At 63.9% G+C, this 54210-nt stretch carries 59 protein-coding genes; 28 read left to right on the plus strand and 31 right to left on the minus strand.

The genetic code is table 11. The features are described from left to right. The first annotated feature begins 102 nt into the window (after window positions 1-102). A complete protein-coding gene (locus ACYJ11_RS19790; RefSeq protein WP_188980043.1) occupies window positions 103-450 on the plus strand; it encodes an FUN14 domain-containing protein in 348 nt (115 codons plus the stop codon). Between the two features lie 15 nt (window positions 451-465). Here the strand turns inward: ACYJ11_RS19790 and ACYJ11_RS19795 are convergent, their stop codons facing one another. The 7 genes from ACYJ11_RS19795 to ACYJ11_RS19825 form a co-directional block, all read right to left on the minus strand. Continuing rightward, window positions 466-1194 (minus strand): ribosome assembly factor SBDS, encoded by a 729-nt coding sequence (locus ACYJ11_RS19795; protein ID WP_005534040.1) that lies wholly within the window; start codon window positions 1192-1194, stop codon window positions 466-468. 88 nt (window positions 1195-1282) lie between these two features. Then, the gene (gene psmA / locus ACYJ11_RS19800) at window positions 1283-2059 is read right to left on the minus strand and encodes an archaeal proteasome endopeptidase complex subunit alpha (RefSeq protein ID WP_461649140.1); all 777 of its coding nucleotides are present in this window, start codon (window positions 2057-2059) and stop codon (window positions 1283-1285) included. A 2-nt stretch (window positions 2060-2061) separates the two neighbouring features. After that, window positions 2062-2547, minus strand: a complete 486-nt coding sequence (locus tag ACYJ11_RS19805) for an Rpp14/Pop5 family protein (RefSeq protein ID WP_461649141.1) — start codon at window positions 2545-2547, stop codon at window positions 2062-2064. Between the two features lie 100 nt (window positions 2548-2647). Beyond that, window positions 2648-3070: a DUF2391 domain-containing protein gene (locus ACYJ11_RS19810; RefSeq protein WP_170096326.1), complete on the minus strand. Its 423-nt coding sequence runs from the start codon at window positions 3068-3070 to the stop codon at window positions 2648-2650. 145 nt (window positions 3071-3215) lie between these two features. Continuing rightward, window positions 3216-3923: an RNase P subunit p30 family protein gene (locus ACYJ11_RS19815; protein ID WP_461649142.1), complete on the minus strand. Its 708-nt coding sequence runs from the start codon at window positions 3921-3923 to the stop codon at window positions 3216-3218. Then, window positions 3923-4348: an RNA-binding protein gene (locus ACYJ11_RS19820; protein ID WP_005534034.1), complete on the minus strand. Its 426-nt coding sequence runs from the start codon at window positions 4346-4348 to the stop codon at window positions 3923-3925. Before ACYJ11_RS19820 ends, ACYJ11_RS19815 begins: the two co-directional genes overlap by 1 nt. Before the next feature lie 7 nt (window positions 4349-4355). Beyond that, on the minus strand, window positions 4356-4541 hold the full coding sequence (locus ACYJ11_RS19825) for a hypothetical protein (protein WP_004515500.1): 186 nt from the start codon (window positions 4539-4541) through the stop codon (window positions 4356-4358). A 640-nt stretch (window positions 4542-5181) separates the two neighbouring features. Here ACYJ11_RS19825 and ACYJ11_RS19830 point away from each other — a divergent pair. Then, window positions 5182-5748: an NUDIX hydrolase gene (locus ACYJ11_RS19830; RefSeq protein ID WP_461649143.1), complete on the plus strand. Its 567-nt coding sequence runs from the start codon at window positions 5182-5184 to the stop codon at window positions 5746-5748. Window positions 5749-5767: 19 nt separating this feature from the next. Here ACYJ11_RS19830 and ACYJ11_RS19835 read toward each other — a convergent pair whose 3' ends face one another. Then, complete coding sequence (locus ACYJ11_RS19835; protein ID WP_461649144.1) at window positions 5768-6592, minus strand: hypothetical protein; 825 nt, start codon at window positions 6590-6592, stop codon at window positions 5768-5770. A 297-nt stretch (window positions 6593-6889) separates the two neighbouring features. Beyond that, window positions 6890-8332, minus strand: coding sequence for a phosphomethylpyrimidine synthase ThiC (thiC, locus tag ACYJ11_RS19840; RefSeq protein ID WP_461649145.1), 1443 nt, complete (start codon window positions 8330-8332; stop codon window positions 6890-6892). A 118-nt stretch (window positions 8333-8450) separates the two neighbouring features. Between thiC and ACYJ11_RS19845 the strand changes: the two genes are divergently transcribed. Together ACYJ11_RS19845 and ACYJ11_RS19850 are read left to right on the plus strand one after the other, a co-directional pair. Then, window positions 8451-9332 (plus strand): extracellular solute-binding protein, encoded by an 882-nt coding sequence (locus ACYJ11_RS19845; RefSeq protein ID WP_461649146.1) that lies wholly within the window; start codon window positions 8451-8453, stop codon window positions 9330-9332. Further along, window positions 9307-10107, plus strand: coding sequence for an ABC transporter permease (locus ACYJ11_RS19850; RefSeq protein ID WP_188850907.1), 801 nt, complete (start codon window positions 9307-9309; stop codon window positions 10105-10107). The genes ACYJ11_RS19845 and ACYJ11_RS19850 overlap by 26 nt, the downstream gene beginning before the upstream one ends. 27 nt (window positions 10108-10134) lie before the next feature. Here the strand turns inward: ACYJ11_RS19850 and ACYJ11_RS19855 are convergent, their stop codons facing one another. The 7 genes from ACYJ11_RS19855 to ACYJ11_RS19885 all read right to left on the minus strand — a co-directional run bounded on the left by ACYJ11_RS19855 (window position 10135) and on the right by ACYJ11_RS19885 (window position 14739). Beyond that, on the minus strand, window positions 10135-10962 hold the full coding sequence (locus ACYJ11_RS19855) for a molybdopterin synthase (RefSeq protein WP_461649147.1): 828 nt from the start codon (window positions 10960-10962) through the stop codon (window positions 10135-10137). A 73-nt stretch (window positions 10963-11035) separates the two neighbouring features. Next, entirely contained in the window at window positions 11036-11509 is a 474-nt protein-coding gene (gene moaC, locus ACYJ11_RS19860) for a cyclic pyranopterin monophosphate synthase MoaC (RefSeq protein WP_188980027.1), read from the minus strand. A gap of 44 nt (window positions 11510-11553) precedes the next feature. Then, entirely contained in the window at window positions 11554-12189 is a 636-nt protein-coding gene (locus ACYJ11_RS19865) for a MogA/MoaB family molybdenum cofactor biosynthesis protein (protein WP_461649148.1), read from the minus strand. Window positions 12190-12296: 107 nt separating this feature from the next. Then, window positions 12297-12809 (minus strand): TRAM domain-containing protein, encoded by a 513-nt coding sequence (locus tag ACYJ11_RS19870; protein ID WP_461649149.1) that lies wholly within the window; start codon window positions 12807-12809, stop codon window positions 12297-12299. Between the two features lie 138 nt (window positions 12810-12947). Beyond that, window positions 12948-13265 carry a DUF5783 family protein gene (locus ACYJ11_RS19875; RefSeq protein ID WP_461649150.1) on the minus strand — a complete coding sequence of 106 codons (318 nt, stop codon included), beginning with the start codon at window positions 13263-13265 and terminating at the stop codon, window positions 12948-12950. A gap of 55 nt (window positions 13266-13320) precedes the next feature. After that, on the minus strand, window positions 13321-13986 hold the full coding sequence (locus tag ACYJ11_RS19880; RefSeq protein WP_461649183.1) for an HD domain-containing protein: 666 nt from the start codon (window positions 13984-13986) through the stop codon (window positions 13321-13323). Between the two features lie 93 nt (window positions 13987-14079). Beyond that, window positions 14080-14739: a helix-turn-helix domain-containing protein gene (locus ACYJ11_RS19885; RefSeq protein WP_461649151.1), complete on the minus strand. Its 660-nt coding sequence runs from the start codon at window positions 14737-14739 to the stop codon at window positions 14080-14082. Window positions 14740-14918: 179 nt separating this feature from the next. Between ACYJ11_RS19885 and ACYJ11_RS19890 the strand changes: the two genes are divergently transcribed. The 12 genes from ACYJ11_RS19890 to ACYJ11_RS19945 all read left to right on the plus strand — a co-directional run bounded on the left by ACYJ11_RS19890 (window position 14919) and on the right by ACYJ11_RS19945 (window position 26995). Beyond that, entirely contained in the window at window positions 14919-15494 is a 576-nt protein-coding gene (locus ACYJ11_RS19890) for a hypothetical protein (protein WP_461649152.1), read from the plus strand. Next, the gene (locus ACYJ11_RS19895) at window positions 15491-16147 is read left to right on the plus strand and encodes a QcrA and Rieske domain-containing protein (protein ID WP_461649153.1); all 657 of its coding nucleotides are present in this window, start codon (window positions 15491-15493) and stop codon (window positions 16145-16147) included. Before ACYJ11_RS19890 ends, ACYJ11_RS19895 begins: the two co-directional genes overlap by 4 nt. After that, on the plus strand, window positions 16147-17541 hold the full coding sequence (locus ACYJ11_RS19900) for a cytochrome b (protein ID WP_461649154.1): 1395 nt from the start codon (window positions 16147-16149) through the stop codon (window positions 17539-17541). The genes ACYJ11_RS19895 and ACYJ11_RS19900 overlap by 1 nt, the downstream gene beginning before the upstream one ends. Next, the gene (locus tag ACYJ11_RS19905) at window positions 17538-17720 is read left to right on the plus strand and encodes a hypothetical protein (protein ID WP_461649155.1); all 183 of its coding nucleotides are present in this window, start codon (window positions 17538-17540) and stop codon (window positions 17718-17720) included. The genes ACYJ11_RS19900 and ACYJ11_RS19905 overlap by 4 nt, the downstream gene beginning before the upstream one ends. Next, on the plus strand, window positions 17713-20571 hold the full coding sequence (narG, locus tag ACYJ11_RS19910; RefSeq protein WP_461649156.1) for a nitrate reductase subunit alpha: 2859 nt from the start codon (window positions 17713-17715) through the stop codon (window positions 20569-20571). Before ACYJ11_RS19905 ends, narG begins: the two co-directional genes overlap by 8 nt. Further along, on the plus strand, window positions 20568-21644 hold the full coding sequence (narH, locus tag ACYJ11_RS19915) for a nitrate reductase subunit beta (protein ID WP_461649157.1): 1077 nt from the start codon (window positions 20568-20570) through the stop codon (window positions 21642-21644). Before narG ends, narH begins: the two co-directional genes overlap by 4 nt. A 92-nt stretch (window positions 21645-21736) precedes the next feature. After that, window positions 21737-22570 carry an ethylbenzene dehydrogenase-related protein gene (locus tag ACYJ11_RS19920; RefSeq protein ID WP_461649158.1) on the plus strand — a complete coding sequence of 278 codons (834 nt, stop codon included), beginning with the start codon at window positions 21737-21739 and terminating at the stop codon, window positions 22568-22570. Continuing rightward, window positions 22570-23250 carry a molecular chaperone TorD family protein gene (locus ACYJ11_RS19925; RefSeq protein WP_461649159.1) on the plus strand — a complete coding sequence of 227 codons (681 nt, stop codon included), beginning with the start codon at window positions 22570-22572 and terminating at the stop codon, window positions 23248-23250. Before ACYJ11_RS19920 ends, ACYJ11_RS19925 begins: the two co-directional genes overlap by 1 nt. After that, window positions 23247-24101, plus strand: a complete 855-nt coding sequence (locus tag ACYJ11_RS19930; RefSeq protein ID WP_461649160.1) for a phosphate ABC transporter permease — start codon at window positions 23247-23249, stop codon at window positions 24099-24101. The genes ACYJ11_RS19925 and ACYJ11_RS19930 overlap by 4 nt, the downstream gene beginning before the upstream one ends. Continuing rightward, on the plus strand, window positions 24098-24949 hold the full coding sequence (locus ACYJ11_RS19935; protein WP_461649161.1) for a HEAT repeat domain-containing protein: 852 nt from the start codon (window positions 24098-24100) through the stop codon (window positions 24947-24949). Before ACYJ11_RS19930 ends, ACYJ11_RS19935 begins: the two co-directional genes overlap by 4 nt. 2 nt (window positions 24950-24951) lie before the next feature. Beyond that, the gene (locus ACYJ11_RS19940; protein WP_461649162.1) at window positions 24952-26190 is read left to right on the plus strand and encodes a P-loop NTPase; all 1239 of its coding nucleotides are present in this window, start codon (window positions 24952-24954) and stop codon (window positions 26188-26190) included. 172 nt (window positions 26191-26362) lie between these two features. Continuing rightward, window positions 26363-26995 carry a trimeric intracellular cation channel family protein gene (locus tag ACYJ11_RS19945; protein ID WP_326838527.1) on the plus strand — a complete coding sequence of 211 codons (633 nt, stop codon included), beginning with the start codon at window positions 26363-26365 and terminating at the stop codon, window positions 26993-26995. 209 nt (window positions 26996-27204) lie between these two features. On the opposite strand, the gene ACYJ11_RS19950 is transcribed toward ACYJ11_RS19945, so the two are convergent. From ACYJ11_RS19950 to ACYJ11_RS19975, 6 genes are all read right to left on the minus strand, one after another. Further along, window positions 27205-27792: a TorD/DmsD family molecular chaperone gene (locus ACYJ11_RS19950; protein WP_461649163.1), complete on the minus strand. Its 588-nt coding sequence runs from the start codon at window positions 27790-27792 to the stop codon at window positions 27205-27207. Continuing rightward, window positions 27789-29084 (minus strand): NrfD/PsrC family molybdoenzyme membrane anchor subunit, encoded by a 1296-nt coding sequence (gene nrfD, locus ACYJ11_RS19955; RefSeq protein ID WP_461649164.1) that lies wholly within the window; start codon window positions 29082-29084, stop codon window positions 27789-27791. Before nrfD ends, ACYJ11_RS19950 begins: the two co-directional genes overlap by 4 nt. Further along, complete coding sequence (dsrO, locus tag ACYJ11_RS19960; RefSeq protein WP_461649165.1) at window positions 29084-29914, minus strand: sulfate reduction electron transfer complex DsrMKJOP subunit DsrO; 831 nt, start codon at window positions 29912-29914, stop codon at window positions 29084-29086. Before dsrO ends, nrfD begins: the two co-directional genes overlap by 1 nt. Before the next feature lie 2 nt (window positions 29915-29916). Beyond that, on the minus strand, window positions 29917-32412 hold the full coding sequence (locus tag ACYJ11_RS19965; RefSeq protein WP_461649166.1) for a molybdopterin-dependent oxidoreductase: 2496 nt from the start codon (window positions 32410-32412) through the stop codon (window positions 29917-29919). Next, entirely contained in the window at window positions 32405-32647 is a 243-nt protein-coding gene (locus tag ACYJ11_RS19970) for a 4Fe-4S ferredoxin N-terminal domain-containing protein (protein WP_005533977.1), read from the minus strand. The genes ACYJ11_RS19965 and ACYJ11_RS19970 overlap by 8 nt, the downstream gene beginning before the upstream one ends. A gap of 161 nt (window positions 32648-32808) precedes the next feature. Beyond that, window positions 32809-33447, minus strand: a complete 639-nt coding sequence (locus ACYJ11_RS19975) for a helix-turn-helix domain-containing protein (protein ID WP_461649167.1) — start codon at window positions 33445-33447, stop codon at window positions 32809-32811. Between the two features lie 237 nt (window positions 33448-33684). On the opposite strand from ACYJ11_RS19975, the gene ACYJ11_RS19980 reads away from it, so the two are divergent. Genes ACYJ11_RS19980 through ACYJ11_RS20005 form a run of 6 tightly spaced genes read left to right on the plus strand, consistent with a single transcriptional unit; the run spans window position 33685 to window position 41316 of the window. Then, entirely contained in the window at window positions 33685-35478 is a 1794-nt protein-coding gene (locus tag ACYJ11_RS19980) for a DUF7408 domain-containing protein (protein WP_461649168.1), read from the plus strand. Further along, window positions 35478-37844 carry a VWA domain-containing protein gene (locus ACYJ11_RS19985; protein ID WP_461649169.1) on the plus strand — a complete coding sequence of 789 codons (2367 nt, stop codon included), beginning with the start codon at window positions 35478-35480 and terminating at the stop codon, window positions 37842-37844. Before ACYJ11_RS19980 ends, ACYJ11_RS19985 begins: the two co-directional genes overlap by 1 nt. Beyond that, window positions 37841-38500 carry a chromosome partitioning protein gene (locus ACYJ11_RS19990; RefSeq protein ID WP_461649170.1) on the plus strand — a complete coding sequence of 220 codons (660 nt, stop codon included), beginning with the start codon at window positions 37841-37843 and terminating at the stop codon, window positions 38498-38500. Before ACYJ11_RS19985 ends, ACYJ11_RS19990 begins: the two co-directional genes overlap by 4 nt. Next, window positions 38500-39456: a DUF7502 family protein gene (locus ACYJ11_RS19995; RefSeq protein WP_461649171.1), complete on the plus strand. Its 957-nt coding sequence runs from the start codon at window positions 38500-38502 to the stop codon at window positions 39454-39456. The genes ACYJ11_RS19990 and ACYJ11_RS19995 overlap by 1 nt, the downstream gene beginning before the upstream one ends. Then, window positions 39453-40394 (plus strand): AAA family ATPase, encoded by a 942-nt coding sequence (locus ACYJ11_RS20000; protein WP_461649172.1) that lies wholly within the window; start codon window positions 39453-39455, stop codon window positions 40392-40394. Before ACYJ11_RS19995 ends, ACYJ11_RS20000 begins: the two co-directional genes overlap by 4 nt. A 55-nt stretch (window positions 40395-40449) precedes the next feature. Then, window positions 40450-41316 (plus strand): DUF58 domain-containing protein, encoded by an 867-nt coding sequence (locus ACYJ11_RS20005; protein WP_461649173.1) that lies wholly within the window; start codon window positions 40450-40452, stop codon window positions 41314-41316. A 21-nt stretch (window positions 41317-41337) separates the two neighbouring features. On the opposite strand, the gene pyrI is transcribed toward ACYJ11_RS20005, so the two are convergent. The 4 genes from pyrI to ACYJ11_RS20025 all read right to left on the minus strand — a co-directional run bounded on the left by pyrI (window position 41338) and on the right by ACYJ11_RS20025 (window position 44955). Next, on the minus strand, window positions 41338-41805 hold the full coding sequence (pyrI, locus tag ACYJ11_RS20010; protein ID WP_170096363.1) for an aspartate carbamoyltransferase regulatory subunit: 468 nt from the start codon (window positions 41803-41805) through the stop codon (window positions 41338-41340). Then, window positions 41802-42716 (minus strand): aspartate carbamoyltransferase, encoded by a 915-nt coding sequence (pyrB, locus tag ACYJ11_RS20015; RefSeq protein ID WP_188850878.1) that lies wholly within the window; start codon window positions 42714-42716, stop codon window positions 41802-41804. Before pyrB ends, pyrI begins: the two co-directional genes overlap by 4 nt. A gap of 109 nt (window positions 42717-42825) precedes the next feature. Next, a complete protein-coding gene (locus ACYJ11_RS20020) occupies window positions 42826-43983 on the minus strand; it encodes an FG-GAP repeat domain-containing protein (protein WP_461649174.1) in 1158 nt (385 codons plus the stop codon). Between the two features lie 39 nt (window positions 43984-44022). Continuing rightward, window positions 44023-44955 carry a sugar phosphate isomerase/epimerase family protein gene (locus ACYJ11_RS20025; RefSeq protein ID WP_461649175.1) on the minus strand — a complete coding sequence of 311 codons (933 nt, stop codon included), beginning with the start codon at window positions 44953-44955 and terminating at the stop codon, window positions 44023-44025. 260 nt (window positions 44956-45215) lie between these two features. Here ACYJ11_RS20025 and ACYJ11_RS20030 point away from each other — a divergent pair, with 260 nt between their 5' ends. Both ACYJ11_RS20030 and ACYJ11_RS20035 read left to right on the plus strand, forming a co-directional pair. Next, a complete protein-coding gene (locus ACYJ11_RS20030) occupies window positions 45216-45842 on the plus strand; it encodes a MinD/ParA family ATP-binding protein (RefSeq protein ID WP_461649176.1) in 627 nt (208 codons plus the stop codon). A 28-nt stretch (window positions 45843-45870) separates the two neighbouring features. Next, the gene (locus ACYJ11_RS20035; RefSeq protein WP_005533947.1) at window positions 45871-46500 is read left to right on the plus strand and encodes an RAD55 family ATPase; all 630 of its coding nucleotides are present in this window, start codon (window positions 45871-45873) and stop codon (window positions 46498-46500) included. Window position 46501: 1 nt separating this feature from the next. Here ACYJ11_RS20035 and ACYJ11_RS20040 read toward each other — a convergent pair whose 3' ends face one another. From ACYJ11_RS20040 to ACYJ11_RS20050, 3 genes are all read right to left on the minus strand, one after another. Continuing rightward, window positions 46502-46702 carry a hypothetical protein gene (locus ACYJ11_RS20040; RefSeq protein ID WP_188979954.1) on the minus strand — a complete coding sequence of 67 codons (201 nt, stop codon included), beginning with the start codon at window positions 46700-46702 and terminating at the stop codon, window positions 46502-46504. Between the two features lie 145 nt (window positions 46703-46847). Continuing rightward, window positions 46848-47792, minus strand: a complete 945-nt coding sequence (locus ACYJ11_RS20045; RefSeq protein ID WP_461649177.1) for an FKBP-type peptidyl-prolyl cis-trans isomerase — start codon at window positions 47790-47792, stop codon at window positions 46848-46850. Between the two features lie 79 nt (window positions 47793-47871). Next, window positions 47872-48900 carry a threonine ammonia-lyase gene (locus ACYJ11_RS20050; protein ID WP_461649178.1) on the minus strand — a complete coding sequence of 343 codons (1029 nt, stop codon included), beginning with the start codon at window positions 48898-48900 and terminating at the stop codon, window positions 47872-47874. 80 nt (window positions 48901-48980) lie between these two features. Between ACYJ11_RS20050 and cyaB the strand changes: the two genes are divergently transcribed. Genes cyaB through ACYJ11_RS20070 form a run of 4 tightly spaced genes read left to right on the plus strand, consistent with a single transcriptional unit; the run spans window position 48981 to window position 52593 of the window. Further along, window positions 48981-49523 (plus strand): class IV adenylate cyclase, encoded by a 543-nt coding sequence (gene cyaB / locus ACYJ11_RS20055; protein WP_461649179.1) that lies wholly within the window; start codon window positions 48981-48983, stop codon window positions 49521-49523. Between the two features lie 59 nt (window positions 49524-49582). Next, a complete protein-coding gene (locus tag ACYJ11_RS20060; RefSeq protein ID WP_461649180.1) occupies window positions 49583-50785 on the plus strand; it encodes a methionine adenosyltransferase in 1203 nt (400 codons plus the stop codon). Window positions 50786-50832: 47 nt separating this feature from the next. Beyond that, window positions 50833-52020, plus strand: coding sequence for a tRNA sulfurtransferase (locus tag ACYJ11_RS20065; RefSeq protein ID WP_461649181.1), 1188 nt, complete (start codon window positions 50833-50835; stop codon window positions 52018-52020). A 27-nt stretch (window positions 52021-52047) separates the two neighbouring features. Then, the gene (locus ACYJ11_RS20070) at window positions 52048-52593 is read left to right on the plus strand and encodes a DUF5804 family protein (protein ID WP_005533935.1); all 546 of its coding nucleotides are present in this window, start codon (window positions 52048-52050) and stop codon (window positions 52591-52593) included. A gap of 35 nt (window positions 52594-52628) precedes the next feature. Here ACYJ11_RS20070 and ACYJ11_RS20075 read toward each other — a convergent pair whose 3' ends face one another. Further along, a complete protein-coding gene (locus ACYJ11_RS20075; RefSeq protein ID WP_461649182.1) occupies window positions 52629-53540 on the minus strand; it encodes a PLP-dependent cysteine synthase family protein in 912 nt (303 codons plus the stop codon). Window positions 53541-53640: 100 nt separating this feature from the next. Next, entirely contained in the window at window positions 53641-54060 is a 420-nt protein-coding gene (locus ACYJ11_RS20080; RefSeq protein WP_004592383.1) for a CopG family ribbon-helix-helix protein, read from the minus strand. Window positions 54061-54210: the final 150 nt, after the last annotated feature.

A 54210-nucleotide genomic window follows, 5' to 3' on the forward strand; every position in this document is an offset into this window, starting at 1 on the left:
CCGGGCAGTAGCTAAACTATAATCTCGTACATAATCGAGTGGAACAGGGAAAGCGTCAGAAGGAGCACAAAGGATTTAAAAACGGGAAGTCAGGTACGCGGTATGGGTGAGTTCGTACTCCAACTAGATGGATTGGGTCTCCAGCAGATGGGCCTCGAATTCGGTGGCGGTGGCCTTATTGGCGGAATCATCGGGTTCGCCGCAAAGAAGATCGCAAAGCTCATCGCCGTCATCATCGGCATCGAGCTGGCACTGTTCAAGTTCCTCGAGACGCGCGGTATTCTCGAAGTAAACTGGGACGCAATTGGCGGAGCCGCACAGAACGCGACCGGCACCGCCGGAGATACGGCGGCGACGCAACCGCCGTCCTGGATCACGTCACTACTTTCGGCCCTGCCGGTCAGTGCCGGTTTCACCGCCGGCTTTCTCGTCGGATTCAAGAAGGGGTAACGCGACGCCGCGGCGTCAGCCGCGCGTACTGATGTCGTCTTCGTCTTTGATTATCTGGGTTTCCGCCTCGCCGCTCGTGTGTTCGTTCACCACGTCGTAGAAGTCGTTCTGCAGGCCGGCCGGGAACGTCATGACGCCAACCCACGAGCCATCGGACTGCCACTCTTCGCGTTCGAGGTCGCCGAACTGTCTGATCTGCGCCTGTGCGCTTCCGGCGTAGTCCGCAGGGACCTGCACAGCGACGGTGACCTCGTCGAACCGGATCGGGATGACCGGCCGGAGCGCATCGAGGGCGTCGTCGACCTGTGCTTCGACGGGCTCCATCGGGTCGACCCGGAAATCCGTTTCTTCGAGGGCGGATTCGATGCGCTCTGGCGGGTGTGGCGCGTCGTCCATCTGCGGGTTGACCGCGTTGCGCGTGATCCGCTGGATGAGCTGTTTGTGTTTTTGTTCCTGCATCTCGCGGCGCTGGTCGGCCGTGATCTGAATCTCCCCCCGCTTGATGACCTCGGGAATGATGGCCATCGGATCGGTGGTGTCAAACACCTCTTCGAGCATGTTCTCGGGCGGTCGATCCCCTCGCGAGGCGTCCTCGAACACGTCCTCCGCGGCGATAACGTCCTCGAGCTCGCCGTCGAAGTCATCACGTTTTATCGCTAGTGCAGCGTCTGGATCCACCAGTACCTCGAACCGCTGGCCGTGGGATTCGAGGCGCGCCGTCACCGCCTCGTCAAGCGATATCATACCCGTCGGTAGCAGTGGGCCAGTTAAAGGCCTTACTGCGTGGTCGGACGGTAAAAAGTCCAGTCGCCCGCGAGGGCTGTCGGAAGGGTTACTCTTCGGTGGCGTCTTCGGCTTCGTCGTCCTCGTCGTCGCCGGTGTCGAGGAGGTCGGCCTCCGCAAGGTGGGTCTCCTTCTCCTCGTCGGTCAGCTGGCCGAACGTCTCCGTTTCGACGTCGACTGTGGCGACGCCGATGCCTTCTGGGGAGAGTTCGTCGTCGTTGACCGACGCGAGGGCGGCCAGCGCGAGGTCGACGCCCTCGTCGATGTCCATCCCCTCGTCGTAGTGTTCTTCGAGGTAATCCCGGATGTCGCCGCGGTCGGCCCCGACAGCGAGGGCCTTCCACTCGTAGGGCGTCCCGGAGGGGTCGGTCTCGAACAGGCGCGGCTCGCCGTTGACGATACCGCCGATGATGAGCGCGACACCGAACGGGCGCGCGCCGCCGACCTGCGTGTACTGCTGGATGTAGTCGGTGATTTCCTTGGTGAGGGTCTCGACGCCGACCGGCTCGCCGTAGCGGAGCTGGTTCACCTGCGCCTGTCGGCGGGCGAAGTCGATGAGCTGTCGGGCGTCGGCGACGTGGCCGGCCGAGGCAATGCCGATGTGATCGTCGGCCTTGTGGATCTTCTCAACCGAGGAGCGCTCCATCAGCGGCGACCGGATGCGCTTGTCCACGGCGAGAACGACGCCGTCGCTCGTTCTGACGCCGATGCTTGCTGTGCCGCGTTTGACCGCTTCGCGGGCGTACTCGACCTGGTAGAGGCGTCCGTCCGGCGAGAAAATAGTGATCCCGCGGTCGTAGGCCTGCTGTTGGTTTTGTCCCTGCATAGTTATCGGAAATCGAGTGCTGTCGCGCCGACGAACGCACCGCCGGAGGCCGTTTCGACATCGTAGCGCGGAGGCCGAACAGTAGCGCTCCGATCTGCGTTCTCGAACACGACGTGTCTCTGTTCAGTGGATTCCGGCGGCCCGCGTATATACTTTTCTTCACAGGCACGCACGGTGCCGCTAATCCCCCGGACACGGACCCGAACCTCGTCGTCATCGACGCTGTCCAGACAGGTCAATGCGGCCCGCGCCGGGTCCATCTGGCCGCGTCTGGTCCGGACGATAGCCTCGGCCGTACCGTCGTAGTCGTGGAACTGGAGGACAGTCATGTCTGTCTCGGCGCTACCGGTGTCGCCAAGCAGGTTCTGGGCGGCGTACCACACCTCGCGCTGGAACGCCCGGCGGTCAAGCGACGCTGTCGGCCACGTCTCGATGCCGACGGCGAGGTATCGCCACCGCGGCCGGAGGTGTTTCGGGAGGTGTTTCATACGCCAGCGTTGGCGCGGAGGACAATGAGCAGTGCGGTGTGAGAGTCGGCCTCGATCACACAGCACAGTACCCCAAGAAGCGAGTCGGTCCGGCGTCGCGTCAGAACAGGCTGTCGGTCGTCACCGCGCCGACGACGCTGAACACAGCCCCGACGCTGATGGCGCGGAACGTAACGACCATCTGGTCGGCCAGAGGAAGCTCACCAAGGAACTGGTCGGGAGCGGTGACCGCGATTGCAAGCGTTCCGACGGAGCCGAACGCGACAAGCAGGACAGAGATGAACCGGACCGGGACGCCGGCGACCGCGGCTTCGCGTCTGGGGTCACGGTCGTTGTCAGCGCCGTACAGCCCGCCGTATCCGATGGCGGCGACAATACAGACGAGGAATACGTTGTGGAAGACGGTCATGTTCAGCGCGAGCGCCCACACCTCTTGGGTCACGACGAACGGGCCGGACAACAGGAATCCGCCGACGATCTGTTGGGCCGTGTCCGCGAGTTTGTGCTTTTGCCGTTCTTTCATACGTCTCGTGTACTCCGGTCGGATGCAAACGCATTCGGGTCAAGTCAGTCGGCTGACGTACCGTGGCAAAAAGCGGAAGCGAGCGGTACTCGCTACATCCCTGCACAGAACCGATACCATCCAGTGAGAGTGGTATCAGCGCCGGTTACTCGATGTCATCCGCATCGCGTTCGAGTCGGACGCCGGGTTCGATGACGGCATCGCTCTGGCGCTCGCGGTTGCGCTCCACGACGCGGCCCCACTCTGTCAGGCCCTCGCGGACGGTGTCGGCGTCGAAACCGATGGTCTCACCGACTGCGATGATATCTCGCGGTGCCCGAATCTGGAGATGGGTGCTCGGCGACGCCGAGACGACGAACGGTGCGCCGGCGTCTTCGACGAGTTCCCGGAGCTTCCGGAGTTCCTTGATGGCCCGGACGCGACTGCCGCCGGAGGATCGGAGCACCGGGCCGAAGTCGAACTCGACGCGGACGCCGTTGTCGGCCGCCGCGTTCGCTAGCACGTGGTTGAAATCGCCGTCCTCGCGCATCGGGTGGGCGAGTACGTCGACGGTCGGTTGCTCGACCGCGAACCGATTGATGCGGCGGTCGCCGCCGTGGACGACGACGACTGTCCGCTCACTTCGGTAGTTCCCGACAAAGCCGCTCGCCCGCGACGGGTCGTCGGCCCGGACCTCGACGCCGGCGGCAACGTCGATGTCGTACGCGTCGCTGATAGCGTCAGCGTCGTATTCGGCCGGCTCGTCGCCGTGGTTCCTGACGACGATGCCGTTGTAGTCCGAGTCGGCGGCCGTCAGCGCGTGCCGGGCGACGGTGCTGCCGCCGTCAGGGTGAGCGTAGACGGCCTCGTACATCACAACTCCTCTAGGAGTTCGCGGGCGTTCTCGACGGCCTTCTCCCGCTTCGCGGGGTAGGCCTCGACTTTCGCCCGGAGCGTGATGCCGTCGCCGCGTTCGACATCGCCGCCGAACGCGGCCTGTTTGTCGAAGGTGAGGAAAAACGAGCAGTTGTCGTCGACCCGGTCGTCCAGTTCCGCACGCACCGCGTCGATATCCGGCGCTGATGCGACCTGTGTGAGAACGTGCCGGATGTCGTCGGCGTTCTCGACGCGAGCCGAGAGGACAACGATGCGGTCGCCGTAGTGCCCTTCGCTCTGTGCGCGCTCGATAGGGTAGTCCTCCGGGAGAAACGTCCGGAGCGCTCCCTCGACGCGCTTGTCGTCCTCTGTCGCGTAGCAGAAGGTCCGGAGGTCGACGTAGTGGAACGGAACCGACGACATCGAGGCCCTACTCGTCCTCGGCGGCTTCGAGGTTGTCCTCGGGGACGCCCTGCTCCTGTCCGTCCTCGAAGGAAACCGTGTAGTTGGCGTCGCCGAACATCGTTTCGACGACCTGCGTGATGGTGCCTTCCTCGCCGTCGTAGTCGCTGTGCTCGTCGTGGAGAATAACGCTGTCGTCCTCTTCAAATGCCATACCGTGCGGTACTCGGTGGCTCGTCAAAAAGGGACTGATTCAGGTTTGCTCAGCCCAACCGCGGGAGCGGTCAGAACGTGCACCTGTGACACATCCTGTCTGGACCATTCGGGACGGATATAAACCTCGATCAGAGTAGACCGGGCAGTGTGCTGACCAGAGACGACCGCTCCGATTGTTCTCTATCGCTTCCGTTACGGAAGGTACGACGTGTATTAGATTAGTCTAAATATTTAGTTAGACAAATAGAATTAAGTATCGGGGGCTTCCACATCCACGTGCGTTCCGTCACCCACGGAACGCGAAGTCGTACAGATCGAGTGAATAGGACGAACCGTCAGGTCGTCACAACAGCCAAAGAGTTCCTGCTACACGGGAGCGTGGCTGTCCTTGTTCGGGCCCTTCCCGTGTTTCGCTACAAATGGGCCAGGACAGACGTGTATCCGCGTCTGCAACTGCCCCGCCAGCGTCAGCAGCACAACGGATTCGGTGGCGAAACCCATGAGATCCGTCACGACAGCCGATCTGTCACAGCAACTGTTATGGGACTCTCTAAACTAACAATCGACATGATCAGCCCACCGCTTTCCCCCATCGAGACGGTTGTTTCGTCGAGGTGTCAGACACAGCTAGGACACAGATGACGAGCGTCGACGACCTGTGGTTCCTCTCCGACGGAGCCTGTCAAACCGCCGAGCAGACGTATCACGACCTCCGGAATCGCTACACGGGTTTTGTCGAATTCACGCGCCACCGCAACGTCCCGCGGAATCGATTCCGGGACGTAGCCACCGTGGCCCAGAATCACGGGGCACCGTACGGAGCGCACACGCTCGCCTACCGATCTACCGGTGAACTCCTGCTCGTCCGTCATGAGGGGGTCGATATGTGGGTTCTACCCGGCGGTGAGATCGACGAAGGTGAATCCCTTCAGGAAGCCGCGCTACGGGAATTAGGAGAGGAGAGCGGCATCGAGGCGACTATCGAAGGACTGGGAATGCTCGGACGGATCGAGTTCTACTGCGACGGCAATATGGCCTGGGGCGTGCTGCCGGTGTACGAGGCCCGGGCGGAGACGGTCGATATCGCCGTCGACGACCCGGATGATGAAATCAGTGAGGCCCGGTGGTTCGACGAACTGCCGGCCGACACGCGCGACCGCGAGGAGATTTTAGAGTGGCGCGGACAGCGGTTCGGCGGCGCGTAATCCACCGATATTGAGTGCGTTATTCCGGCCCGAACGACTGGCCCTCGCGAGCGTCGGCGTTCATCCGCCGGATGGTCGCGCGGGCGTTACTGGCGTCGTAGCCGAACAGCACGGTCTCGGCGTACTCATCGGCCACTTCGACAGCCTTCGAAAGATCGTCGACGTCCACGTCGACGGCATACAGTTCGATGCTGAAGGGTGTCGAGAGTCGGTCCTGCCAGCCTTTCGCGAGAATCTCAAGCCAGTAGGTCGTTGAGTACGCCATGTCGTAGATGGGGACGACGAACTCGTCGACGTACTCGGCGATGGCGTCGATGGCGACGCCGGACCGGGCTTCGAGGTGGCCGGGGTAAGGGTCCGGATACAGCGTGAGGTACATGTCACCGGGTACGCGCTCGCGGGCCTCGGCGACGAACTCCGTGATGACGTTACTGCGCCAGGCTGACCAGTCCTCGAACTCGCTGTCGGCGAAGCGCTGCTCGCAGCGGTCACAGTGGCAGTACTCGTCCCGGGGGAAACCCACGTCGTCGAGGCGGACGTCCTCGTTGACAGCTGCCGCCTCTTCGATGATGTCGAGCAGGCCCTCGCGGTAGCGGTCGTGGGTCGGGCAGACGTACGTCCAGTCGAAGTACGGCTGGTTCCGGGTCGCCGGCGTTCCCTCGTCGTCGAACGCGAGCAGGTCCTCCTCGCTCTCGACTGCGTTGTCGCCGAAACAGGACACCATGTTCACCGCGCCGGCAATCGGTTCGACAGCGCGGCCGGTCACGTCCTTGACCTCGTAGAACGCCCGATCGAACTCGGACCACTCCGTCTCCTCCTCGTTACGGGTGACGACGCCGTACATGCACGCTGGTACGGCGGTTCGCCGGGTAAGGGTTCGGAAAGCGACGGCGCTCTCGCTGACAGTGCAGAAGCCAAGAGAATACTGCCGGCCATCGGGGTACCCCACCCCATACGACGCCGAAGAGGACCAGTGGGCAGGGCGGCCGACAGTAGATTCAGAGGGCGATACAGCCGATTCGCGCAGCCTTACCGCTTGACGACGTACACGAGGGCAAGCGCCATGACCGCGACGAGGGCGATGACTTTCTTTGACATCGTTTCAATAAACGAACACCGATTATAAAGAACTACCGCCGTGCTAATCGTCAGCACGCCCGCCTGTATCAGAGGCGGTATCGGCGTCAGGGCCGGGAATATCGGCCTCGTCGTGGGTTCCGACGGGTGGCCGGTTTACCTCCGCCGCTGACGAGTCTTCGAGGGCAGTCCGGTCGTCAGCGTCAGCCTCGATTGTCTCCATCTCGCCGGCTTCCCGCGCGTCCTGGTCGATACGCATCGAACAGAACTCCACGCCACACATCGAGCAAAAGCGCGCCTCTTTGTAGTTGTCACCGGGGAGCGTCTGGTCGTGGTACTCGCGGGCCCGGTCGGGGTCCAGCGCCAGGTCGAACTGCTCGCGCCAGTCGAAGGCGTACCGGGCTTCCGAGAGGGCGTCGTCCCAGTCCCGTGCCCCCTCCCGGCCGTTTGCCACGTCAGCGGCGTGGGCAGCGATGCGATAGGCCGCAAGTCCGTCCCGCACGTCGGATTTCTCCGGGAGACCGAGGTGCTCTTTGGGAGTCACGTAGCAGAGCATCGCCGCACCAGCACGGCCTGCCTCTGTCGCACCGATAGCGCTCGTAATGTGGTCGTAGCCCGGTGCAACGTCGGTCACGAGCGGCCCAAGCACGTAGAACGGCGCGCCGCCACAGACCTCCTGCTGGCGCTCGACCTGCTCGGCGACTTGGTCCATTGGAACGTGACCCGGCCCCTCGACCATCACCTGTACGTCGTGGTCCCAGGCGGTCCGCGTGAGTTCGCCGAGCGTATCCAGTTCTGCGAACTGCGCGTCGTCGCCGGCGTCGGCGAGACAGCCTGGTCGAAGGCCGTCGCCGAGGCTGAAGGTCACGTCGTACTCACGGAATATCTCGCAGATGTCCTCGAATTTCGTGTACAGCGGGTTCTCCATCCCGTTCTCCTCGATCCACTGGGCAAGGATCGATCCGCCACGGGAGACGATACCCGTTTTTCGGCCGTCGGTCAGCGGCAGGTGTTCCATCCGGACGCCGGCGTGAATGGTCATGTAGTCGACGCCCTGCTTCGCCTGTTTCTCGATGACGTCGAGCAGCAGCTCGTGGGTAATCTCGCTCGCGTCACCAGCGCGCTTGACCGCCTCGTAGATGGGGACCGTCCCGATTGGGACCGGCGAATGCTCGACGTTGGCCGACCGTATCTCGTCGAGGTTACTCCCAGTCGAGAGATCCATCACCGTGTCCGCACCGTAGTGGACAGCAGTGTGGAGCTTCTCCAGTTCGCCCTCGATATCGCTCGTCTCCTCGCTGTTGCCGATGTTTGCGTTGACCTTCGTCGCAAACTCCCGGCCGATGATCATCGGGTCCAGTGAGTCGTGACCGACGTTTGCGGGAATCACCGCCTGTCCGTCGGCGACTTGCTGCCGGACGAACACCGGTTCGACACCTTCGCGCTCTGCGATTCGCTCCATCTCCTCGGTGACGGTCCCGTTCCGGGCCGCTGCTAGCTGCGTCATAATCACTAGGTAATACTACTCGGTTATAAATTTGGGGTGATCGGTCGCGGTAAAGAGACCCTGTCAATACTGGGATTGACCCCAACACCGATGTACGCGAACGTGAAATAGACGAACAATGGCCCGCCGGACCCGCCGTGCAGTACTCACAGCGCTGGGGAGTGGTATCGCCGCAACTGCAGGCTGTGGGGCATTCGGTCAGGAGCGGGTGGACGTACTGGTCGCGGGGAGTTTGCAGAAAGCGGCCAGTGAGACGCTGCAAGCGCAAACAGACGCTGAGATCGCTGTCGAAGCCCGCGGCTCTGTTCAGGCCGCGCGATTGGTCGCCGACGGGAAGCGCGACCCGGCTATCGTCGCGCTGGCGGACCCGACCCTGTTCGACCGGGTCATGAACACTCCCTGGCACGCTGTGGTTGCCAGTAACGAGATGGTGCTGGCGTACAACCCAGAGACAGACGGCGGGGCACGCGTCGCGGACGCGGACCCGTGGTACGCCCCGCTCCGGGGGGACAGCGTCTCACTGGGTCGCACCGATCCGACGCTCGACCCGCTTGGCTACCGGACGCTGTTCGTGCTGGCCCTCGCAGCCGACTACTACGACGAACCCGGCCTGGCTGCTGCGGTTCTCTCGCCGGAGCAGACCTATCCGGAGACGCAACTGCTCGCGCAGTTCGAGACGGGAGCCGTCAACGCTGCGTTCGTCTACCGGAGTATGGCGGTCGAGCGAGACTACCCGTTCCGGGAATTCCCACCGGAGATACACCTCGGTGACCCCACATACGCGGAGCAGTATCAGACCACCAGCTACGAACTGCCAAACGGCACGGCAATCGCCGGCAACCCAATCGAGTACGGGGCCGTCCGCCGTGACGAACAAGAAGCGACGCGTACAGCCTTCGAGGCAGTCCTGTCCGGCGACTGGCTCGCACCACACGGATTTACCGTCCGCCAGGCGTATCCTCGACTAGTGGGAGATGTCCCGAGTACTGTCACGCAGTGAGACTCAGACCGGCCACACGGTCGGCGTGCGCGAACTCGTTCCCGTCCTGGGAGCGGTGCTGCTCCTGTATTTCGTCGTCCCGGTGATGGTACTCGTACTCACGTACTCCCCGACAGCGCTACTGACGAGTCTGACCGAGACGTACGTCATCAACGCCGCGATCACGTCCCTCGTCGCCGCACTCGGCAGTACCACCATCGCTATCGTGTTCGGCCTGCCGCTGGCCTACTGGCTGTCCAAGAACAACGGCGCGCTGGCGACCGCTGCGATGGGGGCCGTCGTCCTGCCGCTCGTCCTCCCACCGGTCGTCAGCGGGATGTTGCTGTTGACCGTCGTCGGCCCGAACGGGCTGGGCGGTCTCACCGATCTGGCGCTGACGCGGTCGCTGCTGGGGGTCGTCGCCGCCCAGACCTTCGTCGCGTCGCCGTTCTTCGTCGTCACCGCCAAGGCCGCCTTTGACGGCATCGACGACCACCTCGAAGAGGCTTCGCGGTCGCTCGGGCGCGACTGGGTCGGGACGATGCGCTCGGTGACGGTTCCGCTCGCAAAGCCCGGCCTGCTCGCCGGCCTCGTGCTGACCTTCGCCCGCGCGATGGGCGAGTTCGGCGCGACGATGATGCTGGCGTACTACCCGCGGACGCTGCCGGTCCAGATTTGGGCCTCGTTCATCTCGGACGGGCTGGACGCAGCGCTGCCCGTGGCGGTGGTCCTGCTCGGCGTCGCGCTCGGGACGCTGCTGATAGTCCACGCCCTGCGGGCGACGCCGTGGCGATAGCCGGTGCGTGAAAACAGCGCCGCCAACTCACCGCTCGTGTGCCCAGAACTCCTCGTCGACGGTGACTTCCTTCTTGAACAGCGGCACCTCCTCCTTTAGACGGTTGATGCCGTCTTCGACAGCACGGAACGCCTCGCCCCGGTGGCCGGCCAGGATGACGACGAAGACGATATCCTCGCCAGCGTCGACCACGCCAGTCTTGTGGTGCAGTCGGACCGCGTGGACGCCATCCCGTGCTTCGAGGTCCCGCCGGAGCGTGGCCATCTTCTCGGCGGCGACTTCGTCGTAGCGCTCGAACTCCAGCAGTTCCGTCGGTGGGTCCTCGGGACCCTCCTGTGCGCGGACTCGCCCGGTGAACGTCGCTATTGCGCCGGAGTAGACCTCGTCCGGGTCCCGCTTTACGTCGGCGACGAGTGTTTCCAGCGTGATGTACGGGTCTCGCTCCTCCATCGCAGTGACGATGTCATCAAGGTCAGCGTCTGCGCCGTGGGGCGCGCGATGCACGACCGGGTCAGCGACCTCGCGGTCGCCGAGGACGACTTTCGGGATGGTCGCGTCCGAATACCCCTCGACAAGTGCGTAGTCGTAATCGGGCGCAAGCGCGTCCAGCGTCTCATCGAGCGTTCGGGATTCACCCGTCGCGTACCACTCGCCGTCGTCAGTGAGCGCGACGGTCTCGGCCGCCCCGGCGTCGCGATGGCGAGCCGTATCTTTCCCGTCGGTGTCGACGTCCGGCGGATGTGTGCAGTGTTTCACCGTCGCGACACGCCCGGTCCCGGAGAGCCGCTGTGTCAACCGCTCGACCAGCGTAGTCTTCCCCGACTCGGAGTGGCCGACGATACCGAGGACTTGCATGCACGCCAGTAGCAGGGCGACGTAGATAGACCTTTTTCATAGCAGCGGCCCGGCTATAGTCAGTCGCGCCGTCTCAGCGGTCGACAGTTTTCTCCACGACGCGGACGTTCTGGATTGCCGTCGTGGGGTACTCGCCGTTGTCGTCTTTCTCGTTGGCCTTCACCATGTCCCAGACGACGTTGAGGCCGGTCGTCACACCCTCCAGCGCTTCCATCTCGCAACCGGTCTTGCCGACCGTCTCGACGGCGACCGTGATTTCAACGGTATCGTCGTCGACATTGAACTCGACGTCGACGTTCGTGATGGGAATCTGGTGGCACATCGGCACCGTCTCCCAGGTGTGTTTCACCGCCTGAATCGCGCCGATGCGGGCCGTCGCCAGCACGTCGCCTTTCTCAACCTCGTCGGCGTCGATGGCGGCCAGCGTGGACTCGGTGAGCCGAATCTGTCCGCGCGCGACCGCGCGGCGCTGGCTCTCGGCCTTGTCGCCCACATCGACCATCTGTGCGTCGCCGTCCTCGTCGACGTGCGTGAAATCTTCGGACATGCCTCCCTGTAGCCGATGCCGGCCCAAAACCGTGCGGGTCCGTGCTACCGGCGGACGAGCCCCAGCAGGTGGCCCACGGCTGGCGCGACGAGTTTCTCCGCGCCCGTTCGGGCGGCGTTCTCGCTGCCGGGGAGACAGAATACCAGACGGTCGTCGACGACGCCTGCCGTCGCGCGCGAGGCCATCGCCATCGGCCCGACTTCTTCGTAGGAGAGCCAGCGGAACAGTTCGCCGAAGCCGGGAACCGGTCGGTCGAACAGCGGTTCGATAGCGTCGACAGTCACGTCGTCGGGCGTGAGGCCGGTCCCGCCAGTCGTCAGAACCACGTCGACACCGTCATCCAGCAGGGCAGCGACGGCGTCCTCGATAGCATCCATCTCGTCCGCGACGAGGCGTCGTTCGGCGATTTCGTGGCCCGCGTCCTCGCAGGCCTCGGCGATGATGTCGCCTGCCGGGTCGTCGTCCAGCGTTCGCGAGGACGAAACGGTGAGAACTCCTATTTCGACCCCTTCGGCGTCGTGGGCGTGATGGTCGTCGTGGGTGTGTTCCCCGTGACTGTGGTCGTGGTCACTGTCGTGTTCATGCTCCGCGTGGCCGTGGCCGTGCTCTCCGTGCTCATGCTCCGCGTGGCCGTGATCCGACTCGTCGTGACCGGTCGTTTCGTCGTGATCGTGTCCCATACTGGGGATGACAGTCGGCGGAAAAATATACCCTCGGCTGGGTGGCCGACGGTCGGGCCGACTCGGACAGAGTGCAAAAGTAGGAACCAGCCGAGAGAGCCGGTGGCTTACTCGTAGTAGGGGAGACGCTCGACGATCTCCGCGAAGGCCACGTTCTCGCGGACCTGATCCATCTCGACGCGGAGACGCTCCCCGACATCTGCGTCGGAGACGATGACGACGTACCCGCCGTCGATACGCGCGACGCCGTCGCCCTTGTCGCCGATGTTTTCGATTTCGACCACGCGCGTCTCACCCTCAGCAACGGGCGGGGACGACGGTCCGAACTCCGGTTCCCGGCTCGGCTCGCCGGACCGCGAATCGGACTGTGGCCCGGATTGGGAACTGGACTGGGACTCTGCCTTTGAGTGGGAACTGGACTGCGGATCGGATTGGGAACCGGACTGTGACTGGGGCGTAGGAGCCTCAGCCGCTGACTGGAACAGTGCGATCCGGTACAGCGTCTCGGGGGCCAGCGTTCCCAGTTCGACCTCCTGTTTCGGAATCTCGATCACGTACGAGTCCTGGTGCTCCTCGACGGGTGCAGTAAAGAGACAGTGAAGATCTGAATCGGTCGCCATTAGTATAATTGGTTGGGCTAGTACCGGAACTGCATTGATTCTGGTGTTTTCGATCCGCCGGGCCGAACGCTGCTAGAAGAGTGGCAAACAGGCTGTGCACGCCTGCTATCGGGCGAGCCGTCGGGCAGCGTGCGGCGATTACTCGAATTCGAACAGCCGACTGAGTTCGCGTTCGATAGCGTCGGTAAACGCCGACAGCACTGTGTCGAACGTCTCTTCGTCGCCCGGCAAAGACTGCGCTCGCGCCGCAGTGTCGTCAGGCAGCCGGACGCTGAACGTCCCGTCGCCCTCGTACACCGGCTCGCTCTCGCTGAGAATCTGCCGATCGATACCGCGAAGGACCTCGGAGTCGTACTGCCCGTGTAACTCTTGATACGCGTTCGAGTATGCCGTTTCGAGCTCCTCGAAGTAGTGGACGTATTTTTCGTCGAACTTCTCGGCGTCGAACTCGGTCATGGATGCAGCGTCGTCGGGGCGAGGGTAAAGGGTTCTGAGACACCGTGGACGCCGCTTACCACTCCCCCGTAACCCCGACTTCACCGGCGAATTGCGTGAAAAACTCATCCATGAATTCTTGACGCGTCCGGCCGAGACGCCGGCCCGGCTGGGTGTACAGCGTATCTAAGCGTTCCTGAGCCCAGCCCTGAAGAAGTCCGATATCCGGAGAATCCGACGTTTCGAGGTCGGCCGCTGACGTGTCATCGATGACGGCATACTTCTCGCCGGTCCGTCCGGACCGTTCGCCGACAATACAGGCCAGTCGGACGAGGCCGCGCGCCCCGGCAGCGTCTAGTTTGTCCGCATCGAAGAGGAGTTTCGCTTCTAGCGTTTTCGGCTCCGGAGAAGTGGCGCGGATGCTGTGTGCCCGGATACAGTGTTTGATACGGCTAATTCGGTCGGGTTCCACACCCTCAGCCGCGAGTAGCTGCGCGGCTTCCACCGTGGCCCATTCGTCGTGGTCCTCGACCTCACCGGCCCGCTCCCGAGGCCGGCCAATGTCGTGGAGCCACGCCGACGCGGCGAGGATATCTCGGTCGACCGAGCCGTCGCAGTCGTTCGCGAGCCGAAGCGCGATGTCCCGGACCCGCTTGGCGTGATACTTGTCGTGTGCTGGAAGGGCGTCTTCGTAGTACGGCAGCGACAACGTTCGAGCAAGGGGACCCAGTTCCTGTGTCATTGGCGGCAGGGGCATCTCACGTGCCGGCTGGAATAACTGCTGTGAAATGTACTAGCTTCGCTGACACATGAATGCGTCGCGCAATAGTCCGCATCAGCGGGAGTCAAGCAGGTCGTCGAGGAGTTTCCGCTGGGCCGCAGCGAGGTGCTCAGTAAACGTCGAAGTGGAGATATCCAGCGCGTCGGCCACGTCACCGGCGGTCGCATCGCGCGGATGTTCGAAATAGCCCATCTCGTGAGCCCGGGTCAGCACCTCGCGCTGGCGGCCGGTCAGTTTCGCGCGGTCGAGCACGACCGGTCGGTCCGTCTCCGTGGACGCGTCTTCCAGTAGCCGCCGGAGTTTGACGGTCTCGCCTTCCGACTGGAGGTCGTCGACAATCTCGCGCAGGGTTGGAACGTCGTCGACGAGAAATGTGACAACGATGGATTCGGTGTCTGCCGAGAACTCCTGAACGACGCAGCCGGCTGCTTCGATACGTTCACACACGCAGCCCTGCCTGGCCGCTCGGGACAGCTGGAAAACGTGTCGTTGGTCGTAGGCGAATACATGGTCTGCGTTCGAACTCACGCTCTGTACCGCTGCCGGCGGCTCGTCGCCGCCTTTGAGTGTGAATTCTTCGACAACGCGGTCGGCACCACCACTCGTTGCGCTCCGCGAGACTGACGACACTGACCACTCCTCATCAGCGTGCGGTTGCACCTGACACGACCGAGGACCGAACACTTCGACCTCGGCAAGCATTCGGCCCGACATATTTGGGAAATGCTCTGGCTGGCATAAGAAAGTCCATGCGAACATGTTCGTATAAAAAACCGCCATATAATGGGCCTAAGATGTCGGGCTGGCAGTTCATCGGGGTGCTGGAACAAACCCCGAACACAGCGACGCAGATAGCCGTTCGAATCGCTGGCGAACCGAGATGACACAAGATTATGAGACGCAACACGATACTCATCGGTCTGTTGATAACAGCGGTGTTGCTGCCGATGTGGTACGTCGCACTGCACGGCGAGCCACCGTCGGAGGAAATCGCTATCGACGAGAGCGTCAGCGACATCCGGCCGCTCGAAAGCCCAGTAGAGACGCCGAACAAACTGTCACCGAGCCAGGTCGGTGTCGTCGTCTGGGTCGCCCTATTCGGTCTGGTTGGCGTGCTGACGGCCGCCCACCAGTTCATGAACAGGGCGGTCCGACCGCCTGACGAGGCCGAACCGGTCACTGACGGCGGGACCGTCTCGCTGCCGTGGCTCAACACGGAGCACCGCTGGGTCGTCGAGTACCACGACGCCTCGGACGCCATAGAGGGACTCGTCGCCATGAGCGGACTGACGGTCCTCTCTATCGTCTTCGCGGCGCTGTTCACCGGCGAGTACCTCACGCTCGCCCGCACCCAGTACTTCGGGCTGTACGCGACCGGGATGTTCCTCTCGCTCGCGCTCTTGACGGTCGCGTACTACGCCTGGTTCATGCCACACGTCGAAGTCGCCGAACTCAGGGGGCACGAATGATAGAGTATCCGAAACCCGACGACGACGACGAGGAACAGGGCGACGACTGCTCGTGTGACGGGGCCACCGGGACATCTCCAACGCTGTACGGGGACGCCCGTGCGGAACTCCGCCGGCGTGACTTCGCGAAGTTCCTCGCGACCGTCGGCGGCCTGACTGCCGTCGCCAGCCTCACCGCGCCCCTCGCCAGCACCACGCAGGTGTTCGAGCGAGGCTACAAGGGACCTGTGTACTCCGACGGCATCCACCTCGTCGACGGCGAAGGCGAGCGTATCACCGAGGGCCGGCTCTCCGAAGGCGAACACATGACTGTGTTCCCGGAGCCTCGTCCCGGCATTGAGGACGCACCGACGTTACTGGTGCGCTACGCCGAGTCTGACTACGGCGGCGACGTCTCGGAGGGGTTCACAGTCAACGGCTACGCCGCCTTCTCGAAGGTGTGTACCCACGCCGGCTGTATGGTCTCGGATCGGGAGGAGGATCTGGTCGTCTGTCCCTGCCACTTCGGGAAATTCAACGTGCTGGAGGGGGCGGCGGTCAGCGGCGGCCCGCCGGGGCGACCGCTCCCACAGCTTCCGATTACGATGACCAGCGACGGATTCCTCGTCGCCACCGGCGACTTCGAGGGGCCAATCGGCCCGGGGGGTGAGTGATGTCCCGCGCCAAAGCCGTCTACGACTGGTTCGACACGCGCCTCGATCTTGAGAACGGCCAGAAGTTCCTCGGCAAGGCGTTCCCGGCCGAGGACTCGTTCCTGCTGGGCGAGGTGGCGCTGTTCTGTTTCCTCCTCCTGATCCTGTCGGGGATCTTCCTCGGGTTCTTCTTCGAACCCTCGACCTCCGACGTAGAGTACGACGGCAGCGTCCAGAAGTTCCAGGGCGAGGAGATGCCCGAAGCGTTCGTCTCGGTGTTGCACATCACCTACGACGTGCCCTTCGGGATGTTCATTCGCCGGCTCCACCACTGGGCGGCCCACCTCTTTGTCGCCTCGATAGGGTTGCACATGTTACGGGTGTTTTTCACCGGTGCATACCGCAATCCGCGGGAGCCCAACTGGATCGTCGGCACCGGCCTGGCGGCCCTCTCGATGGGCGCGGCGTACACCGGGTACGCCTTACCGTTCGACGAGTTTGCTGCCACAGCGACAGGCATCGGCTACAACCTCACGATATCCATCCCCCTGTTAGGTGATTTCCTCGGCCAAGTGGTGTTCGGGGGTGAGTTCCCCTCAAGCGCCACCATCCCGCGGCTGTACTTCCTGCACATCCTCGTGATACCGGCGGCCATCGCCGTGGGCCTGGCCGTCCACATGGCCATCCTCATCAGACAGAAACACACCGAGGCCCCGCGGGACGGCGACGTGACGGCCGGCCGCCAGTCCGTCGACGAGGACGACGACGACATCATCATCGGCCTGCCCGCGTTCCCGAACCAGGCCGCCGTCTCCGCGGTGGTGTTCTTCGTCACGGCGGCGACGCTATCGGCGCTTGCTGGCCTGCTGCCGGTCCACAACGTCGCCGAGTACGGGCCGAACGACCCCGCGGCCACGCCGGAACTCATCATGCCGGACTGGTTCCTGATGTGGGTGTACGGCTTCCTGAAGCTCCTGCCACAGATCAGCTTCAGCATCGGCCCGGCCCACATCAACGGGGAGTTCGTCGGCGGCATCGTCCTCCCGGGGCTGGTGTTTGCCGCCGTCGCCGCCTGGCCGTTTATCGACCGGACGGAGCCGACACATTTCACCGCGGACCCGCTGGACCGGGCCTGGCAGACCGGTGTGGGCGTGGCCGCCGTTGCGTTCATTATGATCGCCTCAATTGCGGGGATGAACAACATCCTCGCGGACCAAGTGCTTGGAACGACGACGAACGTGGTCAACCCCATCCTAACAGCCGCGTTGCTCATCGTCCCACCCATCTTCGGCGGCATCACGTACCTGCTGTTGCGCGACGGCGAGCCCACGCCGTCACAGGAGGGCGACGTGGCCGCGGACGGCGGCTCCGTCGGGGACGAACCGGACAGCACCGAACCGGAGGGAGACGGATGACTGCAAGCGTCCAACTGACTGAGAAACAGTATCGCCTGCTGGATACGACGAGCAAGCTGGTCGGCCTCGTGCTGGTCGCCGCCGGCCTCGAAGTCGGCGGCGGCACGCTCGCCGGCATCGCGCTGGCCGTGGCCGGCACTGCCTGCGCGACTGCGACAGTGTTCATCACCAATGAGTAGAAACGACCTGACCGACGACGAAACGAACAGTGCGGGAATCAGTCGCCGCGACTTCGTGCGCGGTCTCGGTGCCGCGTCGCTACTGGGTGCGACGGGGCTGTCCTTCGCCGACGACGGCATGGACGGCCTCGAAGCGGTCGACGACCCCATCGGGTCGTATCCGTATCGGGACTGGGAGGACCTGTACCGCGACGAGTGGGACTGGGACTCCGTCGCCCGCTCGACCCACAGCGTCAACTGCACCGGCTCCTGTTCGTGGAACGTCTACGTCAAGGACGGGCAGGTCTGGCGTGAGGAACAGGCCGGCGACTACCCGACGTTCGACGAGAGCCTCCCGGACCCGAACCCGCGGGGCTGCCAGAAGGGGGCCTGTTACACGGACTACGTCAACGCAGACCAGCGCGTGCTCCATCCGCTCCGTCGCACGGGCGAACGCGGCGAGGGCCAGTGGGAGCGGATTAGCTGGGACGAGGCGCTCACCGAGATCGCCGACCACGTCATCGACGAGGTGCAGGCGGGTCGGTACGACGCGATCTCGGGATTCACGCCGATTCCGGCGATGAGTCCGGTTTCGTTCGCCTCCGGCTCCCGGCTCGTCAATCTGCTCGGCGGCGTCTCACACAGCTTCTACGACTGGTACTCGGACCTGCCGCCGGGCCAACCGATTACGTGGGGCACCCAGACGGACAACGCCGAGTCCGCCGACTGGCACAACGCCGATTACATCATCGCCTGGGGGTCGAACATCAACGTCACGCGCATCCCCGACGCGAAGTACTTCCTCGACGCCGGCTACGAGGGCGCAAAGCGGGTCGGTATCTTCACCGACTACTCCCAGACGGCCATCCACACCGACGAGTGGCTCTCGCCACACGGCGGAAGCGACACCGCGCTCGCACTTGGCATGGCCCGGACCATCGTCGACGAGGGGCTGCACGACGAGGAACATCTCAAAGAGCAGACCGACATGCCGCTGCTCGTCCGGGAGGACACCGGGAAATTCCTCCGGGCTAGCGAGGTTGGTCTCGCTGAGGACGCCGACGACCCCGAGAAGGTGTTCGTCATGGTCGACGCCGACGGGAACCTCCGCCGTGCGCCCGGTTCGCTGGGCGAACGGGACGGCCAGCACGACCACTCGAAGAGCATCGAACTCGACTTCGACCCGCAGTTATCGGTCGAGCGGAGCGTCGACACCGACGAGGGTAGTATCGCGGTCCGCTCGGTCTGGGAGAACCTCACCGACGAACTCAGCCAGTACACGCCCGAAGTCGTCCACGAGGAAACCGGCGTCGGCGAGAACACCTACCAGCGAGTCGCACGTGAGTTCGCCGAGGCCGACGCCGCCAAAATCATTCACGGTAAGGGCGTCAACGACTGGTACCACAACGATCTGGGCAACCGTGCAATCCAGTTGCTCGTGACGCTAACGGGGAATCTGGGCGACCCCGGTACCGGGCTGGACCACTACGTTGGACAGGAGAAAATCTGGTCGTTCCACGGTTGGAAGGTGCTCTCGTTCCCGACTGGAAACGTCCGCGGCGTCCCGACGACGCTGTGGACGTACTTCCACGCGGGTATCCTCGACAACACGGACCCGGACACGGCAGAGAAGATACGAGAGTCCATCGACAAGGGGTGGATGCCGGTCTACCCCGAGGAACGGGACGACGGGAACCGGCCGGACCCCTCGACGATGTTCGTCTGGCGGGGGAACTACTTCAACCAGGCGAAGGGCAACGTCGCCGTCGAAGAGCAGCTCTGGCCCAAGCTCGACCTCGTCGTCGACATCAACTTCCGGATGGACTCGACGGCGATGTACTCCGACATCGTCCTGCCGGCCGCCAGTCATTACGAGAAGTACGACCTCTCAGAGACGGACATGCACACCTACGTGCATCCGTTCACGCCCGCGGTCGAACCCCTCGGAGAGGCCAAGACCGACTGGGAGATATTCCGCCTGATCGCCGAGAAGATACAGGAGCGCGCCCGGGAACGCGGTGTCGAGCCCATCGAGGACCGGAAGTTCGACCGGACCATCGACCTGACGACGATACACGACGACTACGTCCGTGACTGGGAGACCGGTGAAGAAGAAGGGCTCGTCGAAGACAAAGCCGCGGCGGAGTTCATCCTCGAACACTCCGAGGAGACCAACCCCGAGGACAGCGACGAGCAGATAACCTTCGACGACATCGACGAGCAACCACAGCGGTTCCTCGAAGCTGGCGACCACTGGAGTTCCGACATCAAAGACGGCGAGGCGTACGTCCCGTGGCAGGACTACGTCCACGACAAGAACCCCTGGCCGACCTTCACCGGCCGCCAGCAGTACTACATCGACCACGACTGGTACCTTGAACTCGGCGAGGAACTCCCGACCCACAAGGAGGGACCCGAGAACACCGGCGGGGACTACCCGCTGTCGTACAACACGCCCCACGGCCGCTGGTCCATCCACTCGACGTGGCGCGACGACACCAAGATGCTCAGGCTCCAGCGCGGTGAACCCGTGGTGTACATCAACCCCGAGGACGCCGAGGAGCGGGGGATCGAGGACGGCGACACCGTGGAGGTGTACAACGACCTCGGGAGCGTCGAGGTGCAGGCGAAGATCTACCCCTCCAGCGAACCGGGGACCGTCCGGCACTTCTTCTCCTGGGAGAAGTTCCAGTACCCCGACCGGGACAACTTCAACACGCTCGTCCCGATGTACATGAAGCCGACCCAGCTGGTCCAGTACCCGGAAGACACCGGGGAACACCTGCACTTCTTCCCGAACTACTGGGGGCCCACCGGGGTCAACAGCGACGTGCGTGTCGATGTCCGACCGAGCGGAGGTGACACCGAATGAGTACCGACCAACAGGACGAACAGGGAGAGGAAGACACGCTGGTCAACGTCGCCGACGGCGTCGACCACCAGGTCGCGATGGTAATGGACCTGAACAAGTGCATCGGCTGCCAGACGTGTACGATCGCCTGCAAGAACCTCTGGACGGAGGACGGCGGCAGCGAGTACATGTACTGGAACAACGTCGAGACCAAGCCCGGCGAGGGCTACCCCCGTGGCTGGGAGGACTCCGGCGGCGGCTGGGAATCGAGCGAGCATTCGGACCGCTCGCCCGGCGAGATTCCAGACGAGGAGGACTACGGCCGCGCCTGGGAGTTCAACCACGAGGAGATCATGTACGAGGGCAGCGACGAGCCGCTGCGGCCCCGCGACGGCGCGGAGTGGGGGCCGAACTGGGACGAGGACCAGGGGGCCGGCGAGTACCCCAACAGCTACTACTTCTACCTGCCGCGCATCTGCAACCACTGCACCCACCCCTCCTGTGTCGAGGCCTGCCCGCGCTCGGCGTTGTACAAGCGTCAGGAGGACGGCATCGTCCTCGTCGATCAGGACCGCTGCCGGGGCTACCGCTACTGCGTCGAGGGGTGTCCCTACAAGAAGGTGTACTACAACACCGTCTCAAAGAAATCAGAGAAGTGCATCTTCTGTTACCCCCGCATCGAAGGGGAGGGTCCTGAGGGCGAGACGTTCGCCCCGGCCTGTGCCGAGGAGTGCCCGCCACAGCTCCGATTGGTCGGCTTCCTCGACGACGAGGAGGGCCCGATCCACAAACTCGTCAACGAGTACGAGGTAGCCCTCCCGCTCCATCCGGAGTTCCGCACCCAACCCAACGTCTACTACATCCCACCCTTCGCCCCCGGCCAGCACACGGAGGACGGAGAGACTGTCGACATCGACCGTATCCCGCGGCAGTACCTCCGGGAACTGTTCGGCGACGGCGTCGACGAAGCGCTGGACACTATCGACGCCCACCGGCAGCGCGTTCGACAGGGTGGTGACAGCGAACTAATGGAACTGCTTCAGGACAAGAACCCGGCCAAACAGTACCGGCTGGAGGTGTTCGACGATGAGTAGCGAGCCGCTACGCGGCTCGGAAACGCGAGCGGGCGATGCCCGCGAGCGGCCCCAGTTGGCCGCGCCGGAGCGTGCTCAGGGGGTGGGCAACGATGGCTGACCACCGACGCACACTCACACTCACAGCGGTGCTTTCGGCGCTCATTGTCGTTTCGACGGTGGCTGCACCGATGGTGAGCGCCCGGCCAGCACACGAGATTCCGGTTTCGGAGGTATCGACGGCTGACCTCGCCGAGCCAGACGCCGACGGCTGGGAGGAGGTCCCGGCCTCAGACGTGCCGCTTTCGAGCGCTCCGAGTAGCGTTCCGAACGCTGACGACACGTCCGTCGAGACGGTCGACGTGCAGGCGGCGCGCACTGACCAGCGGCTGTACGTCCGCCTGGAGTGGCAGGACGCGACCCGGGACACGAACGCCAGCACCCCCCGGCAGTTCGCCGATGCGGTCGCGGTCCAGTTCCCGGTCAACACGAGTTCTCGGCCGCCGATAGCGATGGGCGGCCCCGACAACCGCGTCAACGTCTGGTACTGGAGCGGGTCGACCGGGACGCAGGAACTGCTGGCCGGCGGCGCTGGCTCGACCACGCCGTTCCAGAACCCGACCGTGCAGGCGAACGCGAGTCACAGCGGTACGGGTGGGAACGCCACCTGGACGGTAGTCTACTCGCGACAGCTTGACGCGCCGAGCGAGAACCGGACCGATCTGCGGACCGACGGCGACCTCGACGTGGCCTTCGCCGTCTGGAACGGCTCCAACGGCGAGCGGTCCGGGCAGAAGGCAGTCAGCGAGTGGCATTACTACCCGTTCAGCGGCGGCCCGCAAGGTCCGCCCTACGAGACGCTACTGTGGACCCTCGCCGGCATCGCCATCGTCGCTGTCGTCGGCGTCACCAGCTTCGGCATCTACCGCACGCGGGGGGCCGAGTAATGGCGACCACGCCAACTGACCCGATGGACGACATCGACGAGGACGCCGCTGCTCGCGGTGCAGTGTACGCGACGCTCGCCAAAGCGTTCGAGTACCCCAAGGAATCGTTCCACAGCGCGGCGGCCGACGGGACGCTGGAAGCCGATTTGAGAGCGTGTCTCGACCGGTCAGGCCTCGACGTGACTGTTCCATCGCTTACCACCGAGGACGACTACGAGACGCTCGCGGCCCGCTACAACGACATCTTCGAACTCGGCTACAGCGAATACACGGACCGGACCGACGGCTCGCTCGAAGCGGAGGGGCCGCCGGTCCCGCTGTACGAGTCCAAGTACCGGCCGGACCATTCCTGGAACGACGTGAACCTCGACCTGTCGCGTGCCTACAGTCACTACGGCCTGGAAATCGACCAGAACGAGCGGGACAACCACGACGCGCTGACCTACGAGCTGGAGTTCGCGGGCTATCTGGCCCGCCGTGAAGCCGCCGTCGGCGAGGACGCCGCGATCGCTCGGCTGGACTTCCACGACCGGCACCTCGGCCACGCAGCGGCCGGCGTCGCGGACCGACTGGCCGACGAGCCAGGGACCGACATCTACGGCGGCTTCGGCGAGCTACTGGAGGCGTTCGTCCGGGCCGACCGCAACGACCTCGCGGAACAGTTGGAGGGCGAGCGATGACGGCGGCGCTACAGCGACGGGTCAGACCGCTGCTACACGGCGGAAACCATTCGGTCGCGGACCTCGCGGTCGGCGCTGCGGCCGTCGCGGTCGCCGCCCGGTACTTCGCCGTCCTGTTCGTCAACGCACCGGGGTACGGCGGCGTCCCGATTTCGCCCGGCCTGGCGACAGGAGTGTCAACGGTCGTCGTCGCCGCCGCGGCGATCGCCGTGGCCGTCACCGACGCCGACCCGCACACCGGCATCGGCCTACTGTTCGTCGGCGTGTTCGGTCTACTGTCGATGGTCAGTAGCGCCGCGGCGCTGCCGGCGGCTGTCGCAATCGTCCTCGGGACGGCGACCGTCGCCGCCGTCGCGGGCCGACGGCTAGACCTCACCTCTACCGCCACGGCCGCCCTGCTCGTCGCGGCGCTGAGCATCGGACTAGCGAGCGGCGTCGGCGGCTGGACGGGCCTCCGATCGGTGGCCTCCACCGTGGCGCTACTCGGCATCGCGTCAACGCCGGCGTTCGCCGCGACGAACTGGGCCTCGCTGTCAGCGGCAGACTGGGGCGCAGTAATCGGCGGCCTCGCCGCCTTCGCCGTCGTTCTGAGCGTCGGTCGCGCCGTCCCGTTCGTTACGGGCGCGGTCACGCTCACGGGAACCGGCGTCGTCGGAACGAGTCTGCCGGTCATCGCACTGGCCGCTGCCGGTGCGGTGACGACGGCCAGCGCGGCCAGCCGAACGCGGCGGTGGCCGCTGCTCGCCGGCATCGCGCTGGTCGCATTTGCGGGCGTCCCGGGCTCGCTCCCTCGTGCGCTCCCGTTCGCGCTCGGCATCGCCGTCCTCACCGCACAGGAGGGAGCACAATGACGGGGTGTCACGACGGTGACGAGTTCGAGAAACACCTCGAAGAGGACCCGGACCCGCAACTGGACCCCGAGCGCAGCCCGGGCCTACACACCGACATCGAAGCGCTGGAAGACATCGAGGTATCCCGCGAGGACGTGACAATCGGCGAGGCCACGCCGGAGGAACTGGCCGCCAGCGACACGGAACCCGTCGAGGACGACGCGGTGGCGTCGCTGCTCTCGGACATCGAACACGGCGAGAAGACCGACCGCCGACGCGCCGCTCTCGAACTCAAGGACCGCGGGACGACGGACAAAATCGTGGCGGCGCTGGCCCGCGCCGCGACGACCGACGACGACAGCGACGTGCGCCAGTTCGCCGTCGAGGCACTTACGGCCCACGGCGGAGAGCGGGCCGCGGCGGTGGCGGTGGAATTGCTCGACGACCCCGACCCGTGGGTCCGGGCCGAAGCCGTCGTCACGCTCGACAACGTCGACCGCGAGGCCCACGAGGACGATATCGCGGCCGCCATCGACGACGACCACCACGCGGTCCGGCGCAATGCGGCCATCTCGCTGTTCAAGCTTCGCGGTGAGGAAATGGCCGACCTGCTGTTAGAACAGAGCCGCGACGACAGCGAGCGGGTACGCGAGTGGGCCGCCCACATGCTCGGCGGCGTCGACGAGGACCGCGCCCGCGAGCGACTGCACGAACTCACCGACGACCCGGCCACCGTGGTCCGACAGACCGCCGAACGGTCGCTCGACGTGGACCCCGGACGGTTCCGACGGCAGTTCGGCGGCGCGCTGGAGAACGACGCCCGACTGCTGCCCGGCGAAGACAGACTCAATCGGATGCCCGACCTCTGACGATGACTGACGGAACGCCCACCACACTGACCGACCGTATCGAAGCCGCACTGCGAGACGTGCGCGACCCGAACGCCGACCTCTCCGTGTTCGACGCAGGGTTCGTCGAGAACATCGACGCGGCCGACGGCGAGGTAACAATCGAAGCCGACCTGACCGCACTGGACGGCGGGACAAGTACGCAGGTCGTTCAGGCGATGCTCCACGCAGTCGACGACGTGGACGGCGTCGAGAGCGTCCACGTCGAGCGGACGACACCGACGAGCGAGGGGCAAAGCGGCGTCGAGTCCTTCGACCACGTCGTGGCCGTCGCCAGCGCGAAAGGCGGCGTCGGCAAGTCGACGGTCGCCACGCATCTGGCCTGTGCGCTGGCCGCGGACAACGCCGTGGCGCTGTTCGACGCCGACATCCACGGACCCAACGTGCCCGAACTGCTGGATGTGAGCGGGCCGGTCCACTCCAGCGAAGAGGGCGACCCGCTCCCGGTCCGGGCTGGCGACATGGATGTGATGAGCGTTGGCCTGATGGAAAGCGGCGCGCCGCTGGCCTGGCGCGGCGCGATGGCCCACGACGCGCTCGATGACCTATTCGAGAACACCGCCTGGCGAAACGACGAGATACTGGTGCTCGACCTGCCACCAGGGACGGGCGACGTGGTGCTGACGACGCTGCAGGAGGTCCCCGTCGACGGTGTGGTCGTCGTGACGACGCCATTTCACGCGAGCGTCAGCGACACCAGCCGAACCGTCGAGCTGTTCCGCGACAACGACGTGCCGGTGCTGGGGACCGTCGTCAACATGGCCGAGTACGTCTGTGACTGCTGTGGCGAACCGAACGACCTGTTCACCGGCGACGCGCTAGGAGACCTCGATGCGGAGGTCCTGGCCGAACTCCCGTTCTCACACGACCTGCAGGGGACGCCAGCACCCGGCGACGTGCCAGATACTGTCAGCGACCTCGGGGACGCCGTCGAGTCCGCCCTCGACACCGCAGACGAGGTGTCGATCGCCCCGACCGCCGATATCCGGGGCCTGCCGCCACAGGAACGCAAGGATCTGGTTCGAGACCAGTTCATCGCGCTGGACAGCGGCGAGCCGTTCGTCCTCGTCAGCGACCGCGATCCGACGCCGGTCGGACAATTTCTGGGCCAGCTCGCGGAAGCCCCACGCGAGGCCTTCGACCCGTTCGATGTCCGCCGGGAAACACCCGAGGCCTGGGTGCTGGAGACAGTCAAGCCGTAGGTATAGTCGCTGGCAGTAAGCAGTGACAAATAGTAGCACGCCGCCAGCGCAGGTCTAAAGGCATAATTGTCCGCACCCGTAGTAACACGGTAATGACCGCTATACTCGTCGCAGCGGGTCGACTGGCGCGCGGTCGGTCACGTGGCAGATCCCGACAGGGTGGAGGGGCAGCGTGACCGACGCGTTTGCGGTGATGAACGCTATCGGGCTGGTCGGGTTCGCATTCGTCGGCGCGGCGAAAGCCATCGAAGAGCGCTACGATGTGTTCGGTGTCACGGTCGTCGGCGTGATGACGGCGCTGGGTGGCGGGACGACGCGGGACCTGCTGTTGAACAGAGTGCCGAACTCCCTGCAGTCGCCCGGCGAAGTCGCCCTGTCGCTGCTTGGTGTCACCGCCGCTGTGCTGTTCGTGCATTTCCTCGACGACGGTCACCAGCACCCCGTCGTCCTGACGGCCGATGCCATCGGGCTGGCGGCCTTCTCGACTACTGGAGCGCTGTTAGGTCAGCAGGCCGGCCTCCCGGTGTTTGCCGTCGTCGCGCTGGCGACGGTCAACGCGGCCGGCGGCGGCGCGATATCGGACCTGCTGTTGGGCCGGACGCCCTTTATTCTCCGCGAGGACTTCTACGCGTCCTGTGCTGTTATCGGCGGCCTCGCCTTCTGGGCGCTGGCACAGATTGGCGTCAGCGTCAGCGTGGCATCGGCCGGGTGCGCACTCGCGGTGCTGTTGGCCCGGGGGCTGGGAATCGGCCGCGGGTGGTCGCTCCCGACGGTACAGGCGTGGGAGCGACGCGACGCACAGTAGGACGGCCCGCAGTTCCGGCTTCTCGTCTGTCATGCCCCATTCTTGCATCCGCTGGACTTCATCGCTGTGACCACTGTGCGACCGCCTGCGGGAGCGGTATCCCGTGCTCGTCGCGATGGTGGTCGGTGTATAGACGCTTTTGAGCGCGTATTGGGGGTGAAGAGACAGTCGACCGCCGCGACAAACCCGGGGAACGCCCCGGTGAGCCGCTACTGAAAGAGTATCTCTCGGGTCGTCGTTGCCAGCGACGCGTAGAACGGTTCCCGTGTCTCTGTCTCGACTTGCCTGAGGAACTCGTCAGCCCAGACAGCGAGGTGTTCCTCGAAGAACTGGTCGAGGTGTTCGTCGAAGCCCGTTTCCGCGAGGTAGGCGGCGAACTCCAGTTCCGTGGCGATGTGGTCCGGGAGGTCCGAATGGGCCGCCGCGGGCTGGACGCCGAACTCCCTGTACCAGCGCACGACGGCCGTCGTGGCTGGACCCTTGACCGGGCCGAGTGCATCCGGGTCCTCACCGTCACGATAGACGCTCTCGTAGGGCGGACACGGCGGTCCCGCTGGACCGACGAACAGTCGGGTGTACTCGGTCCTGAGACGATGGCGGTCGGCCGAGCCGATGTCACCGACCACCGGAGCCAACTCACCGGCCTCAATGGCTTCGGTCAGTTGCTCGGTCGGTTCTCGCCAGCATTCGGCGAGGACGGCGTAGGTCGCCGCTGCGTCCGACCGAAACCCATCGCTTCCAGTGTCGCGCTCGGGTGACTGCTCGCGTGTGGTGGGGGTATCAGTCTGTCCAGTCATTGTCGTTCCTTTGTGCCGCCATCAGTCGCGTACTGTCCGTCGACTCGCTGGATCGGTACGTACTTCAGGCCGAGCGTGACGATGAGCGCACCGAAGGCGACGATACCGAGGGTGACAACCACCTCGACCAGCGTCGGGGTGTAGGCCCCCGCAGTCGCCCAGATGTCTGTCGTGATGCCGGCGTACTCGCCACCGAGCGAGATGCCCGGTGGGAGATCGATGTTAGCGACCTCGTATCCTGTAAACACCAGTCGGACCCCTTCGAACATCGTGCCGAAGACCGCGAGAAGGCTCGCGGTGAAGATGACCGACACGCGCTTCCGGAGCGATGGGATCATCAGCATGACAAGCGGGACTGCGCCGCCGACAACGGTCCAGAGCCAGAAGTAGACGGACTCGCCGATGAGGAAGCCACTGGTGATGGCCCAGAACTCGAAGTGGTTCGCCCAGGCGTGGGGCAGTCGTTCCGCCGCGAGCAGATACACCACGTGCAGCGCGAGGAAGACACCGAGTATCTTGCCGACACTCGTGAGTTCCTCGCGGTCGACCTCGTAGTTCGTAAGCCGGTCTGCGAGGACCGACACGACCAGCAACAATCCGAGACCGGAGACGAGCGCCTTGGCGATGAACACCGGTGCGACGAGGGGGCTGAACCAGTCGCCACGCCCGATCTGCGTCGCGAAGATCCACCCGGTCACGGAGTGAAGGGCGACCGCAGTCGGGAGTGCGAGTGCTGCGGTCCAGAACATGAGCGTGCGGTCGCGCTCACGTCCGTCGGCGGTGTCATCGACACCCAGTGCGAGCGGCGACCCCCGCGCAGCCAGGTCACGGCGCGTCAGGAGCCACAGATACCAGAGGTTTAGCACGCCGTAGAGAATGACAATCCCGAAGTCCCACACCATCGGCGATCGGAAATCCGGCGAGGTGAAGAACTGGTAGAGCCGCTCGGGCCGCCCGATGTCCGGGAGGATGAGCAGGCCTGCGACGGTGATGCACGCGAGACTGACCAGCACCCCGAGTCGTGCGAACCCCTCGTAGCGGTGTGAGTGGAAGAACTTCGGTGCGCTGGAGATGATGAGCCCCCCGGCAGACAGCCCGACGAACAGGACGAACATCATGATGTACAGCCCCCACGAGAAGACGTTGCGCATCCCCGTGGCCACAAGACCCGTCGTGAGCTGGTAGCCCCAGGCTGCCAGTCCAGCGACTATGACGGTCGCGAGCAGCCCGAGCCACAGCTTTCCTTTCGTTCCGAAGGCCGGGATCGCGATCCGGGATGAGTCAGCGGCCATCAGTCATCACCTCCGGACCCCACTGCTGGGACGTGTGGAGCTGCATCACCCTCGATGGAGTGGTGGCTTCCACCCGAGCCACTGCTGTCGCTTTCACCGGCCTCAGCTGGCACGTCCTCTGATCCATCGGACCACGGAGAGACATCGTCGAGTTCGCTCTCCATTTTATCCGACGTCTGTGGCCGACCGGGGCTCATCTCGCCGCTGATGTAGTGCGTCTTCGGGTTCGTCCCGCGGTCTTCGAGGAGCTGGTCCGTCTCGTACTCGTTGATGTATTTCGAGACAGTACTCCCCTCGTCGTCGAGGTCGCCGAAGATGCGTGCGTCGGCGGGACAGTTGACGACACAGGCCGGGTCAAGTCCCTCGTCGACGCGATGGCTACAGAACGTACACTTCTCGACGACGCCCTGTGGCCGGGCGGCAACGTCGCCCGTTCCCTCCTCGGGCATGTGTTCGGGTTCATCCCAGTTGAACACCCGCGCGTTGTACGGACAGGCGGCCATGCAGTAGCGACAGCCGATACACTTGTCGTAGTCGATTTCGACGATTCCGTCGTCCCGTGTGTACGTCGCGTTGACCGGACAGACCTTCACACAGGGCGCGTTTTCGCAGTGCTGGCACGCCGTCGGCTGGTACTGCATGTCCAGCGAGCCACTGCCGCCGTCCTCTGGGTAGCCACCGGACGGAGTGTCGATCTTGTCGCCGCCCTCCGTCAGGACGCGGTTCCAGAACTGCCCCATCGGGACGTTGTTCTCCTGTTTACACGACACTGCGCATGCCTGACAGCCGATACACCGCTCCTGATCGATTACGAGGCCATAGTTTGTCATCGTTAGTCACCTCCTGCACGTGATGTTTCAGCGCCAGTCCCACGCGGGTTGTCCGTTTCGTACTTCTCCGTGTCGAGGTCGTCGGGAGCCGGCTCGACGGCGACACGGACATCGTAGAACGACATTGTCTGGCCGATTTCACTGACCTCGTTGTGCGTGAGGTCGTTGTGGTGACCCTTGAGGTAGTCACGTGACCACCATCCCTGGTCAGTGTTTACCAGCCCAGGCTGGAACGCCTCGTTGTACTTCGCCTTCACAATCATCTCGCCGCGGTCGTTGTACACGCGGACGTACTCGCCGTCCTCGATACCGCGAGCCTTCGCATCCGACGGATGGATGTCCAGCTGCGGTTCGGGGTTGACCTCGCGCACCCAGTTCAGCATCTCGTACTGTGAGTGGATGCGGAACCGACTGTGCTTCTGCATGAACATCAGCGGGTACTCGTCGGCCTTCTCGTAGTCGTCGGCCGTGCGGTCTTCGAGTGGTCGCGGGAGGTCGAACGTCACGCCCTCCTCGCTCGGGGCGTCATCGTCGTACATCTTGATGCGCCCCGTGTCAGTGGGGAATGCATCGGTGTACTTGACGATGGGAATGTTCTGCTTCTTCTGGGTCCCCTGCTCGAACAGCGTCTCGAAGTCGATGGCATCGTCCCGGCTGGCGAGTTCCCGGAGCATCTCGCGTTTCGCCTCCGGGAAGTAGTCGCCGAACCCGAGTCGCTCCGCAAGCCCGCGAATCGCGTAGTAGTCGTCTCTCGCCTCCCACATCGGTTCCTGAACCTTGTGTCGATAACTGATGTGTGGATGGGACCCCCAGCTGGACGTGATGTCCTCCTGTTCGAACCAGTGTGGGGCCGGGAGGATGATATCTGCGTGCTGGACCGTGTCCGTGTGGTGCATATCCGCAACCACGTACATTTCGAGGTTTTTGATGGCCTTTCTGAACCGCTGGCGGTCCGGGAACTGGTTCCCCATCATGTTCGACTCGATCGAGTAGACGGCCCTGACCTTGTGCGGGTCACCGTCGAGTATCGCGTCCGGGTATTCGGGGAAGTACAGCGACGGTCCGGGGTCGGCGTCCTCGGGAGCGCTCCAGCCACCGGTACTGAGCGACGCACCGCCGGAATGGTGCGCGTGGATGTTCCCGTGCCGGCCGTAGTCGCCGGTTAGCCCCATCAGCATCGCGTAGGTCTGGCCGAAGACGTGCCCGTGTTTGTACCGCCCGATCGCGTAACTCGGGGCGATGCCACCGGGGCCGCGCGTCGCCAGCCATCGGACTGCAGTGCGGATGTTCTCCGCATCGACACCGGTCTTCTCCGCGACTTTCGATGGGGCGTAGTCGGCCACGTGGTCACGGAGTCGGGTCAGTGCTGTCTCACATTCGATACCGTCGACGGTGTACTCCCCGAAGAGGGCGTACGGGCCGTCGGTCTCGGGTTTGAGTTCGACCGGCGTGTTACTGCCCCGTTCGACCGCGACGACCTGGTCGTCGCTGCCGTCGTCGAAGACGGTACTCGACTTGAGCAGGTCGCCGGTGTCCTTCCGAATTAGCGCCGGACCGGTCGTCCGCTTCCGAAGGAACTGTTCGTCGTACGTCCCGTCTTCGAAGACGGTGTGCATCATCGCAAGCGCGAGATGCACGTCTTTCCCGGGCCTGACCGGGAGCCACAGGTCGGCTTTCGACGCAGTCGTCGTATATACCGGGTCCACCACGACGAGTTTCGCCCCGCTCTCGACAGCATCGAGGACCTTCGAGGCGTCCATCTGGAACTGACTGGAGAAGATGTCCGACCCCCAGACGATGATGGTGTTCGCGTTCTCCCAGTCCTCGGCTTCGTTCGTCGGTGGCAGGAAGAAGCCGGTCCCAGTGACCCGGTTGAATCCGCGACCGACGTTGGCGTCGATTCCCCATGCAGACTGGGTTGAGCCGAACAGAGAGGCCAGGCGGCTGAACGCCTTGCCGGACTGGCCGTAGTTCCCCGACCCTTCGTGGAAGAGAACGCTCTCTGCGCCGTGGGCTGCCTTCAGCGACTGCATTTTGTCGGCAACCAGATCGAGCGCCTCGTCCCAAGAGACGCGCTCGAACTCGGCATCCGGGCCGCGTCCGTCGGGATTTGGCTCGTCGGGCGACCAGTCTGTCCGCTTCATCGGGTATTTCAGCCTCGTCGGGTCGTACACGCGCTGGGTGTGCGAGAGTCCGAGCACACAGGCCCGCTTGTACTGCTCGTCTTCCGGCGGATGTGGCTCGACCTTCTTCACCTGTCCGTCGCGGACGTGGACATCGATGGGACACTTCCCGCGGCAGTTCGGCGAGCAGACGGTCTGGATGACGTCGTTTTGTCCGACGTAGCTCTCGATACCCGGGTCGCGTTTTGACGCCGCCGTTTCGTCTCCGCGTTCGGCCAGTCCCTGGAGGAACTCGCCGCCGCCGAGACCGAGTGCAGCAGCCGCGCCTCCGGCTTTCAGCACATCGCGTCGGTACAGGCCATCGTTGTCAGTCATCGTCGAATCCCTCGGGTTTGGTCGGCCGCTCGTCTTCACCGAACTCCGCCAGTACCGCCTCGTGGTACTTTTCGTGGAATTCGGCGTCGCTCAGTTCCCCGTTCGAGACACGAATCGCGTCGCGAGCCATCCGTAGTCCCAAGTCAGTGTCGTAGTCGACGCCGTCAAGCATCGCTGTTGCTTCATCTTCCCACTCATCAATCGGCGTCAATCTCGGCTCCTGTGGGTTATTCATGGCTCTAGTTGTCGATTCCTCTCGGAACTCGGTAGGAAACGCGCTGTATTATGAAGCGGTTTAAGTACGGCTGCGGACCGCGCCAGTCCGTTCGCACTCACGGTGTCGCCGACAGACCGATGCTGTGTCGGGAAACGCGGTTTCCGGCGGAAGAAACAAACTTACGGGTCGAAAGCAGCCGTCGCGAGTTTCGATTCGACGGCGTTCAGGCGCTGAGAGAGCGCCGATTTCGAGATATCGAGCGTCGATGCGAGTTCGTCGAGGGTCGTCTGTCGGGGCTGCCGGTAGTAGCCTTCGTCGACCGCGAGTATCGCCGCTTCCCGTTGTTTTGTCGTGAGACAGGAGAGGTCGACAGTCGCAGGCTCCGACTCCGTCTCGTCGTCCTGCCGGGATGTCAGCCGTCGCAGACGGACTCTTTCGGCCGCTGATTGCATCTGCTCGACTAGCTCGCTGATGACGCTCCGGTCTGAGACGTACGTTTCGATGAAGAGGGTGTCACCGTCTACGCGTCGGGTTCGTGGCACACACCCGACCTCGCCAAACGCGAGACAGAGGCAGCCGTCCCCGACCTGATTTGTCGAATGAAGGACCCGCGCAGTACCGGTTTCATCGGAGACGGTCATCTCTGCGTGGCAGATTCCGTCGTCGATCTGGTTGTGAACGCTCTCGATGTCTGCGTCCGGATCCGAGAGTGGACACGAACAGTTATCGGGCAGCTCAATTTCGAACAGGATCTTGAGGGGCCGTTCGGTTGCGGTACCCGTTGTCGTCCCTGTACGCCCGCTCTCGGCTTGGTCCATCCTGTTTGCACCTCTCCGTCGTTTACTTAAATACGTTTTGTCAATTCTCACTGTAATCGGCAGACGGCGACATGTTCGTCCCGAACGTTCATGTATAAATATCTCCCAGCAGTCACGACGGTTCCAGATAGAAACTGTGCCCCACCGTGACCCAGAGAGACGGCGTCGTGGTCATGTCCACAAGTTGGTGTCACCAGATTCACAAGATAAATGCCGCCTCCGCCTGATACACCAACAATGGTCCTCTCGGACGTTTTGCTTGCCCCCCTGGGACTGGCTGCCCTCCTCCTTGCGGTGCCGATTGTGGTGCTGTATCTCATTCGACCGGACCCACAGGAACTCACGCTGCCGACGTTCCAGTTTCTCGTCGCCGGAGAGCGCCAGCAGTCAGCGACACCGTTTCTCGAACGGATTTCACGCAGCCTCCTCCTGCTGTTACAGGTGTTGGTTGTGCTGGTGCTCGCGGTCGGACTGGCGACACCGTATGTTACGGTCTCCGAGCGGGCGACGGTTGAGGAGACGGTCATCGTCGTCGACACGAGCGCGTCCATGCAGACAGACGCCGACGGCCAGACACGCTTCCAGCGGGCCGTCGCGGCCGCCCGGGAGGAGGTGACGGGGACGACATCTATCGTCACCACGACCAGCGGTGGCGATGTGGTACTCCAGCGTGGTACGCCGACAGCGGCACAGGGAACGCTAGACGGACTCACGCCAACGGACACGCCGGGGGAACTCAGCGGCGCTATCTCGCAGGCGGCTTCGCTGGCCGGCGAAAACGCCAGAATTGTCGTTCTGAGCGACTTCGCTGGTGAGGAGTGGACCACGGCGGTCACGACGGCGCGCGGGCGCGGCCTCTCCGTCGATCTCCAGCAGTTCGACGGCGGGGGCGACGCGAACGTCGGGTTCATCGACCGGCGGTTCTCCGGCTCGGCGGTGACGCTGTCGGTGAAAAACTACGGCGACTCGACCGTCACCCGGACCGTCCGGCTCGGTAACACCCAGCGAGAACTACAGCTCGGGCCAGACGACGTGGGTTCTGTGACGCTACCGGTCCCGACTGGCGGGAGTGAGGCGCAACTCAGCCCGGGCGACAGTTTCACGACTGACGACAGCGTCTACGTCGCCGCGCCGGCGGACGCGGCTGTCGACGTACTGGTGCTGACAAACGACCGGAACCGGTACCTGACCACCGCACTGTCGGTCGTCGACCGGGTGAACGTGACGGTCAGGCAGCCGCCGACGACGATTCAGGCCGACTACGACGTGATCCTGTACAGCAACGTTGAGCGGAGTTCGTTGCTCCCCGGGAACGTCGAAACCGGACGCGAGCTGGTCAAAGACGGTGGCGGCGTGGCGGTGCTGGCACAGGACAACCTCCCACAGCGGTATCGGGACCTCCTCCTCATCGAGCCCGGCGAGACACGGACGGGGGCGACGGTGGGTCAGACGGCACAGACACAGCTCACCCGCGGCATCGACTTCCAGCCGCCGGACGAGTACATCTCCGGCTCGCTACGCTCCGGGTCGGCTCAGGTGCAACTGGGCGACGGGACGCCGCTCATCGCGACCGAGGACCGGAGCGGTGGCCGTGTCATGTACTACGGCTACATCGAGGACCGGTCCAGCTTCAAGTTCAACTACCAGTATCCCGTGTTCTGGAAGCGGGCGGTGTACTATCTCGCGGACAGGGAACAGCTCCCGGCGCTGAACCACGAGACCGGTGAGACCGTCCGGTTCGGTAACACCACCGTCGAGGGGCCGGACGGTTCCATCTCCGGGACCTCGGTCCGGCTCCAGCGGGCCGGCCTCTACCGGAGTGAGAGCCGGCAGGTGAGCGCGTCGCTGCTGGACGAGGGCGAATCCAACACCAACGTCGAAACACTCGACCGGCGCTCCGGAACGGCCGGGAACCTCACCCGGACCGAACAGCGGTCGGTGCCACAGCCGCTGACCGAATACTTCGCGCTGGGCGGGCTGGTGCTCGCACTGGCCGAGGTCGGCTATCTGCGCCGACGGGGTGATCTCTGATGGCCGTTTCATACACCCTCGCGGAGGGGCTCACTGTCGGCGTCGAGCACCTGTGGCCGCTACTCGTCTTGCCGGTCGCCGTCGGCCTCCTCGTATATCTGGTCCGGCGCGGCGACGGCGGGCCGCGATCGGCCTCGAACCGGAGCCGCCGGCTCCTGCTCGCCAGCCGCGTACTCATCGTCTGCCTGCTCGTGCTCGGCGCGATGGAACCATACACCGTCCAGACCCGCGAGACACCGGGCGAACCGGGCGTGACACTGCTGACAGACGAATCCGCGAGCATGGGCATCTACCCGAACACGACCGACGAACTGGTACAGGACATCGAAGGCGAGGGGGTTCCGGTGACGCGAGCGACGATCGGCAGCGGGTCGAACTCGCGGATCGGTGACGGCGTGGCGGCAAATCTTCAAGAGAACGGAACGGTCGTCGTCGTCTCCGACGGGCGCGTCACGGAGGGTCGAAGCCTGGCGACGGCCGCCGAGGACGCCGCCGGGCTCAACGCGACTGTCCATAGCGTCACCCCGCAGTCGCCACGCACCGAGCGTGCCGTAGCGATAGCGGGGCCGTCGACGGTGAGCCGCGGCGTCCAGTCCCAGTACACCGTCTCGATGGAGGGCGTGAGTGTCATCGAATCGGTGCCCGTCGAGGTGACCATCGACGGCGAGACGGTCACTGAAGGCGAACTCCGACCGGACGGGACGCTCACCGTCGACCATACGTTCGAGGAAATCGGGTCACACCGCGTGACTGCGACGCTGTCCGGCGACGACGAGTACGCGCGAAACGACGTATTTTATAAGAGCGTCCGCGTCGTCGAACAGCCCGACGTGCTGTACGTCTCACAGGGCAAGTACCCGCTGCGAAACTACCTCGGCTCGCTGTACAACGTCTCGACGGCCTCGTCGGTTCCGGCGGACCTCGACGACTACGCCGCCGTCGTCATGCAAGACACGCCGTCGGGCAATATCGGGAACGCCACCGCGTTGCAGGACTTCGTCATCAACGGTGGCGGGCTGGTCGTCGCGGGCGGCGACAATGCCTACGAGAACGGTGGGTATGAAACGTCCTCGGTGGCCTCAATGCTCCCGGTCCGCGTGGGGAACGCGACCGGCGGCGAGTCGAACATCGTCATTCTCGTCGACGTGTCCGGTAGCGCCGAGGGCGGCCTCTCGATACAGAAAGCCGTCGCGCTGGATGTACTCGACCAGCTCGGCGACGAGAACCGGGTGGGCGTCGTCGCATTCAACCACGACGCATATCGCGTCTCGGAGATGCAAGCACTCGGCCAGAACCGGGCGGAGACTGCCGACAAGATACGCCGGCTGGAAAGCGGTGGCGCGACCGATATCGCTGTTGGGCTTCAGGGAGCCGACGAACTGCTGGGCGACCGCGAAGGGACGATCATCCTCCTCAGTGACGGTCAGGACCAGCTCGGCCCGCCGGCAGCCGTCGCCAACCAGCTGGGCCGCGAAGGGACGCGCGTCGTCTCGGTCGGCGTCGGCAAGCGGGTCGGCATCCCGACGATGCGCCAGATCGCCAGCGAGTCCGGCGGCTCGTACTTCGCGGCCGACGAGACCGAGCGGCTGCGGCTCCTCTTTGGCGGCTCCTCGCGGCGCTACCAGGGGGAGAACCTCACCATCGTCACAGAGGACACGTTCATCACCTCCGGCGTCGAGCTGACGGCCAATCCCGGTCAGGCGAACAACGTCCAGGTCAAGCCCGGTGCCGACTATCAGGTCGCCACCGCGGACGGGAAGCCGGCCATCACCTCCTGGCGGTTCGGGCTGGGCCGCGTGGTCTCTATTACCGCCTACGATTCGGACAACACGATGGGCGGCCTGCTCGACCGGCCGGACTCGCTGGTCGTCACGAGATCGGTCAATTACGCGGTCGGCGATCCAATGCGTACCCAGACCGGCGTCACGGCGGTCGGTGACGCCCGTGTGGGGCGTCCGACAACGCTGACCTACCGAGGCGATAGCCGCCCGGAGGCGGCGAACATCTCCTTCCGCCAGATCGGCGACGGCCGGTATCGCGGCGAGTTCACGCCTCGGGAGGCAGGATATCAGACCGCACTCGACACCGAGTACGCGGCGAACTACCCCGTCGAGTACGCGTCCTTCGGCCCGAGTGACAGCCTCGATGCGCTCGTCGAAACGACGGGCGGGCAGACCTTCAGCCCGAGCCAGGGCGAACAGATAGCCAGAGAGGCACGGCAGAAGTCCACCCGGGTCCGGACCGTTCGGGACACCTGGGACTGGGTTGCCCTGCTCGGCGCACTCCTGCTGTTCACCGGCGAGGTGGTCGCCCGGCGTGTTCAAGTGTACCGCGGTCGCACCTCCCTGGAGAGTGGTCTCCCGTGAGCGCAATCGGCCGCCGAATCAATCTCGGACTCGTATTGTTCGTCCTCCTCTCGATGGTCGGCACCGGCGGGACAACGGTGCTGTATCAGGACTCCGCGAGCGAACTACGATCGCAGAACCAGGATCTCAGACAGGAAAACGCCGAACTTCGAGGGAATCTGGACGACACCAGAAGTAACCTGGAATCTACCCGGACCCGCGTCGACGAACTCGAAGAGCGACTAGAGACGCGGTCGCAAGATGTCGATCAAGTCGCGACCAACCTGAACCAGACAGAAGAGCAACTGAACGCTACAGAGAGCCAGTTAGCGGAGACCCGGCAATCGCTCCGCAAGAGCGAAAACCGCGTCGAAGAACTGGAAGGGTCAGTCGAGGACCTGCGGGACGAGCGCGACAATCTCCAAGATGAAGTTGATGACCTCGAGTCGACAATCGGCGACCTAGAGGCCGAAAACGAGGAGTTAGAAGACGAGCGCAACGAACTAGAGGACAAAGTGTCGGACCTGCAGGACGAAATCGACAGTCTGGAATCACGGATCTCCTCTCTCGAAAGTGACATCCAGGACCTCGAAGACCAGAACGAAGAGCTGAGAGACGATATCGAGACCATCTGTAACAGGATGGAGACACCGGACCCGACCTGCGAGGACTACTGATGGACGATCCCGACACAGATACCGGAGAAAGCGGCGACGACGAGCCGCCTGAAAACGGACGGGCACAGGCACGCGAACGCATGGCTGACGCCATCGCCGAGGTCAGACGCGAGGGCAAGAAGGCGGCGTTCATCTACGCCACCGTCGACGCGGTGTTGATCTTCCTTCTGGTGAACATCTTCCTGACTGTCCTCTCGCCGACGGAACTCCCGACACAGCTGTCAGTTCCGGCGGCGGTGACGGACCCGGTCGGGGCAGCTGTCGGCCGCTCGATACCGAAGCTGACCTTCCCCACGGGTGCAGTCGTCGGCCTCGCCGTTGGGGGGGTCTGGTTCATCGGCGAGTACCTGCACCGGGTCCGCCAGCCGCTCGTCGAGCAGTTCGAGGCCGCAAACGCGAACGTCACCGACGCGCTCCGAACGGCCCGGGACGCGGTCGAGGACGGGGCCGAAACGCGGATGGCGGCCCGGCTCTACGAGGATGTTCTCGATGGGTTGAAACAGAGTTCGAGCATCGCACTCGTCGATAGCCGGCGGCTGCTCGGCACGCTTATCGTCGTTATCCTGCTGAGCCTGGCGACAGTGCAGGTGGCTGTCGTCGACATCGGCCTACTCGACCGCGACCCGGTCGAGACGGAGTCGCCGAACGACCGGCCCAGCGAGTACGAGGGGCTCGAAGACGGCGACGCGATACTCGGCGACAGCGAGGACGTGCAGGCCGGCGACGAGAACCTCACCGCCGAGATCGATTCGACTGGCGGTGAGGAGGAAATCGACCGGGACCAGTCGTTCCCATCGTCGCCGGACGCCGGGGAGCCGGGGAGCGGTGGCGGCACGGTCGACAGTCAGCAGGCCGGGTTCGCCAGCCAGGAAGAAGTCGAAGATGCGGACCTCATCCGCGAGTACAATCTCAGGATTCGAGACCGAGACACAGACGACGAGGACACCGACCCATGAGCCCAGAGCAAGACATCGACGAACTACAGCAGAAGATCGCGAACGCACGTGAACAGATCGCCACACGGATCGTTGGCCAGGAGGAGGTACTGGAGCAACTGCTCATCTGTATCCTGGCTGACGGCAACGCCCTGCTCGAATCGAACCCGGGACTGGGGAAGACAACGATGGTCCGGACCGTCGCGGAGGTGACCGACCTCCAGTTCTCCCGGATTCAGAACACCCCCGACCTGATGCCCTCCGACATCACCGGGACCGAGATCATCCGCGAAACCGACAGCGGGCGTGAGTTCGTCTTCGAGAAGGGACCGGTGTTCGCCAACGTCGTGCTGGCCGACGAGATCAACCGGGCGACGCCGAAGACACAGGCCGCCCTGCTGGAAGCGATGCAGGAGAAACAGGTGACTGCCGCGGGCGAGACATACGAACTGCCGCGCCCCTTCTTCATCCTGGCCACCCAGAACCCCATCGACCAGTCGGGGACCTACGCGCTCCCGGAGGCCCAGACCGACCGCTTCATGCTGAAGCTGCTGGTCGACTACCCCGACTACGACGAGGAGCGGACCATCGTCGACATGTACACCGCCGGCGCGGAACAGGTCCCCGTCGAGCGCTCGCTGACCCGCACGGAGATTCAGGAGATTCAGCAACTTGTCCGCGAAATGCCCATCGCCGACGATCTGCGTGACCGGGCGGTCCAGCTCGTCCGTCGGACCCGCGAGGCCGACGACATCGAGTTCGGTGCCAGCCCGCGGGCGAGCATGGCGCTCGTCCAGACGGCGAAGGCACGGGCGTTCCTCCACGGCCGTTCGCACGTCACCGGCGAGGACATTGAGGCGCTGGCCGCCCCTGTGCTCCGGCACCGGATTATCGTGGATTTCCGGGCCGAGCGGGAGGGACGGACGGCGGACGACCTCATCGCGGCCCTGCTGGAATGAGCTACCTAGTGCCCACGGTTCAGCGGGCGGCCCAGCAAGAGTGGGAGGGACAGCCGTGACTATCGAGCCGGACTTTCTGGACGAACTCGGCCGATTCACCGCGGCGCTGAACCGCCAGACGACTTCGATTCGGCAGGGCGATCAGCAATCCCCGCGGGTCGGGGAAGGACTCACATTCAGCGACTACCGGCGCTACTCGCCGGGGGACGACACGCGGCGTATCGACTGGAAGCTGTTCGCCCGCACCGAGGAATACTTTATCAAGCAGTACGAGGAAGAACGGAGCCTGACCGTCCACCTGCTCGTCGACACGAGTGCATCGATGGACTACGGCGACGCGGCGAGCCACAAGTTCGAGTACGCCGCCAAGCTCGGGCTCGGCTTCGCCTATCTCACCGCCGAAGAGAACAATGACTTCCGGTTCTGTACGTTCCGCGACCGGGTGGACCGTATCGATACAGGCCAGTCGAACCGGGGCGAACTCCTCTCGCTCATCGACCAACTGAACGAGGTTTCGCCGGCGGAGAAAGCGGACTTCGAATCCGCCCTAGAGGCATACGCCAAACGCATTCGCTCGCGCTCACTCGTCGTCGTGTTCAGCGACTGCCTGGCCGAGCCAGAGGCACTCGAATCCGGTGTCGCCGCGCTCGCACGTAACGACGCCGACGTACTGTTGGTCCGCGTGGTCGCCCCGGGGGAACGAGACCCCGGGGTCGTCGGTGACGTGCTGTTTGCCGACCCGGAAAGTGACGAGACACGCCGGTCGTATTTCAGCGGCTCGCTGGCCGAGACGTACCAGTCGCGGCTCGACGCCCATATCGACTCGGTGTCCAACCGCATCACGGCACTCGGCGCGGATCACGTACTTGTCGATACCGGAGAAGACTACTTCGACTCGTTTGCAAGCATCTGGCTGCGGTAGCCAAACGACAGCAAGAACAGCCTACTCTGCGAGGATGTGTGCCGGCAGGTCGTCACGGATGATCGTATCGCAGTACTCACAGCGAACGCCGTCGTCGCCGACAGCAAAACGCGAGTCGACTGGTTCGTCTTCGGTCGTGATGCAGTTGTGGTTCGGGCATTCGAGGACGCCCTCAACGACCGACGGCCGCTCGACGCGGCGTTTTTCCACAACGTCGTAGTCGCGGATGATGTTGATCGTCGCCGCGGGAGCGATGAGCGAGAGCACGTCGACCTCGTCCTGTGAGAGTTCGCGGCCCTCGACCTTGACGACATCTTTGTGCCCCAGACGGTCCGAGGGCATGTTCATCGCGACGGAGACGGAGTCGCCGCTGGTACCGTCGATGCCGAGAATCGCCAGGACGTTCAGCGCCTGTCCGCCCGCAATGTGGTCAAGAACGGTGCCGTTCCGGATCTTCGAGACGCGGAGTTGCTGGTCGTTGTCGCTCATTGGTCGCCTCCGAGCATCAGGTCGAGCAGCGCCATCCGTACCGGGACGCCGTTGTGGGCCTGCTGGAAGTACTGTGCATGGGTGGTTTCGTCGACATCGTGGGCGATCTCGTCGACCCGCGGAAGCGGGTGCATCACGGTCAGATCGTCCTTGGCCGCCTCAAGCGTGGCAGCGTCGATCTGGTACTGGCCGGCGACTTCGCGATACTCGCTCTCGTCCGGGAACCGCTCGGCCTGAATGCGCGTCACGTAGAGCACGTCCAGTTCCGGGAGTATCTCGTCGAGTTCGGTGTGCTCGCGGACGCCCGCACCGGCCTCGTGGAGGTCGTAGCGGACCGAACGAGGAAGCTGAAGCGACTCCGGACTGATGAAGTGCTGGCTGGCGTCGACGGTCGTGAGTGCGTGGGCCAGCGAGTGGACCGTCCGTCCGTACTTCAGGTCACCCATGATACCGATGGTCAGGTCGTCGAAGCCCGCGTTCTCACGGATCGTGTAGAGGTCGAGCAGCGTCTGTGTCGGGTGTTGGCCGGCCCCGTCGCCGGCGTTGACGAGCGGCACGTCGACGAACTCGCTCGCCATCTTTGCGGACCCCTCCATGGGATGCCGGAGCACGAGCGCGTCGGTGTACCCCTCAACGACGCGGACGGTATCGGCCAGTGACTCGCCTTTTTTCACGCTTGAGGACTCGACAGAACCCATGTCGACGATGTCGCCGCCGAGGCGTTTCATCGCCGTTGTGAAGCTCATCTTCGTCCGGGTACTCGGCTCGAAAAAGAGGAGCCCAAGCAGCGTGTCGCTGTGCCGGTCCGCAAACGCCCCCGGGTCAGCCGCGATGTCAGCCGCGCGGTCGAGCACCGTCTCGATGTCGCCCCGCGAGAGTTGTTTCGCGCTGATGATGTGGTCGTGCCGCATTTCACTCGGTACCGCGCTCCGGACGGTCTTGAATCCCCCGACACGGGAATTGAACGGTCGCTTACATCATCAGGTCAGAAAGAAATAGCGGCCGAAATAGCAATACGGGTCAGGGATTGCTCTGCCAGACATCGACGCGGGGCTCGGTGTACGCCTTACCGACGATGTCTGGGATGCCGTCACCGTCGAGGTCGACGACCTTCGCCTCGTGGGTAGGGATACCGGTATTCAGTTCTTTCTGCTCGAAATTCCCCGCGCCGTCGTTGTGGAACACGAGCTGTCGCGGTTCGTGTCCGTCCTCAAGCCCCATTTCCGCGACGAAGATGTCGGGGCTCCCGTCGCCGTCGAGGTCCGCCACGTCGAGGCTGTGTGGGTTCGAGAGGTCGTCGTGCAACAAAGTCAGGTTCCACTCGGGCGGGTCGAACACGCCCAGCCTGGCCGGGCGGTCGTCGAGATACGGTTCGTCACCCTCGACAAGGATTATTTCCAGATCGCCGTCGCCGTCGATGTCCTCGATAGCGACGCGGGTACACTGCCAGCCCTCGGCGATCGGCTCCCGGTCCCACCCATCGGCCGTCCGGTGGAAGACGTTGGGGCCGGCGACGATCTCGACCTCGCCGTCGCCGTCGACATCTTCGACAGCGACACCTTCGACATCGAGGTCTTCGGCGACGATGTGGCGGTTCGCCACCGGCCACGGCTCCCGGGTCGGGTCGTCGGGAATATCGTAGTAGAACACCTTCTTGGACTCCTGAGACAGTCCGACGACCTCGTTCTGGCCATCGCCGTCCACGTCCGCCACAGCAGTGTCGTGATATTTCTCGAAGTCGTCAGTGATGAGCCGCCGTGTCCACTGCTCTCGCGGGTCGTTCGGTATCTCGAACCACCACAGTTTGTGCTGGTGGATGTTCTGGCCGGCGACCATATCCGGACGACCGTTCCCCGTTATATCGCCCAGCGAGCCGCCGACGGAGAGTTCCGGTGCGCTGGCAACGTCGTGTCGCTCCCAGCCGGGGTTTTCGTACCAGAACACGTTCGTCTGGAGCCAGCGGGCCAGCGGCCCCATGCCGAACACGGACAGCAAGTCGACTGACTTGTCGACGAGCGGGAACTGGACTTCGTGTTCGTCGCCGAGCGCCCCGACGATAACATCTGGCCGACCGTTCCCCGTGAGGTCGGTCGTGAGACAGAAGCTCATCGTGCTCGCCGGTGGCGAGGCTTCGATGCGCTCGTGATGGAGGTTCATGTCCCAGCCGTTCGGGTGCATCGGTATTGTTATAGCCGGGCTAACACCGACCGACGGCGGTCACGAACTCGTGGCTGACAGCCGTGTGGAACTTCGCGACGGCTTACTCCCGTCAAGGAGACATTCTAGCGTTTCCCTCCCGTGATCGATCTTCGCCATCGGGTCGCTGTCGAGTTCGTTTTCGTAGATCACCCAGTCGACGCCAGCGTCGCTGGCGGCGTCCAGAACTGCCTCCATATCTACAACGCCCTCTCCGTGTGGGACGTTCGTGTAGCCCCGGAACGGCCCGATTGGAGCGACATCCCGGAGGTGTACCATCTCGATACGCTCACCACCGAGTGAAAAGAACTCGGCTGGGTCGTAGCCGGCCTCACGGATCTCAGCGACCTCCGGTTCGAACGTGAGTTCCGCCGGCATGGTTCGAGCAAGGAGGTTCCACGCGGGCGTCTCGCTCGGTATCGTCGTCTGATCGGTTGCCCGAATGTTAGTCAGCAACTGGTGTGTGTATTCTCCGACGGCTGCGGGTATCGGCGTTTCGTCGATGAGTTTACCCGCCGCGTCCGGAAGGAAGGGTCGGAACGTCCGTCGTCCCGTATGATACCCGAGCTGCATATCACACGCTTCGAGGCCGGCTGCTACGTCGCAAAGCCGATGGGAGAGCGAGCGGATGTCGCTTCGAGTTCGAAACTCGGACGCCGACAAATGCGGGATAACGAGTGTATCACACCCCACAGTTCGACACCGGACCAGCAGGTCTGACTCTCCGTCCAGCGCAGCCTCGATCTCCGGGAGGTCCGCGTGGACGGCGACCGGTTCGAGATCCACGTCATCAAGTGCTGCTGCGATATCTTTGGGCGTTTCCTCGTGGAACCGGTGAGCGAATTCGACCCCATCGTAGCCTGCAGTGCCGACACGACGGACGATTTCGGGGAGCGGTTCGGACAGGGTGCGGATACTGTATAACTGAAGAGCCGTGTTCGGTCCACTACCCATACCCACAGTTACGGTGTCACCAATATTGTTACACACACGCTATCAAGGCCCATTGAGAACGGACTCGAACGGTTCGGCTGTCGGAACCGTCGCCGTTGAAAACACAGGCCCGCTGTGGACAGGGGGCGTACAGCGTATAACGACCGTATAAGAGTAGGCAACGGCCAACCGACGTAAGCCAGTCCTTTCGCCCCAGTTCGGTTGTCAAGTTCTCGACTCCAGTACAAGGCTTCAAACCCGATAGACGGTCCATCCCCAGTATGCTCGCAATCGCTGGCGGCAAGGGTGGCTGTGGCAAAACGACCATCGCCCTCGGCGTGGGTCAGGCACTGGGGACGCCGACCAGACGGTCGCTGGTCGTGGACACCGATCGCGATATGCCGAACCTCCACCGTCGCGCTGGGGTCGACCCGGCACCCGGAATCGCTGATATCACAGTCTCGGCTGAGCCGACCACAGTTGCGCAGCGCGCCATGGCCGTCGAGAACGTCGACGTACTCCCCTGTCAGGATGTAACCGAAGCCGCTGTCGACACTGCCATCGACACACTGCCCCGACGTAATCGCCCGGTGATACTCGACTGTCCGGCCGGGGCTGGCCCGGACGCCGCCCGGCCGCTGCGGGCGGCTGACAGGACAGTGCTCGTGAGCGCACCAACCCGCCAAAGCCTTACCGACGCAGCCAAGACTGCGGCGATGGCCCGTGTGCTCGATGCCCCGCCCGCGCTCGCGGTCCTCGTCGGCAGTGACGGGTCGGTAAACCCATCGCCACTGCTGTCCTGCCCAGAGACGGTACACGTTCCGTCGGTGTCGAAACCGCTGGAGTCGGACCGGGCGGCGGCAAAATACGTCGCGATAGCGAACGTTCTCGCCAAGCGGAATACTTAATCTCGTGGGAAAATAAGTCCTCAGTGGTATGGCCAACCGGTTGCGAACGGGGATCGACGTCCTCGACAGAAAGCTCGATGGTGGCATCCCTGCCGGGAGTATCGTCGTGCTCTCTGCCCAGCCGGCTAGCCAGGCGGAGCTGTTCCTCTACGAACTCACCGCCACGCGCGGGACGCTATGGCTGTCACTCGATCGGACCGCCGAATCCGTCATCGCGAGCATCGAACAGACGCCGGCCAACACCGGCGACCCGACGGTCCGACACATCTCCGGCGAAGCGCCGCTTGACAACGCCGGCAAGCTCGTCTCGGCGCTGCCGGAGACCTCGAACCTCATCGTCGATCCGCTCGATGTGCTGGAAGCCCAAGAGCCACATTCGCGCTTTCGCGCGTTCATGAACGACTTGCAGAACCACATCGTCAACACCGGAAGCCTCGCTATCGTCCACTGCCTCGATGGCCGTGACGTGCCACCGCTTCGGGATACGACCGAGCACTTCGCTGACGTGGTGTTCCAGCTCAACACCACGACGGCCGGTGACGAGGTGGAAAACCGCCTCGCGATTCCGAAGTTCCGCGGCGGGCGAGCGCCCACCGACATCATCAAGCTCAATCTCGTCGAAGAGGTCAGCATCGACACGAGCCGCGACATCGCCTGATCTATTCGCCGCCGGGCCGTGGCTCCCTGTCCGTTGAGCCGAGCTCAGTGCCGACGAGTATCAACAGGAACAGTCCGAGACCGACGCCGATACCCGCTGCCAGTCCGATTCCGGTGCTGCCTGTTAGCACGACTGTTCCGACGCCAAACGCAATTCCCGGCGGGAGCGCGAGCAGTGACGGGTACACCAGCGATACTCGCATGGGTAGTGATGACGTGTCGTGCGTATAACGGTTCTCCCGTTTATGCCCTCAGAAAGTAGCAGTCGCTATCGCTCGGAGCTGCGGTGTCGCGGAACTAGTCGCTGACGCTCAACACTGCAGAACCGCTCGCGTGCTCGCGGTGCAGTTACTCTTCAGCGCCTTCGATCTCTTCGACGATCTCCTCGGCGTCAACGTCGGCGTCTTCCAGCGCGTCTTCGATGTCAGCGCCACCGGCACCGCCCATACCGCCCATCATGCCGGGCATGCCCATACCGCCGCCACCGATCTCTTCCTGCACGATGATGCGGTCGATGTCGAGGAGCTGGGTCAGCTGCTGGGCGATCTGCTGTTTGCCCATCATCCACTGCTGGTTCATCGTCAGCTGCGGCGTCGCCTCGATGTAGAGCGTCTCCTTCTCGACTTCGACGGTTTCGTACTCGGGCTCGGACTCTTCGTCCTCGTCTTCGTCGTCGCTCTCGACGAGCTGTTCTTCCTCGACAGTGTCAGTCTCGAACCACACGTCGAGTTCCATGTCGAGCATCATCTGGATGATGCCCTGGGCCTTCTCCTCGCGGTCCGTGACCTCTTCGAGGATTTCGTAGTCGTACTCGACATCCTCACCGGCCAGCGGGTGGTTGAAGTCCACTCGCGCGCGCCCGCCGATGATGGTCTCGATGTGGCCGTGCTCGCCTTCAATGTCGACGTGCGCGCCGGGATAGCGGTCGTCTTCAGGGATCTTGTCCTTCGAGACCGTCCGGACCTCTTCCTCGTCGTACTCGCCGAAGGCGTCGGCGGCCGCAACGGTCACATCGCCCTCGTCGCCGACCTCTTTGCCGTAGATGTCCTGCTCGACGTCCGGGAAGATGTGGTTCTCGCCCAGCACGATGGTGCGCGGGCCGAACTCCTGCTCTTCGGTGTCGATACCGTCGTCCTCGGCGACTTCCTCGTCGGTCGTGTCGACAAGCTGGCCGCCGTCGACGGTGCGGGCGGTGTAAGCGAGCTTGACAACATCGCCTTTCTGGAGTCCCTCAGCCTGTTCTTCTTCGTCTGCAGTCTCCTCGTCTACGTCAGTCTCAGACTCGTTGCTCATACCCTGTTCGTCAGTCGTGGCACTCTTAAGGACAACGTTTCCCGGTCAGCAGCGGTCGAGCAACTGTGGCAGTAGCCAGTCAGTACTCGCTTTCAGCCAACAACCGGTCGAACTTCTCGCGGTCGATGTTCCGCCCTGAGATGGGGAGAACGACTGTCTCGCCCCGTAATTCGTCTCCAGCCTGAAGCGCTGCGGCGACAGCCGTCGCACAGGCCCCTTCCATGACGATGCGGTCTGTCTCGAACAGGCGGGCAACGGCGTCCGCAATTGCGTCCTCTGACACGAGCCGGAAATCAGCGAGTTCCGCCTGCAGTATTTCGGTCGGGAGCGCGAACGGCACCCGGGTCGCGACGCCCTCGGCAATGGTGTCGACGCTGTCGAGGGCCTCCAGCGTCTCCTCGTGCCAGGCACGGTACACTGCGGGCGCACCCGCAGCCTGCACGCCGACGACAGCGGCGTCCGTCATCGCTCCGAGTGTCGTGCAGTACCCGGCCGCGGCGGTACCACCACCGACAGGACAGAACACGCGGTCAACGTCGGGTCGTTCGTCGAGGATTTCGAGACCTGCTGTGCCAACACCGGCGAGTAGTTTCGGTTCGTTACCCGAGTGGACGTAGCGCGCCGCACGCTGAGTCGCCAAGTCCTCGATGTGCTCGCGGGCCTCGTCGTAGTCCTCGCCGTACTGGATGACTTCCGCACCGAGTTGTTCCAGTGCGTTGACCTTTCCGGCGTTCGCGTCCGCCGGGACACCGATGGTGACCGGCACGTCGAACTCGCGGCCGGCCCAGGCGATAGACTGGCCGTGGTTGCCCGTGCTCGCAGCGAGCAGCCCAGCGTCCCTGAACTCCTCGTCGAGGGACGCGACAAGGTTTACACCGCCACGGACTTTGAACGCGCCAGTTGGGAGGGTATCCTCCCGCTTGAGCAAGACATCCGCATCGAGAGCTTCGGAGAGGGCTTCGCTGCGGACCAGCGGCGTTTCCGGGAGGTGCTGTCGGATGCGTTGCCGGGCGCGCGCGACCGTTGCAACTGTCGGCGGCGTCAGGTCGTGGTACGGAAAGAGGGTCGTCTCGTCCGGGGAATCGATCGGTTCATAGCGACCGGCCATACTACTACCCGAGAGAGCGGACACAGTAAATGGCGCGGTCGACGGGAGCGTTTTTCAGCGACCCGGTCCAGCCCCACAGTATGTACGAAGTCGAGGTGAAAGTGCCAGCGGACATCGAGGGTGTCGCGGAGCGACTCGACGAACTCGAAGCCGAACAAGTCGACACGGTGATCCAGACGGACACGTACTACGACGCCCCCCATCGGGATTTCGCCGAGACAGACGAGGCGTTCCGGGTCCGCCGCGAGACCAGAAAGGGGGAGACGAACGCGAAAGTTACCTACAAGGGGCCGCTCCTCGAAGCGGAGTCGAAGAGCCGAGAGGAGTTCGAAACAGGCGTCGAGGACGGCGACGACATCGACGCGATCGTCCAGCACCTCGGCTTCGAGCCCGCGGCGACCGTACGCAAGAACCGTCGGGTGTACGAAGTTCGGGAATACGACGTCACGCTCGACGCTGTCGACGATGTCGGCGAGTTCGTCGAAGTGGAACGGGAGACCGACGGGGACATCGAACCCGTGCGAGAGGGGGCCTACGAGGTGCTTCATGACCTCAATCTGGACCCCAGCGACCAGCAGCGAACCTCCTATCTCGGTATGCTACTTAGCGATGCGAACGAGTAATCATTCCGCTATTATCTGTTCCCGTAAGTTATAGAACCCGGCCAGACGAAGTTGCGACAATGACCGAGCGGAACATCCACGTCCAACCTGCAAGCGGGCTCGCCGTCGAAGATCAGGACATTGAAGTCGTAGAGCGCAAGGGTATCGGCCATCCGGACTCTATCTGTGACGGCATCGCGGAGACAGTGTCGCGTGCGCTGGCACAGACGTACATCGACCGGTTCGGCACAGTTTTGCACTACAACACAGACGAGACACAGCTCGTCGCCGGCACTGCCGCCCCCGCGTACGGCGGCGGCGAAGTGCTTGAGCCGATCTACATCCTGGTCGTCGGCCGAGCGACGAAGAAGTTCGACGGCGAGCGCATCCCCGCCGAAAGCATCGCTCTCCGGGCCGCACGTGATTACCTCGACGAGCAGTTCCCGCATCTCGACCTCGGGTCCGACGTCATCGTCGACGTCCAGTTCGGCGAAGGGTCGGGCGACCTCCAGACCGTGTTCGGCGAAGAGGCGACAGTGCCGATGGCGAACGATACCAGCTACGGTGTCGGCCACGCCCCGCTAACGGAAACCGAGCAGATCGTCCGCAACACCGAGCAGAAATTGACCGGCGAGTACGCCGAGTCGAACCCGGTCGTCGGGCAGGACGTGAAAGTGATGGGCAAGCGGGAGGGCGACCACATCGACGTGACCGTGGCCGTTGCGATGGTCGACGAACACGTTCCGGACCTCGAAACGTACAAATCCGCCGTTTCGGACGTCCAAGCGTTCGTCACCGACCTCGCCGAGGAGTACACTGACCGGGACGTGACGGTCCACGTCAACACGGCCGACGACTACGACGCCGAGTCCATCTATCTCACCACCACCGGGACCAGTGCCGAGCAGGGCGACGACGGTTCCGTCGGCCGCGGAAACCGTGCGAACGGCCTCATCACGCCCAACCGGCCGATGAGCATGGAGGCAACGTCCGGAAAGAACCCCGTCAACCACATCGGGAAGATATACAACCTCCTCTCGACAGAGATCGCCCAGTCCGTTGCGAGCGAGGTGGACGGCATCCGACAGGTCCAGATGCGTCTGCTCTCACAGATCGGGTCGCCGATCGACGAACCCCACGTCGCTGACGCGACGGTTATCACTGAAGACGGTGTCGCAGTCGGCGACGTCGAAGCAGATATCCAGGCCACAATCGACGACGAACTCGCCGACGTGACCGACATCACGCGGCAGGTCATCGAGGGCAACCTCTCGACGTTCTGAGACGGCGAGGCGACACCCCTTTACTCGCCGGTAGTCAACTCGCGGGCATGCATCCACCAGACGCCGACAGCGTGCTCGTTCGCCACGGAGAACTCGGCGTCAAGAGCGACCAGGTCCGCCGGAAGATGGAGGACCAGCTGGCGGACAACATCCGTGCGATGCTCGACGCGCGCGCCCTCTCAGGGGATATCGAACAACGACGGAACCGGCTGTTCGTCCACACCGACCAGCCCGAGGACGTGACCGCGGCCGCGGCCGATACGTTCGGCGTCACCTCCGCCTCGGCGGTCACGACCGTCGACTCGACGCTGTCCGCAATCAAAGATGCACTGGCCGTGACCGCACGGGAGCAGTACGACGGCGGTACTTTCGCTGTTAGCGCCCGGCGGGCGGGACCAGCGGAGGCACATCCCTTTTCGAGCACGGACATCGAGTCCGACGGTGGTACCGCCGTCTGGGAGGCAATCGAGGAACTGGGCGGTGAGCCCGCTGTCGACCTCGACAACCCCGATTTCGAACTGTTCGTCGAGTGTCGTGCCGACGAGGCCTACGTCTTTTGTGAGAAACGTCCGGGACCCGGTGGCCTCCCGCTCGGGACCCAGCGACCCGTCGTCGCTCTCGTCAGCGGCGGCATCGACTCGCCCGTCGCCGCCTGGAAACTGATGAAACGCGGCACACCCGTGCTTCCTGTCTACGTCGACCTCGGTGATTACGGTGGCCCCGACCACCGGGCGCGAGCCGTTTCGACCGTCGAAACACTCGCCTCGTACGCACCCGGACACGACCTGTCGCTGTCCGTAATCGACGCCGGTGACGTCGTCACCGACCTCTCTCAAAACCTCGGGTCGCTCCGAATGCTCGTTCTTCGCCGGTTCATGCTCGCAGTCGCCGAGGCTATCGCGTACGAATGCGACGCTGTCGGCATCGTCACCGGCGAAGCTATCGGGCAGAAGTCCAGCCAGACAAGCGCGAACATCGCAGTCACCGATGCTGCGACCACGCTCCCGGTGTACCGACCGAACCTCACCGTCGACAAGTCCGAGATAACCAACCACGCGCGGACTATCGGGACCTTCGATGACTCGACAATCGACACCGGTTGCAACCGTGTCGCGCCATCGCATCCGGAAACCAATGCCTCGCTGGAAGCGGTTCGGGCAGCCGAACCCGACGACCTGTTCGAGCGTGCCAAAGTCTGTGCGCAGGACCGCGCTGTCATCCCCATCGAAAGCTAAATTTCCGGGGCGGGCCAGGGTTGAGCCATGACGCAGGTCTGTCTCGTCGGGAGCGAGGACGTGAATCTCCGGTACGAACTCCTCTCGCGCGAGACTGCGCGAAACGCACTCGCCACCTACGACCTGCAGGAGCCGTTCGCGAATACCGTCGCCGTCGACACCGTGAGCCTCGGCGCGGCGGTTGCGTTGCTCAACGACCTGAACTGGTATCTCGTTCGTTTCGCCGACGCTGCGTTCGTGCGTGACCCGTCGATCAGTGAAACGGAGTGGCTCTCCCGGGACCTCGCCGCGGCGATCCGGGACGATGACGTTGCGCCAGAGGATACCGGTCGCTTTCTCAAAGTGTACGGTATTGTCGAGTCGGACGTACCCGACGAATCTACTGACGAAGCCTCGTCGGAGGGAGAGTCGGAAGCAACGACTGGCACACAGGCGAAAGAGACCGAGCGCCCGCCTGAACTTGTCGAGCCGATGCTCCTGACACGGACCGGTGACACGATTCCCGAATACGATCTTCAGGACGTGGATGACACGCTCATCGTCAGAGTGACCGAATCGGAGTTCGGAGCCTAACTCGGATCACGCCGCGCGCATAGAACGGACAGTTCTCAGTCGAACATTCCGGTCGACATATACCGCTCGCCGCTGTCCCAGTAGACCGTGACCACGAGCGGATCGTCGACGCCGTCCGCGACGAGTTGCTCAGCCACCTTCCGCGCGGCGAGATTCGATGCGCCCGATGACTGCCCGACGAGGATACCCTCCTCGTGGGCAAGCCGCCGGCACTCGTCCTCCGCATCCGAGAGTTCGACCGTCACCACGTCGTCCAGCAGATCGGTGTCCAAGTTGTCGCTGACGAATCCCGGTCCCATTCCCTGGAAGCTATCCTCGCCGGTACCCGGTTCCATCCCCGAGAGGACGGCGTTGTCCGCCGGCTCGACCGCGACGATATCCATCTCGGGGAACGCTTCACGCAGTCGACGGCCGGTGCCGGTGAGCGTCCCACCAGTACCGACGCCCGCGACCAGCGCGTCGACAGTCCGGTCGCCCACCTGTTCGAGTATTTCCTTTCCCGTCGTCTCGTAGTGCGCTGTCGGGTTCGCTGGGTTCTCGAACTGTCGGAGTTGAACGTAGTCATCGCGCTCGCACAGCTCGTCCGCGCGATCCTTCGCGTCGGAGATGTCTCCCTCGACAAGGTCGATCTCCGCGCCGTACGCCTTCATTATCTGTCGGCGCTCCGGCGACTTCGAGGACGGCATCACCAGCACTACGTCGTACCCCTTCGTCGCCCCGACCATCGCCATCCCGATGCCGGTGTTCCCACTCGTCGGTTCGACGAGCGTATCACCCGGTTCGAGCGTCCCGTTTTGCTCAGCCTCGTCGATCATATACTTCGCTGGCCGGTCTTTCGCGGACCCGCCAGGGTTGAACGACTCGACCTTCGCCGCAACGGTCGCCCCCTCCGGTGCGCGAACCGAGACCAGTGGGGACCCGATTGTATCGAGAATAGAGTCTTTCATCGCCGCCGCCTACGCGGGCCCGACTTAAACGCCTACTGAAGGCCCCAAACGATTCGTAGACTTCGAAGATGCGGCAGCACTTTCTGGCGTCGGCGACGATTCACGAGAACATATTAATATCGTCGACCGGCAGCACCGAGTAATCGACTGACAGGGTATCCTTAGTGGCTCGGACTTTGCCGACGAACGCGGAGATGTCCTCTAGCTGGCCCTCCAGCACGAACAGCTCCATACAGTACCGGTCACCGACGTGGCTGTGGAAGTTCGACGCAACGATGGACTCGTGGTCGTGGCGGAGATGCATCATCTTCTCCTCAACCGTCGTCGTCTCGTAATCGAACAGCACGGTGACGATCGCCATCAACTCACGATCCTCCAGTCGCTTGTCTTCGAACTCCCCCATCAGATTCCGCACCGCTTCCCGAACGACCTCGCTGCGACCTGTGTATCCGTGTTCGTCGGCGAACGTGTCGATTCGCTCCTCCAGTTCGTCCGGCATCGAGATACTTACAACGCCCATGTATTAACTCGACGCCGTTGCAGTATTAATAGTTCATATCCGTCCGCACTGGGCGGTACTGCCGCTGTCGTCTGCGTACTCACTCGTCAGGCTGGCGCTGCATAAATACGGAAAGCCCACTCGGGAGAGATATCTCTCCTGAGTGGGCTA

It is taken from the genome of Haloarcula sp. H-GB5, assembly GCF_054850705.1.

Excerpts from the sequence above, each read along its gene's own strand:
- ACYJ11_RS19790 (WP_188980043.1), top strand. The coding sequence starts at position 103 with ATGGGTGAGTTCGTACTCCAACTAGATGGATTGGGTCTCCAGCAGATG.
- ACYJ11_RS19795 (WP_005534040.1), bottom strand. The coding sequence starts at position 1,194 with ATGATATCGCTTGACGAGGCGGTGACGGCGCGCCTCGAATCCCACGGC.
- psmA (WP_461649140.1), bottom strand. The coding sequence starts at position 2,059 with ATGCAGGGACAAAACCAACAGCAGGCCTACGACCGCGGGATCACTATT.
- ACYJ11_RS19805 (WP_461649141.1), bottom strand. The coding sequence starts at position 2,547 with ATGAAACACCTCCCGAAACACCTCCGGCCGCGGTGGCGATACCTCGCC.
- ACYJ11_RS19810 (WP_170096326.1), bottom strand. The coding sequence starts at position 3,070 with ATGAAAGAACGGCAAAAGCACAAACTCGCGGACACGGCCCAACAGATC.
- ACYJ11_RS19815 (WP_461649142.1), bottom strand. The coding sequence starts at position 3,923 with ATGTACGAGGCCGTCTACGCTCACCCTGACGGCGGCAGCACCGTCGCC.
- ACYJ11_RS19820 (WP_005534034.1), bottom strand. The coding sequence starts at position 4,348 with ATGTCGTCGGTTCCGTTCCACTACGTCGACCTCCGGACCTTCTGCTAC.
- ACYJ11_RS19825 (WP_004515500.1), bottom strand. The coding sequence starts at position 4,541 with ATGGCATTTGAAGAGGACGACAGCGTTATTCTCCACGACGAGCACAGC.
- ACYJ11_RS19830 (WP_461649143.1), top strand. The coding sequence starts at position 5,182 with ATGACGAGCGTCGACGACCTGTGGTTCCTCTCCGACGGAGCCTGTCAA.
- ACYJ11_RS19835 (WP_461649144.1), bottom strand. The coding sequence starts at position 6,592 with ATGTACGGCGTCGTCACCCGTAACGAGGAGGAGACGGAGTGGTCCGAG.
- thiC (WP_461649145.1), bottom strand. The coding sequence starts at position 8,332 with ATGACGCAGCTAGCAGCGGCCCGGAACGGGACCGTCACCGAGGAGATG.
- ACYJ11_RS19845 (WP_461649146.1), top strand. The coding sequence starts at position 8,451 with ATGGCCCGCCGGACCCGCCGTGCAGTACTCACAGCGCTGGGGAGTGGT.
- ACYJ11_RS19850 (WP_188850907.1), top strand. The coding sequence starts at position 9,307 with ATGTCCCGAGTACTGTCACGCAGTGAGACTCAGACCGGCCACACGGTC.
- ACYJ11_RS19855 (WP_461649147.1), bottom strand. The coding sequence starts at position 10,962 with ATGCAAGTCCTCGGTATCGTCGGCCACTCCGAGTCGGGGAAGACTACG.
- moaC (WP_188980027.1), bottom strand. The coding sequence starts at position 11,509 with ATGTCCGAAGATTTCACGCACGTCGACGAGGACGGCGACGCACAGATG.
- ACYJ11_RS19865 (WP_461649148.1), bottom strand. The coding sequence starts at position 12,189 with ATGGGACACGATCACGACGAAACGACCGGTCACGACGAGTCGGATCAC.
- ACYJ11_RS19870 (WP_461649149.1), bottom strand. The coding sequence starts at position 12,809 with ATGGCGACCGATTCAGATCTTCACTGTCTCTTTACTGCACCCGTCGAG.
- ACYJ11_RS19875 (WP_461649150.1), bottom strand. The coding sequence starts at position 13,265 with ATGACCGAGTTCGACGCCGAGAAGTTCGACGAAAAATACGTCCACTAC.
- ACYJ11_RS19880 (WP_461649183.1), bottom strand. The coding sequence starts at position 13,986 with ATGACACAGGAACTGGGTCCCCTTGCTCGAACGTTGTCGCTGCCGTAC.
- ACYJ11_RS19885 (WP_461649151.1), bottom strand. The coding sequence starts at position 14,739 with ATGTCGGGCCGAATGCTTGCCGAGGTCGAAGTGTTCGGTCCTCGGTCG.
- ACYJ11_RS19890 (WP_461649152.1), top strand. The coding sequence starts at position 14,919 with ATGAGACGCAACACGATACTCATCGGTCTGTTGATAACAGCGGTGTTG.
- ACYJ11_RS19895 (WP_461649153.1), top strand. The coding sequence starts at position 15,491 with ATGATAGAGTATCCGAAACCCGACGACGACGACGAGGAACAGGGCGAC.
- ACYJ11_RS19900 (WP_461649154.1), top strand. The coding sequence starts at position 16,147 with ATGTCCCGCGCCAAAGCCGTCTACGACTGGTTCGACACGCGCCTCGAT.
- ACYJ11_RS19905 (WP_461649155.1), top strand. The coding sequence starts at position 17,538 with ATGACTGCAAGCGTCCAACTGACTGAGAAACAGTATCGCCTGCTGGAT.
- narG (WP_461649156.1), top strand. The coding sequence starts at position 17,713 with ATGAGTAGAAACGACCTGACCGACGACGAAACGAACAGTGCGGGAATC.
- narH (WP_461649157.1), top strand. The coding sequence starts at position 20,568 with ATGAGTACCGACCAACAGGACGAACAGGGAGAGGAAGACACGCTGGTC.
- ACYJ11_RS19920 (WP_461649158.1), top strand. The coding sequence starts at position 21,737 with ATGGCTGACCACCGACGCACACTCACACTCACAGCGGTGCTTTCGGCG.
- ACYJ11_RS19925 (WP_461649159.1), top strand. The coding sequence starts at position 22,570 with ATGGCGACCACGCCAACTGACCCGATGGACGACATCGACGAGGACGCC.
- ACYJ11_RS19930 (WP_461649160.1), top strand. The coding sequence starts at position 23,247 with ATGACGGCGGCGCTACAGCGACGGGTCAGACCGCTGCTACACGGCGGA.
- ACYJ11_RS19935 (WP_461649161.1), top strand. The coding sequence starts at position 24,098 with ATGACGGGGTGTCACGACGGTGACGAGTTCGAGAAACACCTCGAAGAG.
- ACYJ11_RS19940 (WP_461649162.1), top strand. The coding sequence starts at position 24,952 with ATGACTGACGGAACGCCCACCACACTGACCGACCGTATCGAAGCCGCA.
- ACYJ11_RS19950 (WP_461649163.1), bottom strand. The coding sequence starts at position 27,792 with ATGACTGGACAGACTGATACCCCCACCACACGCGAGCAGTCACCCGAG.
- nrfD (WP_461649164.1), bottom strand. The coding sequence starts at position 29,084 with ATGGCCGCTGACTCATCCCGGATCGCGATCCCGGCCTTCGGAACGAAA.
- dsrO (WP_461649165.1), bottom strand. The coding sequence starts at position 29,914 with ATGACAAACTATGGCCTCGTAATCGATCAGGAGCGGTGTATCGGCTGT.
- ACYJ11_RS19965 (WP_461649166.1), bottom strand. The coding sequence starts at position 32,412 with ATGACTGACAACGATGGCCTGTACCGACGCGATGTGCTGAAAGCCGGA.
- ACYJ11_RS19970 (WP_005533977.1), bottom strand. The coding sequence starts at position 32,647 with ATGAATAACCCACAGGAGCCGAGATTGACGCCGATTGATGAGTGGGAA.
- ACYJ11_RS19975 (WP_461649167.1), bottom strand. The coding sequence starts at position 33,447 with ATGGACCAAGCCGAGAGCGGGCGTACAGGGACGACAACGGGTACCGCA.
- ACYJ11_RS19980 (WP_461649168.1), top strand. The coding sequence starts at position 33,685 with ATGGTCCTCTCGGACGTTTTGCTTGCCCCCCTGGGACTGGCTGCCCTC.
- ACYJ11_RS19985 (WP_461649169.1), top strand. The coding sequence starts at position 35,478 with ATGGCCGTTTCATACACCCTCGCGGAGGGGCTCACTGTCGGCGTCGAG.
- ACYJ11_RS19995 (WP_461649171.1), top strand. The coding sequence starts at position 38,500 with ATGGACGATCCCGACACAGATACCGGAGAAAGCGGCGACGACGAGCCG.
- ACYJ11_RS20000 (WP_461649172.1), top strand. The coding sequence starts at position 39,453 with ATGAGCCCAGAGCAAGACATCGACGAACTACAGCAGAAGATCGCGAAC.
- pyrI (WP_170096363.1), bottom strand. The coding sequence starts at position 41,805 with ATGAGCGACAACGACCAGCAACTCCGCGTCTCGAAGATCCGGAACGGC.
- pyrB (WP_188850878.1), bottom strand. The coding sequence starts at position 42,716 with ATGCGGCACGACCACATCATCAGCGCGAAACAACTCTCGCGGGGCGAC.
- ACYJ11_RS20020 (WP_461649174.1), bottom strand. The coding sequence starts at position 43,983 with ATGCACCCGAACGGCTGGGACATGAACCTCCATCACGAGCGCATCGAA.
- ACYJ11_RS20025 (WP_461649175.1), bottom strand. The coding sequence starts at position 44,955 with ATGGGTAGTGGACCGAACACGGCTCTTCAGTTATACAGTATCCGCACC.
- ACYJ11_RS20030 (WP_461649176.1), top strand. The coding sequence starts at position 45,216 with ATGCTCGCAATCGCTGGCGGCAAGGGTGGCTGTGGCAAAACGACCATC.
- ACYJ11_RS20035 (WP_005533947.1), top strand. The coding sequence starts at position 45,871 with ATGGCCAACCGGTTGCGAACGGGGATCGACGTCCTCGACAGAAAGCTC.
- ACYJ11_RS20040 (WP_188979954.1), bottom strand. The coding sequence starts at position 46,702 with ATGCGAGTATCGCTGGTGTACCCGTCACTGCTCGCGCTCCCGCCGGGA.
- ACYJ11_RS20045 (WP_461649177.1), bottom strand. The coding sequence starts at position 47,792 with ATGAGCAACGAGTCTGAGACTGACGTAGACGAGGAGACTGCAGACGAA.
- ACYJ11_RS20050 (WP_461649178.1), bottom strand. The coding sequence starts at position 48,900 with ATGGCCGGTCGCTATGAACCGATCGATTCCCCGGACGAGACGACCCTC.
- cyaB (WP_461649179.1), top strand. The coding sequence starts at position 48,981 with ATGTACGAAGTCGAGGTGAAAGTGCCAGCGGACATCGAGGGTGTCGCG.
- ACYJ11_RS20060 (WP_461649180.1), top strand. The coding sequence starts at position 49,583 with ATGACCGAGCGGAACATCCACGTCCAACCTGCAAGCGGGCTCGCCGTC.
- ACYJ11_RS20065 (WP_461649181.1), top strand. The coding sequence starts at position 50,833 with ATGCATCCACCAGACGCCGACAGCGTGCTCGTTCGCCACGGAGAACTC.
- ACYJ11_RS20070 (WP_005533935.1), top strand. The coding sequence starts at position 52,048 with ATGACGCAGGTCTGTCTCGTCGGGAGCGAGGACGTGAATCTCCGGTAC.
- ACYJ11_RS20075 (WP_461649182.1), bottom strand. The coding sequence starts at position 53,540 with ATGAAAGACTCTATTCTCGATACAATCGGGTCCCCACTGGTCTCGGTT.
- ACYJ11_RS20080 (WP_004592383.1), bottom strand. The coding sequence starts at position 54,060 with ATGGGCGTTGTAAGTATCTCGATGCCGGACGAACTGGAGGAGCGAATC.